We start from the raw sequence: 57,010 nt of genomic DNA, 5'->3' as shown, positions 1-57,010 counted from the left end.
AATGCCGAAGTGATAGAGGCACTCGGATCGGACGGGATGATCATCAATGTCTCGCGGGCATCCAATATCGACGAAAAGGCTCTTCTCGACGCTCTCGAAGCGGGCCGCCTGGGCGCCGCCGCGCTCGATGTCTTCGAGAATTCACCCGCGCTGGATCCGCGCTTCCTGGCTTTGGACAACGTCTTGCTCCAGCCGCATCACGCCTCCGGAACGTTGGAAACCCGCAAGGCGATGGGCGAACTCGTCCGTTCCAACCTCGCCGCGCATTTCGCGGGCCTGGAACTTCCGACACCGGTTCTCTGAGGTCGGTCCGATTTCACCTGCCCGGCCTCCGCTTGGGTCGCAGGTGCAAGGGCGGAGCCGACTGTTCTCCCCGGCTCCGCCCGCCCTTTTTCGGAGGGTAGCGCCCTCCATTCTGCACAATGCGCCGCGCAGATTTTTTCGCCGGCGCGAAGGAAACGGAGAAAAAAGTGGGTAACTTCCTGTCGGATGTCGATGCCATGTTCGAGGCTGTCGCCGGTCCTCTCGGCCTTCCCGAGGGGCTGGCGGAAAAGATCCGCGTCTGTAACGCGACCTATGCAACGCGCTTCGGTGTTCGCCTGAGAGGTCGAATGTACACCTTCGAGGGCTGGCGCGCGGTGCATTCCACCCAGCACAACCCTGCTAAGGGCGGCATCCGCTACTCCGCCGATTCCAATCAGCAGGAGGTTGAGGCGCTGGCGGCGCTGATGACTTACAAATGCGCTCTTCTGGGTCTGCCCTTCGGTGGTTCCAAGGGTGCGCTCGTGATCGATCCGCGCGACTGGGAGGAGCATGAGCTGGAAAAGATCACCCGCCGTTTCGCACAGGAACTGATCCGGCACGGCTTCCTGAGTTCCGGCATGAATGTTCCGGCGCCCGACATGGGAACCAACGAGCAGACGATGATGTGGATCGCCGACGAATACCGCCGGCTGAAGCCCGACGACATCAACGGCATGGCCTGCGTCACCGGGAAACCGCTGGGCGGAAACGGGATCGAGGGGCGCACAGAGGCGACGGGCCGCGGTGTCCAATATGCCGTGCAGGCCTTTTTCGAGACGCGTTGCGATGCGAGGAAGGCCGGCTTCGCGGGCGGCGCGTGGTTGTGCAAGGGCTCGGAAATGTTGGCTACCACGCGGCAAAGTTCCTCTCCGGCGAGGATGGATGCCTGGTGACGGCCGTGATCGAGCGCGACGGCGTGATCCGCAATCCCGACGGTCTCGATATTGACGCGCTCCGGGCCCATATCGCCGGAACCGGTGGCGTGGCCGGGTACGCCGGCGGCCGCCATGATCCCGACGGTGCCGCTGCGCTGGCGGACGATTGCGACATCCTCATTCCCGCCGCGGTCGAAAGCGTCTTGAACTCGGAAAACGCGAATAGCATTCGCGCGCCGCTCATCGTCGAGGCCGCCAACGGACCGACAACCTATCAGGCGGACCGGCGGCTGCGCGAGAGGGGCAAGGTCATCATCCCGGATCTCTTCGCCAATGCCGGTGGCGTGGTCGTCAGCTATTTCGAATGGGTCAAGAACCTGACCCATATCCCCTTCGGGTTGATGGAACGGCGTTATGACGAGAAGGGCCACCAGACGCTTGCCCGGTCGCTCGAGTTGATGACTGGCAAGAGTTTTCCCAAGGAGACCGAAGCCGAGTTCCTGCATGGCAGACGCGAAATCGACCTGGTGCGATCCGGACTCGACGACATGATGCGTTCAACCTACGCCGAATTGCCGCGCCGCTGGAACGACCCCGATGATGCTGCGGAAGACCTGCGTTCAGCAGGCTACGCCGTCGCAATTGGCAGGATTGCGGAAGCCTATAAGGCAATTGGCATCTGACGCATATGACGTCGGCGTCCGACGTGGTCAGGCTCGGTAACTGGTGATTCCGCGCTGCCGCCACGTTTGACCGGCGTGAATTCGTGGCTGCCCGATGCCGGCTTTTCGCGCTACCGCTGCTTGCGGCGAGTTGCCGTGACAACGCCCCGTCGACGGACTGCTAGCATTGGCCACGGCATTGAGTCCGACCGCGAGAACGGTGCGCCAGATCGCGCGCCAATCTGATCGAGCCACCAGTGACAAGTCAGGTTGTCATGATGCTCTCTCCTTTTTCAGATGCGTGCGCATGGTGGTCTGTTGTGCTCAACGCTCCTGACTCGTCGGGCGAAACAGGATCTCGTTGATATCCACCTCCGCCGGCTGACTGAGGGCGAAGATCACCGAGCGGGCAAAGCTCGATGCCGGAATTGCATACTGATCATAGAGTCCGACGACCGCCTCATGCACGCCCTCTGCCTTCACCGAACCTGGAAGCTCGGTATCGACCGCGCCCGGAGAGAGAATGGTCGTGCGCAGCGGTCCATGCCCCTTGACCTCTTGACGCAGCGACTCGGCGATGGCGCGCACGCCAAACTTGGTCGCGCAATAGACCGCGCCCACGGGGTTGACCACGTGGCCTGCGACAGACGAGACGAAGAGGTTCTGACCATAGCCCTGTTCTTGCATGATCGGCAGCACGGCACCGATACCGTAGAGCACGCCCTTGAGGTTCACGTCGATGCACCGGTCCCATTCGTCGGTGCGCTTCATTGCCAGTGGGGCGAGAGGCATGACGCCGGCATTGTGCAGCATGGCGTCGATCTTGCCCCATTTCGCCCTGGCGTCGGTGACGAAGGCTTCGACCGCCTCGCGGTTGGTCACATCGCCCTCGAAAGCCGACGCGTTTTCGACGCCTAGTTCCGCCACCAGTGCATTTAGCTTGTCCAACCGTCGCGCGCCGAGCGCGACCTTGGCGCCGGACGCAACCAGGTGACGCGCCGTTTCTTCGCCAAGACCCGAGCTCGCTCCGGTGATGACGACAACCTTGTCCTTGATGTTTTCGGTCATTTCATAGCTCTTTGTTGGGTACTGTTTCAAATTCGTAGGCGGTCCCGGGAGGGCTGAAGCGTCAACCGGGGCGCGGCGCTTCGACTCCGGTTCCGGCGAGAACGCCCTCGGGAAGGCGAGCGCCCTGGATTCGGATAGCGGCTACCTCCGCATTCAGTTGCGTCAATTCTTCCTCAGTGAAGGTCACCTCCGCCGTGCGGATGTTTTCATCGAGGTGATCGGGGTTCGTCGTGCCGGGGATCGGTACGATCATCGGCGCCTGCGCGAGCAACCAGGCAAGCGCAATCTGGGCAGGTGTCGCCGATTTGCGCGCGGCCCAATCCGTGACAACGCCAAACAACGCCATGTTCGGGCCAAGGTTCTCCGGCGCAAACCGGGGAACCACCGCACGGAAATCACCTTGCGGGAAGCGGCTGGCTGCGTCGATCTTGCCCGAAAAGAACCCCATGCCGAGAGGACTCCAGCAGACGAAGCCGATCCCCAACTCCTGGCACAGCGGCAGCACCTCGGCTTCGGCCCCACGCCAGAGCATCGAATATTCGTTCTGAATGACCGACAGGGGTTGTTCGGCATGGGCACGACGGATGGTGCCGAGGCCCGGCTCCGAAAGCCCCCAGTTCAGGACCTTGCCTTCGGACATCAGCTCTCCGATCACGCCAGCGACCTTCTCGATCGGTACCTGCGGGTCGACGCGATGCTGTAACAGGATATCGATCCTGTCTGTGCCAAGGCGTCGCAGCATCGCCTCGACCGCGCGGCGGATATGGTCGGGGCGGCTGTTGGTTCCGCCCAGCTGTTCGCCGGTGTCCGCGTCGATATCGAAGCCGAATTTCGTCTCGATCACCGCGCTGTCGCGAACGTCTTTCAGTGCCGCTCCGACGATCTCTTCGGACACGTGGGGGCCATACGGGAGCGGCATCGGTGCGTGGCATCTCGGGCTCCTGTCTGAAGTCGGTCGTCATGGTGACAAACTAAGGGCAGTGCTTCCGACGGATTAGCCGCCTTTCCCCTCTAACCGGGATAAGCTGAGCGCATTAATCCGAGTTCGTTCGCAGACCAGACCTTTCACGGCGATCAAGATCCCGGACGTACGCGCGGTGATCTCCTATGAACCCGGCAGCGGCTACGTCTTCCCCGAGGACGAAATGCCCGGGCCAATGACCGGCGCCGCCGGCACGCTGGAACCCGTGGCCATGTCGGCCGAGGATTTCGACAAGCTGACGCGGATCCCGATCATCGTCTATTACGGCGACAACATCCCCGAAGAGCCGACCGAGGATTTTGGCCTGGACAACTGGCGCACCCGTCTGGCCATGACGCGGCTTTAGGTCGATGCGATCAACCAACATGGCGGTGACACGACGCTCGTTCACCTGCCTGAAGAGGGGATCGCCGGGAACACCCACTTCATCTTCTTGGACAGGAACAACGCCAAGATCGCCGACCTGGCGGCTGCCTGGATCGAGGAGAAGGGGCTTGACGGTCTGGCCGAGTGAGTTCCGGCCTACACGGCCGCCGGGTGGTGCAGGCGATTACTCCGACCGATGGCGCAGGAGATCGAGCAGCAGCCGGAAAGCCGGGCTCATCTGGCGGCGGTTGGGGTAATACAGGTGGTAGCCCTCCCAGGTTGGCCACCAGTCTTCCAGGACGGGCATCAGCCGTCCATCGGCCAGATATGGCTCGGCGCGATCGAGGGGCAGGTAACCGATGCCGATCCCCTCCAGGGCCGCGGACAGTCGCAGTGGCAGATTGTTGAACGTTACAGGCCCTTCGACCCGCACCCGGGTTTCCTGACCATCCTTTTCCAGTTCCCAGGGGAACACGGCTTTATGCGTCGGCAGGCGGGTGTTGATGCACCGATGTTGGGTCAGGTCTTCAGGCATTTCCGGTGCCGGATGATCCGCAAGATATTCGGGCGTGGCGACCATGCACATGCGGATATCGGCGCTGATCCGGACCGCGATCATGTCCTTGGCGACCTGTTGACCAAGCCGCACCCCCGCATCGAACCCCTCGGCCACGATGTCGATCATGCCCCCGTCCACCCCGATTTCAACGGAGATATCCGGGTATTCCGCAAGGAACCCGGCCAACTTCGGCTGCAGTACCGAGATTGCCGGATGTTCGCCCGCGCTGATCCGGATCGTTCCACGCGGGCTGTGCCGGACCGTGTTCAGCTCCTCCAGCGCGTCTTCCATCTCGTCGAACTGAGGACCAAGGCGCGACAGCAGGCGCTCGCCGGCCTCCGTCGGCGAGACGCTACGGGTCGATCGTGCCAGCAGGCGGACCCCGAGGGACTCCTCCAGGTTTTTCACCGTTTGCGACAGCGCCGATTGTGACATGCCCAGATGCGCCGCCGCACGCGTGAAGCTGCGGTGCCGGGCCACCACGGTGAAGGCATAGAGCTCGTTGAAGGCGCGCCGCATTGATTATGTTATTCTGCTTATGTTGGCATTCATTTATATCCACCTAATCGATGAAATGGAATTGGCCTAGATCAGGGGCAGGCCCGATGCGGGCAAATGCAACACCTTCGGGTCTCACCATGATACTGACACCCCCCACGCACAGAGAGGTGGTCCTGGCGCTCATCGTACTGAGCTGTGCCATGATCGTTCTCGATATTTCCATAATGCTCACCGCGCTTCCGAGACTACAGGCGGATCTCGGCTTTACCAATGCAGGCCTGTCCTGGGTTTCCAGCATCTACACGCTGTTCTTCGGCGGGTTCCTCCTGCTGGGCGGCAAGCTGGGGGACCTCTTCGGTCGCCGTCGCATGTACATGCTTGGCCTCGCGATCTTTGCGCTGGCCTCGCTTGCGATTGGCGCGGCGCAGAGTGCAGGCTTCATTATCGCGGCGCGTGCTGTGCAGGGGCTGGGGGCAGCGATGGCGCCGTTGACCTCCGTCGGGGTCGCGGCCGTGGAACCCCGCGATGTTGGGGCGGCCTCCGGCACCGTGAATGTGGCGCACCAGATGGGGTCATCCCTTGGTCTTGCATTGCTTGTGGCGCTGGCCGCTCTGACCTCGACTGCGGGCAATTCGGCCGCAGCCATCGCCGAGCGCACGTCGCATGCCCTGATGGGTGGCGCGTTTCTGGTGGCGCTGGCGATCGTATCCAAATTGTTCATCCTGCGGCGTCCCGCCTGAGCGCCCGAAAGAAGGGAACCCTCCCATGCAACACCGCAAACTAGGAACGCTCGAGGTCTCGGCCTTGGGCCTCGGCTGCATGAGCATGACCTCGGTCTACGGCCCTGCCGCTGACCGTGACCAGATGATCGCCCTGATCCGTGGTGCGGTCGACAAGGGCGTGACCCTGTTCGATACCGCCGAAGCCTATGGCCCGTTCGAGAACGAAACGCTCCTGGGTGAAGCCCTTGAGCCCTTCCGCAACGAGGTCAGGATCGCCACGAAGTTCGGCTCCGATATCGATCTGGAAACCGGCGCACGCGGCGCCGGCACCAACAGCCGCCCCGAACATATCAAGGCCGTGGTCGAAGCCATGCTTCAACGTCTGAGAACCGACCGGATCGACCTTCTGTACCAGCACCGTGTCGACCCCGACGTGCCGATCGAAGATGTGGCCGGCGCGGTGTCCGATCTGATAGACGCGGGCAAGGTGCTGCATTGGGGATTGTCGGAGGCAGGACTTGGGACCATCCGTCGTGCCCATGCCGTGAAACCGCTCAGCGCGGTGCAGAGCGAGTATTCGCTGTTCTGGCGCGGACCAGAATCCGGCCTGCTGGACCTTCTGGAGGAAATTGGCGTCGGCTTCGTGCCCTTCAGTCCCTTAGGTGCGGGCTTCCTGACCGGGCAGATCACCATGGACACGGTCTTTGCCCCGGACGATTTCCGCAACTTCGTGCCGCGCTTCGCTCCCGAAGCCCGCGCCGCAAACATGGCGCTGGTCGATCTGGTCCGGACCGTGGCCGATGAAAAGGGCGCGACGCCCGCGCAGATTGCGCTGGCCTGGCTTCTCGCCCAGTCACCCTCTATCGTTCCGATCCCCGGCACCACCAGGGCGCACCGGCTGGACGAGAACCTTGGCGCTGTCGATCTGGTTTTGACCGCCGAAGACCTGACGCGGATCACCACCGCCGCCGATGCGATCTCGGTCGAAGGAGACCGCCTGCCCGAGGCGGTCCTGACCATGACGGGTCTATGAACTTCGAAAGCTCGGCCCGTCAATCGGTCGGGCTTATAAGGTAAATCCCCTGAAGCCGCGAAACCGAAGACAGCGATTTTTTTCGCCTGACGGGGAGGGTCGCCCCGTCATGGCCAACAGCGCCGTTGATTGCGTCCGACATCCACGTCGAAATCGACCGTGGGAAAGAAATCGGCCGCGGCCCTTTTGGATCACCGCGACCGAAATCGACGTTTTCGTTACACTCAGGCTAGATCGACCGGCAGAAGGCCGTCCGGGAAGTTCTGGTAGCAGACCGGGCGCAGGAAGCGGCGGATCGACAGCGTTCCCACGGAGGTCGCACCGAAATTCGTGGAGGCCGGGTAGGGTCCGCCGTGCACCATCGTGTCAGAAACCTCGACGCCGGTCGGGAAACCGTTGACGAGCAGGCGGCCAGCCTTGCGTTCGAGGATCGGCATGAGCGATTGCGCCGCGGGCAGGTCGGCGTCGTCCATGTGGATCGTGCAGGTCAGCTGCCCGACGATCGAGCGGGCAACTTCAAGGCGTTCTTCCGCGTCCCTGGCAATCACGATCAGACCCAGCGGGCCGAAAACCTCTTCTGCCAGATCGTGATTGGCGAGGAAATCTTCCGCTGTCGTGGAGAACAGGAAAGGCGTGGCGGTCCGGCCCGTGCATTCGGTTTTCAGCACGGAACGCACGCTGGCAGCTTCAGCCATCCGGTCCGCGCCGGAATGATAGGAGCCGGCGATGCCTTCGGTCAGCATCGTCTGGCCGCCGATCTCCGCCAGCGCATCCTTGGCTGCTGCCTCGAAAGCGTCCGCATCCGGGCCCGCGAGCAGAAGCGCGACGCCGGGATTGGTACAGAATTGGCCGGCCCCCATGCTCAGCGATCCGGCCCAGCCGGTGGCGATTTCCTTGCCCCGGTTTGCCGCCGCGTTTTCCAGAACGAACATCGGGTTCACGGAGCCAAGCTCGCCGAAGAACGGGATCGGCTCGGGCCGCGCGGCGCAGAGGTCGAACATGGCGCGCCCGCCGGCGAGCGAGCCGGTGAAACCCACGGCCTTGATGAACGGATGCTGGACAAGAGCCGTCCCAACGGCGCGGTTGCCGCCCTGGATCTGGCTGAACACACCGGGATGCAGGTCGCAGGCCTTTACCGCCGCATCAATCGCCTGGGCGACGATATCCGACACGCCGGGGTGGGCCGAATGCCCCTTTACCACGACCGGGCAGCCCGCTGCGAGGGCTGCCGCCGTGTCGCCACCCGCCGTGGAAAAGGCCAGCGGGAAGTTCGACGCACCGAATACGGCCACCGGGCCGATGGGGCGCTGCATCATCTTCAGGTCTGGCCGGGGCAGCGGTGCGCGGTCCGGAAGGGCTTCGTCATGCCGGCGATCGAGGTAGTCACCCGCCTCGATATGATCGGCAAAAAGGCGAAGCTGGCCGACTGTGCGCCCGCGCTCGCCATTCAGCCGGGCCTCGGGCAAACCGGTTTCCTTCGTGCCCATCGCCGTGATCTCGGCACCGCGGGCGTCTATCTCTTCCGCGATCTTGCGCAGGAAGGCCGCGCGGGTGCTGCGCTCGGTGAAACCGTAGGACCAGAACGCCTCTTCGGCGGCATGCGCGGCGGCATCGACATGCTCCGGCTCGCCCTTTGCAAAGCTGTCAGGCGCCCCCTCGACGGGCATGTTTTGAAACGATGTGGTGCCGCCGACCCATTCGCCGGCGATCAGGTGCTTGCCTTTGAGCATGATGAACCCTCGTAGGAGCTTGGAAACGGCTCCGATCTGGAACCGTTTGCAGGAAATGTCGGTCTGTCGGATTCCGTCCCATGGTTCGGGTCATGTCGCGTTTCGAGAACCGATCGACAAAAATGGAATCCATTATACCAAACCCGTAAATGCGGGTAATCATTCAGGTTGAGGATGTCAACTTCGCTGCATTCTGGACCCGGCGGATCAGAACACGCCATTTTCCATCGCCTGCAGGAAGTTTTCGCGCGTACGGCCGATATGAGCCTTCAGCACCTTTTCGATATCCTCGAATTCCGACTCGGAGAACATCTTCACGATCTGGCGGTGCTCTTCCATGGAGACGGCCCGGTCCGCCTGGTAGTCGATCGTCAGGTTGTTGCGAAGCGCCGAGATCTTTCCGGCGATCAGGCCGTAGGCGTCCTGAAAATACGGGTTCCCGCAATGGCTGAAGAACAATTGATGCAGCGCGTCATCGAACGTCGCATAGGCAAACCCGTCATCTTCCGCGAAGGCCTTCTCCATTTTCTCGAGGCATTCGAGCAAGGCTGCGTTGGTGGATTCATGATCGTGCACCTCGCAAAGCGGTATGACCGTCAGTTCCATCGAGATCCGGAAATCGCACAGGTGGGCGATATCCTCCACGGTCGGGCGAAAGACGAAGCTGCCCCGCTGCGGGGCGATCTCGATCAAACCTTGCAGCTGCAGCAGGTTGAGCGCTTCGCGCACTGGAGTCCGGCTCACACCGAAAGCGGTGGCCAGCTTCTCTTCCGAAAGTGTTTCGCCGAGCTTGAGTTCGGCCGTCACGATCGCCTCTCGCAGGCGCTCCGTCACGGCATGCACCAGCGTGTTCGGGCGGGTCAGAGAAAGATTGATCAAGTTGATCTCCAGCTTCTTTGAAGAACCATCGCCCGGTTGGTCAGACTGCCGCGACATAAAGTCCGTTGCCTACATACGATTGCGGTGCTGGTCCTTCAATCCCCTTCCACTGCGCCGCGATCGGGCTGCGCGACGGTGCGACTTGCCGCCAAGTCCGGCCTGACCCGGCTTGGCGATGGACGCAAGCACCTCTCTTTGTCGCATTGCGAAGCTGAGCGGACCTGTATACCGTACCTTACATGCAGCGTGTAGCGCAACGGGAGCCAGCAGCGACGTGTTGCCCCTCTGAAAAAGCCACCTGAAAAGGCAGAACACGCCGGCAATGTGGGAGTAAGGTCATGAATTTATGTACCTTTTCATCGAGCGCCGTGAGTGGCGCGACGGAGGTCCCTGCCGGCTGCGTGCTCGATATTGCCGTGCGCCGATTCCCAGATCCCTGCCGCAGACGCGTTACTGACCACGAAAAAAACGGAATTCGGGTGCCCGGTCGCCGGCCGGCTCCCCTGACAGCTGTCTCTCAGACATGCAAAGCGAGGCAATGATGGACGCTTCATCTTCACCCCAAGCCCTGATTGGGCCACGTTTCAAGCGGATGGCGAACGCGATCCGGGCGCTTTCGGTCGATGCGATCAACAAGATCCAGACGGGCCACCCCGGCCTGCCCCTCGGTGCGGCGGACATGGCAACGGTCCTGTTCACCCAATTCCTGAAATTCGACCCAAAGAACCCCGACTGGGCGGATCGCGACCGCTTCGTGCTCTCGGCCGGCCATGGCTCCATGCTGATGTACTCGCTGGGCTACCTGAACGGCTACGAGGCGATGACGCTGGACGACATCAAGACCTTCCGGCGCCTTGGCAGCCGGGCGATGGGACACCCCGAGGTCGATCTGGAGATCGGCGTCGAAGCGACGACCGGCCCGCTCGGGCAAGGGGTTGGCATGGCGGTCGGCATGGCATTGGCCGAGCGCATGATGCGCGAACGCTATGGGTCCGATCTGGTCGATCACTACACCTATGCGCTGGTCGGTGATGGTTGCCTGATGGAAGGCATCTCCTACGAAGCCACCGCGCTGGCCGGGCATTGGGGCCTCGACAAGCTGATCGTGCTGTTCGACGATAACGGCATTTCCATCGACGGCCCGACCAGCCTCGCCACCTCCGAGAACCAGCAGGCGCGTTTCGAAGCTGCCGGTTGGGACTGGCAAGCCGTTGACGGGCATGACCCCGAGGCGGTTGCCGCAGCCATCGCCAAGGCGAAGACGACGAGCACCCCCAGCATCATCGCCTGCAAGACAACCATCGGCCTTGGCATGCCGGTCAAGGAAGGCACCGCCGCCGCGCACGGCCAGCCGCCGACCGATGCCGAAGCAACTGCGGCCCGTGCTTCCTATGAGTGGGACTATGCCCCGTTCGAAGTGCCCGAGGATATCCTGGCCGACTGGCGGGCCGCCGGCGCACGCGGCTCGGTGGACCAGGCCGCCTGGAAGGCCCGTCTCGACGCAGCCGATGCCAGCACGCGCGACGAGTTTCTTGGGGCCATCGCCGGCGAACTGCCTGCGGGCTGGCAGGACATCATCGACGCGGTGAAGCGCGAGTTTGCCGAAGATCCCAAGGACGAGCCGACGCGCCAATCCTCGCAGAAGGTGATGAGCAAGCTGATCCCCGCAATCCCGACCATGATCGGTGGCTCGGCGGACCTGACGCCCTCCAACCTGAGCCGTCCGGATGCGGTGCGGGCGATCTCGAGAGATAATTTCGCCGGCCGCTACATCCATTTCGGCATCCGCGAGCACGCCATGGCCGCGATCACCAACGGGATCGCATTGCACAAGGGTTTCCTGCCCTTCTGCGCCACTTTCATGTGCTTCTCGGATTACTGCCGCCCCGCGATCCGTCTCTCCGCGCTGATGAAGCAGAAAGTGCTCTACATCATGACGCATGACACGATCACGCAAGGCCCGGACGGCCCGACCCACCAGCCGGTCGAGCACTTCGCGACCTTCCGGGCCACGCCCAACATGCTGTCGCTGCGTCCGGCCGATGCCGCCGAAGTGGCTGAATGCTGGGAGCTGGCGCTGGAAGCCGAGGACATGCCGGTCGCCATGATCCTGACCCGCGAGAAAGTTCCGGCGGTGCGTTCGGGCCATTCGGAGGAAAACCTTTGCCGTCGCGGTGCCTATGTCTTCGCCGAGGCCTCCGCCAAGGCCGAAGTGACGCTGCTCTCCACCGGCTCGGAGGTCTCTGTCGCGCTCGGCGCGAAGAAGCTGCTTGAGGAGAAGGGCGTGCCGACCCGCGTGGTCTCCATGCCCTGCCTCAGCCTTTTCGACAAGCAAGACGCAGACTACCGCGCCTCCATTCTCGGCACTGACACGCTGCGCGTCTCCGTCGAGGCCGCAACCGTCTATGGCTGGGAGAAATACGTCGGCCCGGACGGGCTCATCATCGGGCTCGACGGCTTCGGCGCGGCCGGCATGCCGGACGAGCTGATGGAGCATTTCGGCATTACACCCAAAGCCGTCGCCGCCGCCGTCGAAGCGCGGTTGGCGAAAACGAAAGCGTAAGGTGCCCAGATGGTAAAATTCGCCGCAAACATCTCCATGCTCTTCCCCGAGCTGGATTTCCTCGACAAGTACAAGGCCGCGGCCGATGCCGGGTTCAAGGCTGTCGAACACCTCTATCCCGAGGGCTTCGAACCTGAGCAACTCGCGGAAAAGCTTGCAGCCAACGGTCTGGTTCAGGCTTTGCATAACCTTCCCGCCGGCGACTGGGCCGGCGGCGATCGGGGCATTGCCTGCGATCCGGCCCGCGTAGGAGAGTTCCTGGACAGTGTCGGGCGCGGCATTGCCATGGCCAAGGCGCTCAACTGCCCGAAGATCAACTGCCTCGCCGGTAAACTGCCCGAAGGCATTGCCCCCGAAAAGGCCGAGGACGTGCTGGTCGAGAATCTGCGCTTCGCCGCGGGTGAGTTGAAGAAGGAAGGCATCCTGCTCGTCGCCGAGGCAATCAACACCTTCGACATACCGGGCTTCTTCCTCCGCAACACCGCGCAGACGCTCGCAGTGCTGGACAAGGTTGGCTCCGACAGCCTGCTGTACCAGTATGACATCTACCACATGCAGCGGATGGAGGGGGAACTGGCCAACACAATCAAGGCCAGCTTTGATCGCATCGGTCACATCCAGCTTGCCGACAACCCCGGCCGCCACGAGCCGGGCACGGGCGAGATCAACTATGACTACCTTCTGCCCTTCATCGACGGGCTTGGCTACGACGGTTGGATCGGTTGCGAATACGTGCCCCAGGAGGGCTTCGGCTGGATGGAACGCTTCAACGGCTGACAACGGAATTTGGACGGGGCCTTGGACGCCCTGCCCCACAATACACTGGAGATACAAATGAAAATTGGATTTATCGGCCTCGGCATCATGGGCCGCCCCATGGCCAAGAACCTTATCGCCGCGGACTACTCGCTGGTTGTCTTCGACAAGTTTGCCCCGATGGATGACCTCGTCGCGCTCGGCGCCGAAGCTGGCACGTCCTCCAAGGACGTGGCCTCCAAGGTCGACCTCGTCATCACCATGCTGCCCAACTCTCCGCATGTGCGCGAAGTGGTCATGGGCGAGGACGGCGTCCTCGACGGCGCAAAGCCCGGCACCATCCTCGTGGATATGAGCTCCATCGCGCCCGCTGCCTCGCAGGAGCTTTGCGAAGCCGCCAAGGCCAAAGGCGTTATCATGCTCGACGCCCCGGTTTCGGGCGGCGAACCCAAGGCCATCGACGGCACGCTCGCGGTCATGGTCGGCGGTGACGCAACTGCTTTCGACAAGGTCAAGGATGTGCTCGACGTGATGGCGGGCTCCGTCGTCCGCGTGGGCGATATCGGTGCCGGCAACGTCACAAAGCTCGCCAACCAGATCATCGTCGCGCTCAACATCGCTGCGGTATCGGAAGCCTTCACGCTCTCCACCAAGGCCGGCGTGAACCCTGAAGCCGTGTTCGACGCGATCAAGGGCGGGCTCGCCGGCTCGACCGTGATGAATGCCAAGATCCCGATGATCCTCGAGGGCAACTTCAACCCCGGTTTCCGCATCGAACTGCATATCAAGGACCTGCAGAACGCGCTCGACACTGCGCATGAGCTTAACGTTTCCGTTCCGCTCACCGCTGGCATCATGGAGATCATGCAGGCGCTGAAGCTCGACGGTGAAGGCTCCAGCGACCACTGCGCTGTGGCCAAGCATTACGAGAAACTCGCCAAGGTCGAGATCCGCAAGTAAGCGGAATGCGTTCGCCGGATCTCGCAACCGGCCTGGACTCCCCCGAAAAGGCGGGACGCGCCGGCGAACGCCACCCCACCCCAATCAGACATCAACTAGGACAATGGCAATGAAACCCGTCATCAGCGGCACAACGAAGGTCTTCGGTGTCGTGGCCCACCCGATCGACCACGTGCGCGTCCAATTCCTGTTCAACGAGTACTTCGAAAAGGAAGGCATGGATGCGGTCTTCATTCCCGTCCATGTGAAACCCGAAAACGCCGCCAAGGCGATGGAAGGTTTCAAGGCGCTTTCCAATTTCGGCGGCATGGTCATCACCATCCCGCACAAGGTCACCTTCATGGACCTCGTCGACGAGGTGCTTCCGACGGCCAAGCTCGCGGGCGCGACCAACATCATCCGGCCGGAAGACGACGGAACCTGGACCGGAAACAACCTCGACGGCATGGGCTTCGTCAACGGCCTCGCCGACCAGATCTTCTCGCCCAAGGGCAAGTCCTTCCTGGTCGTTGGCACCGGCGGCGCGGGCTCTGCCATTGCCGCAACACTCGCACAATCCGGGATCAGCCGCCTGACCATCAGCGACCTCGATACCGCCCGCGCCGAAGCCCTCGCCGAACGGTTGCGCGGCGCAGTGCCGGATCTGCCGATTTCAGTGGAAGGCGCAGGCCCCAACCCGGCTGGCTACGACGTGGTTGTCAACGCCACGCCGCTCGGCATGCATGAAGAAGACCCGATGCCGATCGACCCGAACCTGCTCGAAGGCGACACGGTCGTTGCCGAGGTGGTCCAGGTCCCGCCGGTCACGCGCCTGTTGAAGGAAGCCGAGGCCCGCGGCCACAGGACGCTTCAGGGCGGTAGCATGCTCGACTACCAGTTCATCGAGATGGCACGCTTCTTCCGTACCGCGGAATAACCGCCGAGAAATGAGCCTTGCCTGAAGGGTTGCAGATCGGCAGGCACCTTGCCGGTCTGTTTCACGGCAGTGCTGTCGCATGGGTGCGGAGACGATCCTTTGGATCATGCCTCCGACGCGGTGCCACGGGCATCCCGGAAACGAGCGAAGCCCGTGGTCTGAGAACGCCGATACAAAGTTGCAGTCTTCTTCTGACGCCAAATATCCCGGGGGCTTGGGGGCAGCGCCCCCAATCTTCGCGATTGGATTGGAACTGTCCTGTCCGGGCGCCTCAGCCCCGCCGTGCCAGCCAGCGCTCGAACTCCCGCTGCGCGGTCTCCAGTGAGTCGATATTGATCGTCCGCGTCATAAGTGCCCGATTCAGCGCCCGCACACGCTTGTTCAACGGCAAGCCTTCGTCCGTGACGGTATCGACCCCAAGCTTGTCGTAAAGAGACAAGAGCCGGTTTTGAACCGTACGCAGCGACATGCCCCGCCGTTCGGCGATCAACTTGTCCTGCAATCCGATGGCGAGATCCAGCAGGATCTCGTATTCGCTGTCCTGAAGCACGTTGCGCGGCGAACTCGCGCGTCGTTGCAGACGGTGGATCTCGCGGTCCACCATGATCTGGCCTTCGACCAGAACCGCTCGCAGCGCCAGCTTCAACCGGTCGCGCGACGCCGTCTTGAGAACGTAGCCATAGGCGCTGTCCTCGGGCACCGTTGTCGAAATACCTCGCAGGTAAGCCTCGTCCGCGTAGTTCGACCAGAACAGGATCCGTGTGTGCGGACGCTCCGACCAGATCGTGCGCGCGGCCTCGATCCCGTTGCGGTGCTCCATCTGCAGGTCCATCACAACCGCCTCGATCCGTGCCGAGCGGGCCTGCTTTTCACCCTCCTCGCCGTTCAGCGCGTGAAATATCTGGGTGACTTCCGGAAGCGCCTCGACCAGCGCATCCTCGAGATAGGACGCGTGAAACTGGTCGTCTTCGACGATCAGGACCTTCATTGTTTTTCCTCCAGGGAAACCCGCACCGTGGTTCCCGCTTGGCCCGAAATATCCAGATCAGCCGCGATCAGCCGCGCCCGTGTCCGGATATGAGCAATTCCCGACTGGCGCTCCGGATCGGCCGGGATACCGCAGCCATCGTCGCGGATCGTCACCGTCAGCAGCCCGGGCGCATCACGGTCGATACGAACGGTGATGTGCCCTGCCCCGGAATGCGCCGCCGCGTTGTTGATCGCCTCCTGGGCAATGCGGAAAAGCGAGATCCGAACCGTCGGGTCGAGCCGGTCCGGCGCACCATCCGTGCTGTCCTCGACAACGATTTCCACCGCCGCTCCACCCACCGCGCGCTCAAGGTGGACATGCACCGCGTGTGTGAATCCGAACAGTTCGAGCAGGGTCGGCACGGCTGTGTCGATGATCCGGCGCAGGTCGCCAATCGTCTCGCCGATCCAGGCAGCAAGCGCCTCGCGATGCAACGGCTCCTCGCCCGTTACCTCGCGCAAAAGGCGCGTCAGATCGGCCAGGGTCTGGTCATGCAGATCCATGCCGATCCGTTGCCGCTCCTGCTCCAGCGCCTGCGTCAGTTCCAGCGCCCCGCGCCGCAAGCCCTCTTCGCGCGCCTGCGCCGCTTCGCCGGCGCGGGCCGCTTGCTTCGCCCTCTGGGCGCTATGCATGGCATGGAAGGAGGGCGCGAGGATATCGGCCACATGCTGGGCAAGGGCGACCGTTTCGATATCGTAGAGACCGGGAGTGGAATGAGAGATGTTCAGCGTCCCGATATGGCGCCCCATCACCTTCAGCGGCACGTTCACCCGGCTGCGCAGCTTGTGATTGAAGATCGGCGCCGAGGTTGCCCCGGCAAAGGTATAGCGCGGGTCCCGCGTCGCGTCGTCCGTCAGCATGTATTCGCAATCATTCAACAGCAGATCCCGAACCGGCGAGAAATTCAGCCTTGTGTGCTCGCGCGACCAGCGGGTGCGGATTCCAACCTCGTAGCTGGCCACCCAGCCCGGACGATCATGCAGACAGATGTCGGTATGGGTGAAGGGGATAACTTCCGCGATCTCGTCGGCAACGGCCTCGAGGGCGGAGGTAATGTCCGTCCCTTCAGCCAGATGCGCCGCGATACGCAGGAACACGTCATCCGCAATCTGCTGCTTGTGCATGGTGGCCATCAGCTCCTCCCGGGTTCAGCCGGCCAAACTTGCGTGTACCCGAAAGAGTGCACGACAAAAATGGGAAAGAAAACACCTCTGCCCGCAGTCATGTTGCGGGAACCCGCAAATTTTATGCGGGGCGGTTCCTTTACAGCCGGCTCGGCGCATCTACGATCATTGCCACCTGACCGGCTTTTTTTTCGGCAGGCGCGGCGTTGAGGAGCGCCGGAGTTCAAATTGTGCACGCAATCGGCGTGCCGAGGAACAGACGCACGCCCAAACGCGTGCAGGGAGGAAATCACGATGACCAAGTTTCTTCTTGGGGTGGCTGCGATCGCCCTGGTAGCAGGTGCCGCACAAGCGGAGGACACCTCCGGCAAGCGCATCGCATTGTCGAACAACTATGCCGGCAATTCCTGGCGTCAGGCGATGCTGCAAAGCTGGGAAGAAGTCGCCACCAAGGCGGTGGCAGACGGTGTCGTAGCCGCGGCCGACGCCTATACCACGTCCGAGAACCAGGCGACCGAGCAGGCTGCGCAGATTCAGAACATGATCCTGCAGGGCTATGACGCGATCGTCATGAACTCGGCCTCGCCGACGGCGCTGAACGGTGCGGTCAAGGAAGCCTGTGACGCGGGTATCACCGTGGTCAGCTTCGACGGCGTCGTGACCGAGCCCTGTGCCTGGCGGATCGCGGTGGACTTCCAGCAGATGGGTCGCGAGCAGGTGGACTACCTCGCCACGCGTATCCCCGATGGCGGCAACCTGCTTGAGATCCGCGGCCTTGCTGGCGTTTTCGTCGATGACGAGATCAGCGCGGGTATCCATGACGGCGTGGCCAAGCATGACCAGTTCAAGATCGTCGGCTCCGTGCATGGCGACTGGGCGCAGGACGTGGCGCAGAAGGCCGTTGCAGGCATCCTGCCCTCGTTGCCGGAAATAGTCGGTGTTGTCACCCAGGGTGGCGACGGCTATGGCGCCGCGCAGGCCTTCAAGGCCGCCGGCCGTGACATGCCGCTGATCGTGCTCGGCAACCGTCAGGACGAGATGCAATGGTGGTCCGATGCACATGCCGAGTCTGGTTACGAGACGATGTCTCTCTCCATCGCGCCCGGCGTTGCCTCGCTCGCCTTTTGGGTCGCCCAGCAGATCCTGAGCGGCGAAGAGGTACCGAAGGACCTGACCGTACCGTTCCTGACCGTCACCCAGGATACGCTGGCGGAAGCGCTTGCCACGACACCGGCCGGCTCCGTCGCCAACGTGAGCTACGGCATGGAAGACGCCAAAGAAGTCATCGCTTCGTCGAAATGACCCAGGATCCTCCCTAGTGCGGGCCGGGAAACCGGCCTGCGCCCCTTTTCTGGAATACGAGGCGCGCATGAGCGAGCAAGAAAGCGCCCCAATCGTATCGCTGACCGACGCCGCCAAGCATTTTGGCCCGGTCCGCGCACTCGACGGGGTAAGCTTGTCCGTCCGGCCTGGGGATTGCCTGGGCCTTGTCGGGCATAACGGGGCCGGAAAATCCACGCTGGTCTATCTCATCAATGGCGGGCTCGCCCCAAGTTCCGGCGAGATCGCTTTTCCGGGGGCGACGGAGGCCGCCGACGCGGGTGTCCGCTCCGTATTCCAGGAATTGTCGCTCTGCCCCAACCTGACCGTGGCCGAGAACCTCCGGGTTTCGCTGCGCGATATGAAAGGGGCGAGTTGGCGCCGCACCGCTGGCGACATTATCACCAAGAGCCTCGACCAGATCTTTCCCGGCCATGGAATAGACCCTAATGCCGAGATCGACTCGCTGCCCATCGCCGAGCGGCAGATGGTGGAAATCGCCATCGGCTTCGCCCCGCGCGGCACGAAGGCGCGCCTGGTGATCCTCGACGAGCCGACCTCTTCGCTCGATGCCGGGATCGCGGAGCAACTCCTGACCCATATCAAGAAATTCTGTGCCGACGGCGGCGCGGTAATCTTCATCTCACACATGCTGGGTGAGGTCTTCGAGGTCGCATCGCGCATTATCGTTCTCAAGGATGGCGGCATCGTTGCCGAACGTCCCACGGCCGAGTTCACTCGGCGGGGCCTTGTCGAAGCGATGGGCCACGTCGCCGCCGAAGGCACGGAAGCCGCCGCGTCCGCGCAACGCCACACCGGCGAGATCGTCATCCAGACCGAGCAGGGTCTGACCGCACGCAAGGGCGAGATCGTCGGCCTGTCGGGCCTGGCCGGCCATGGCCAGGCCGCAGCGCTGGCAAAGCTCTACCTCTCCAGCAGTTCCAACTGGCGCGCCGGGCATCGCCCGAAATGCGTCTTCGTTGCCGGCGACCGGCCACGCGACGGAGTCCTGCCGCTCTGGTCGATCCTCTTCAACATGTCGATCTCCCTCCTGCGCCAGGTCGATGCCTGGGGGTGGATCGACCGCAAGGCCGAACGCGCGAAGTCCGAGGAATGGAAGCGACGGATCGGCATTCGCACCGACGATGTCGAAAACCCGGTTCTGTCCCTGTCGGGCGGCAACCAGCAGAAGGTGCTCTTCGCCCGCGCACTGGCCTCCACCGCGCCGGTGGTGATCATGGATGACCCGATGCGCGGCGTCGATGTCGGCACCAAGCAGGATGTCTATGCCATGCTGCGGGAGGAGGCCTCGAAGGGCCGCACCTTCCTGTGGTACTCGACCGAGACCGAAGAGGTCTGCCAGTGCGACCGCGTCTTCGTCTTCCGCAATGGCGAGATCAGCGCCGAACTGACCCCACCGAACATCACCGAGGAACGCATTCTCGAAGCGTCCTTCCACATGCAGGAGGCGTCATGAGCTTCTTTTCCAGACACCGCATCTTGCTTCCGGTGATCTCGCTCGCCGTGCTGCTCGCGGCGACCTTCTACATGCAGCCGCGGGCGATGAGCTATTTCGGGCTCAACCTGCTGTTCAACCTCGCCGTGCCGATCGCGCTGGCGACCATCGCGCAGATGATGATCATCATGGTCAACGATATCGACCTTTCGGTCGGCGCCTTTGTCAGCCTCGTGGCCTGCATCACCGCGACCTATCTCAATGACAGCCCGATGATCGGCATCCTGATGCTGGTAGCGCTGATCGTGACTTACGCGGCGATGGGCGCGGTGATCGACGCGCTGGAGCTTCCGGCCATCGTGGTCACGCTGGGCATGTCCTTCGTCTGGGGCGGTCTGGCGCTCTTCATTCTGCCCTCGCCCGGCGGCGCCTCGCCCGGCTGGCTGCGGACACTCATGACGGTGAAACCACCCTTCATGCCAATGGCCGTCGTTGCCTCGATCCTGATCGCCATTGTCACCCACCTGCTGATCATCCGTTCGGGCTTTGGTACCGTGCTGCGCGGCGTCGGTGGCAATTCCCGCGCGCTGACCCGCGCAGGCCTCTCCGTCACCCGGCTCAAGGCCTGGGCCTATGGGCTGGCGGGGCTGTTCGGCGTTCTGGCCGGCATGGCGCTGGTGGGGCTGACCACCGCAGCGGACGCCAATATCGCGCTGCGCTACACGCTGCTCTCCATTGCCGGCGTCATCCTCGGTGGTGGTGAGTTCACCGGCGGCAAGGTCTCGCCCACGGGTGCCGTGATCGGAGCCCTGACACTGACGCTCGCCGCCTCCTTCCTCAGCTTCCTGCGGCTCTCGCCGGACTGGCAGATCGGTTCGCAGGGCGCCATCCTGATCCTCGTGCTGACCGCGCGGCTGATCTTCAGCCGGAAAGGAGCCGCCACATGAGCGCGCAATCTGCATCCCGCAAAAGCGGCTCTTCGCTCGCGGCCCTCTCCTCCCGGCCCTGGATCTGGTCCTGGACGGCCGCAGCCCTCGCCTTCTCGGCAACACTCTGGCTGACCTCGGGTCGTGGCGCGGGCGAGCTCGCCTATGCCGCCCTCAGCTTCGGCGCCTTCGCGGCCATTGTCGGGCTTGGGCAGATGCTCGTTATCACCCTCGGCCCCGGAAACATCGACCTGTCGGTACCGGCAACGATGACCCTGGCCGCAACCCTCGCCCTGCGCGCAATGGGGACGGAACCAGGCACCGCGTTCTATGGGCTCGCGATCGCTCTCGCCACCGGTCTCGGCGTCGGCATGGCCAATTACGCGCTGATCTTCCTGTTGCGGCTGCCGCCGATCATCGCCACGCTGGCCGCCTCGCTGATCTACCAGTCCATCGCCATCTGGTCGAACCGCGGGTTGCGGATCAAGCCGCCCGAGGGGTTGGCCGATTTCTCGACCGGACGCTTTCTCCACATCCCGAATGTCGCGTGGATCGCCCTTGGGCTCGCCATTCTCCTCTGGATCCTTCTGGAACGGATGACATGGGGGCGCTGGCTGCTCGCAACGGGCCAGAACCTCCGCGCTGCCCGACTGGCTGGCGTGCCGGTCGAGGCTGTCCGGGCGGCGACCTATATCACCGTCGCCTTGTTTGCCTCGCTCGCGGGCTTCCTGCTGGCCAGCTTCTCCGGCGGCGCCGCGCTCAACATGGGTGCCGAGTATTTGCTGATGTCCATCGCCGTCGTCGTGATCGGGGGCTGTTCCGTCGCAGGTGGCGATTCCAACGTTCCCGGCGTCTGGGGTGCGGCTCTCTTCATGTTCCTTGTGGTCTCGATGCTCAACAGTTACGGCACCGGGGCCGGCGTGCGCTTGGTTCTGACCGGATCCATCATCATCGCCATCGTGATTGCCGCCAGCACCAGGAGGTCCAAGCAGTGAAGGTCTACCCCCCGCATCTCGAAGTCCACGACGACCGCTTTCGCGAGCTGGTGCACCCGATGTCCCATCTCGAACTTCTGGCAGGCGGATTCATCTGGGCCGAGGGTCCGGTCTGGTTCGGGGAATGGAACAGCCTGCTCTTTTCCGATATCCCGAACCGCCGCATCATGTGCTGGAACGAGACGACCCGTGAATTGACGCAGTTCCGCGCCAATACCGAGTTCAACAACGGCAATACGCGCGATCGCCAGGGACGGTTGATCGGCTGTCGCCATGGGTACCGGGATGTCGTGCGGACAGAGTATGATGGTACGCTGACGGTGCTGGCCGACAGCTACCAGGGCAAACCGCTCAACTCGCCCAACGATGTGGTTGTCAGCTCCGATGGCGCGATCTGGTTCACCGATCCGACCTACGGCATCATTGGCAATTTCGAAGGTTACCGCCGCGCGCAGGAACAGCCGAGCCAGAACGTCTACCGCATCTCGCCCGAGGGTGAGTTGACCGCCGTCGTCACCGATTTCATACAGCCGAACGGTCTCTGTTTCTCGCCGGATGAGAGCAAGCTCTACATCGCCGAGAGCGGCTCCAGCCACCAGTCGGATGTGCCTTCCGAGATCCGGGTATTCGGCGTCGATGGCGGGAAACTCACGGATGAGGGCGTCTTCGCCACAATCGACAAGGGCCTGCCCGACGGGATGCGCTGCGATATGACCGGAAACCTGTGGTCATCGGCCAAGGACGGCGTGCATTGCTTCGCGCCCGACGGGACGTTGCTGGGCAAGATCCTTGTGCCGGAAACGGTCGCCAATATCTGCTTCGGGGGCGCGGACGGCCATCGTATGTTCATCACCGCCACGACCTCGATCTACCGCATCTATGTCGACACTCCCGGGGCCGAACCGTGGACCCGGGGCCGTTCCGCGGCAAATGGCCCGGTAAGCTGACCGAGGCGAGTCTTGCCTTCCGCGAGGATCACCCGCAAAAAACCGGGAACATCGCCGAGGGCAAGCCAATCTGGCGTGAGAAAGGGTTGATGCATCAGCCCTCTTTTCGTCCGTTCGCATTGCCCCAACTTGCAGATAAGGACCCAAGGAGACGCCATGTCCGCCACTATTGTCATCGGCCCCTATAGCGAGACCGACCTAGCCGCCCTGAATGATGCCTTTGCGCCGACTTTCCTTGCGAGCCCCGCCGATCTGGCCGGGCTCGACGCGGCCACCCGCGAAGGCGCGACGGCCGTGGCCTTCAAAGGGCATAATGCCTTTGACGGCGATGCGATGGACCTGTTGCCCAATCTTGGCCTGATCGCCAACTTCGGCGTCGGCTACGACGCAATCGACGTGAAAGCAGCCGATGCGCGCGGGATCAAGGTCACCAATACACCGGACGTTCTCAATGACGACGTGGCCGATCTCGCCGTGGCGCTGCTGCTGATGCGCGGCCGCGAGATGGAGCACGCCACAAACTGGGCCCGCTCTGGTCAGTGGAAGGAAAAAGGCGAGTACCGCCTGAACCGCAAGGTCAGCGGCGGCAAGGCTGGCATCATCGGTCTCGGCCGGATCGGGCGCGAGATCGCGAACCGCCTCGTCGCTTTCAAGATGGATATCCATTATTTCGCGCGTTCCGAAAAGGAAACGCCAGGCTGGACCTATCACGCCGATCCGGTCTCGCTGGCGAAGGAAGTCGACTACCTGATCGTTGCACTGGTTGGCGGGCCGGACACGGCGAACTTCGTCTCTGCCGAAGTGCTCGACGCGCTTGGGCCGCGTGGCATCATCGTCAATATCTCGCGCGGCAGCACCATCGATGAAGAGGCTCTGCTCGATGCGTTGGAGCAGGACAAAATCTACGGCGCCGCGCTCGACGTGTACCTGAACGAGCCCGATATCAATCCGCGTTTCTACGCACTGGACAATGTCGTTCTGCAACCGCACCAGGGTTCGGGCACGGTGGAGACCCGCGCGGCAATGGCCAAGCTCCAGCGCGACAACTTGGTCGCCTATCATGCCAAGGAACCGCTGCTGACGCCGGTGAATTAAGAGCGGACAAGGGCGAGGCGGCGCCCTGTTGGAGCGGCTGTTCTTTTTGTGCCGCCCCCTTCGTCCACGAAGGTAGACGATCCTTCGGATCGTGCCTCCGGCGGAGGTATTTTAGGAAAGATGAAGGGGAGAAGCACATTGCTTCCCCTTTCCGGAAAATATCCTGGGGGAGCGCTCGATAGAGCGCGGGGGGGCAACGCCCCCTTCCCAACCCCGCAATCTGCTCAAAGCAGAAATTCTGTCTTATATGCTCTGAAAACGCACCTTAGCCGCTAGGCTCAAGGTGTTTTGTCAGGCGAGCCAAGCCAGCGAAATCAGCGACAGAACCGAAGTCCAGATGATGACCGGCGCGATCTGGTCGGTGCGCACGCCATGCAGCAACGCCAACGAGAATGCCATCGCCCCGGATGGTCCGGCCGCGCAGAGCAGAAGAAGGGTGTTCCACTCCTCTGGTCGTTCGCCAAGATGCAGCGCCGCCCAGGCAAGCGCCGGGAAGGCGATGAGTTTCAGAGCGGAAATTGACACGACGGTCGGCGTTGGAACGAGGTTCTGGCCTGACAGGATCACGCCGAGCGCGAAGAGTGTCATCGGTGCGGCTGCGACGCCGGCGAAATTCATCGCCGTCTGCACGGGAGCAGGCGCGGTCAAGGCGGCAAAATTGAAGACCAGCGCGAGCAGGACTGCGAAGAGAACAGGATTGCCCGCGAGCCGTTTCAACGTCTGCCCCAATGCCGCACCGCGATTGGCCAAAAGGTCGGTCGTGATGATGAAGAAAGGAAAGCTCACCGCCGAATCCCAAGCCACGACCGCCCGGATCGGCATTCCAGCCTCGCCGCCATGCATCAGTTGCGCGATCGGCAGGATATAGAGCACCGAGTTGACGAAGACGGTTGCCATTGCCAACAGCCAGGCCTCGACCGCAGTTCGCTGCAACAGGTAGCGCGCAACCGCGAAGGAAAGAGCAAAGACCGCGACCTGGCAACCGATATAGATCGCCATCGCGTCGAAGTGGAACGCCGAGAGATCCAGCCCGCTCACCAGCGGAAAGAGCAGCGCCGGTTGCAATACGAGGAAGCCCACGCGATTGATCGCCGCCGCTTCCGCCCGGTTCACCTTTCCGAGACGGCCGAGCAGGAAGCCAAGCGCCAGCATCGAGAAGACCGGCAGGATCTGGTGTGTCAGGACGTGGAGCATGGGACGGTGCCGCTGGAGACCTTTACTGAGTTCACTTTCACCGCCCCGGGGCAAGAGGGCGCCACTTTTCGCCGCTCAGAGCAGCCCCCGCCCTGCCAGGTTGCGCATCAGCGCCGAGATGCCGAAGCGCCATTCCGGGCATTCGGTCGAAAGCCCTACCGTGTTGCGCAACGCGCCGAGCGCAGGATCGGAGATCGTGACAACGTCGCCAAGGTGATGCGTGAAGCCCTGCCCCGGCGCATCCCGATCCTGGACCGGGGCGAAGAGTGTGCCGAGGAACAGGAAGAAGCCGTCGGGATACTGGTGATGGCGGCCAACAGTCTGCCGCACGAGATCCTCCGGGTCCCGGCTGATCTGCGACATGGAGGAGTGGCCATCGAGCACGTAACCATCCGTGCCTTCGACCTTCATCGTCAACTCCGCCTTGCGGATCGTATCCAAGGTGAAATTCTCGTCGAACAGGCGCAGGAACGGGCCGATCGCGCAGGAGGCGTTGTTGTCCTTGGCCTTGCCGAGAAGTAGCGCCGAGCGGCCTTCGACGTCACGCAGGTTCACGTCATTGCCGAGCGTCGCGCCGCAGATCTCGCCGCGCCCATTCACCGCCAGCACGATCTCCGGCTCCGGGTTGTTCCATTTCGACATCGGGTGCAGCCCGACCGCCGCGCCCCAACCGACCGACGCCATGGTCGGGCACTTGGAGAACACCTCCGCGTCCGGACCGATCCCGACTTCGAGGTATTGCGACCAAAGCCCCTCCGCCTGCAGGACCGCCTTCACTTCCATCGCCTTGGGCGAGCCAGGCTCGATGCCCGAAAGGCTGTCGCCGATTACCGCGCCGACCTTCTCGCGGATCGCGGCGGCGCTGTCGGGATCGCCGGCAGCCTGCTCCTCGATCACCCGCTCCACCATGCTGGCGGCGAACGTCACGCCGCAGGCCTTGATCGCCTGCAGATCAGGGGGCGCCAGCAGGCGCAGATCGTCCTCGCCGGCGTCGGGGGTGGAACCTGCCACGAGTTCGGCCAGTGTGCAGATCGCCTCGCCCGAGGCGGCGCGTGCGGCTGCGGTCGGATCGGCGCTGTCCAGCAGCGCCTGCATGGTCGGCAACTCGCGGCTGGTGATGTCGATCACGCTATCGCCGTCCAGTCGCACCAGTGCCGGGCCGATACCCGGTCTCCAAACGCGGGTGACAAGAGTGGCTTCGGGGATCGAGTTGGAAAGCGGTAGCATCGTGGTCCTCCTGTGGCCGGTTTGGCGGAAACCTTCCGGGCCGATTAAGTCATTGCACGCAGTTGGTCTCTCGGTCTCACTTGCCCCAGCGGAGCACAAGCGGATCGAGCGGGCGCAACAGTTCCAGCAGCATGGCGGCAGTATCCGGGTGCAGCGGCGGGATTGGGTGGCGGCAGAAGGCGGAACCGATCACGCCCCCTTCGACCATCGCCACCTTGGCGGAGCGGAACCCGCATTGCCGGTTCTCGTGATTGATGGCGGGAAGCACGCGAGCGTAGCCCGCGATGGCTGCCTCGCGATTCCCAGCGAGGAAATCCCGGATCACCGGGCCGATCAGGTCGGGGATCATGGCCGAAGTCATGGAACCGGTCGCGCCGGCATCCAGATCGGCCAGCAGTGTGATTGCTTCCTCGCCGTCGAAGGGCGCTTCGATCAGGTCGCCACCCTCGGCGATAAGTGCGCGGAGCTTGGCAGCGGCCTGGGGGCATTCGATCTTGAAGAGCTTCATCATCTCGATCTCGCGCGCCATCCGCACCAGCAGCGGCACCGGCAGGTCCACCCCCGAGAGCGGCGCGTCCTGCAGCATGATCGGGATACCCACCTCGCCCACGGCCCGGAACTGCTCGAAGGTCTGCTCCGGCGTGCCCTTGAGCAGTGCGCCGTGATAGGGCGGCATCATCATAACGATGGCCGCGCCGAGATCCCTGGCGAGACGTGCCCGCTCCACGACGATAGGCGTCGCGTAATGGCTGATGGTGACGATCACCGGCACGCGCCCGGCAACATGGTTCAGGCAAAGCCGTGTCAGAGTTTCACGCTCGGCGTCCGAGATCAGGAACTGCTCGGAGAAGTTTGCAAGGATACAGATCCCGTCGACACCCTGATCAATCATGCAATCTAGCACGCGCTTCATACCGTCGAGGTCGAGGCTGCCATCGTCATGAAATGGCGTCGGGGCGACCGGCCAGATGCCGGAATACGGTCGGTCCGTCATGGGATCTCCGGTTTCATACAAGGTGAGCAGGTTTGGGCCAATATCGCCTTCATGGATGATGCGGCCTCGTGGCCGACCACATGGCCAGTGCGACAACGCCCAGCAATGCCAGCGCCATGGCGATATTGATGCGGTGATGGGTCCGTTCCGACAGGTCGAGCCGATGCAGCGAAACGCCCGCCCAGAGCCACGCGAGGTGGATCGGAATCCAGATCGCGTTCAGGATGAGCACCTTGCTCGCCAGCTCGAAAACCTGCGCATCGGGTGCGTAGCTGAAGCCGGTCATCAGCGAGGTGTTGACGGCATAGGCCTTGGGATTGATCACCTGGAGCAGCACGCCCCCCGTGATCCCAGGCGGCACGCGCGCCTCCATGAACGCAACGCGGGCACCGGCGGTCGCAATGCGGACGGCGAGGTAGAGCAGGTAGCTCACCGAAACCAGCATCAGCACCGTGCGCAGCCAGGGGATCGACATCAGGATCGCCGCAAGCCCGGACACAACTGCGAGCAACACAAGGTTGGTCCCTATGAACAGACCCAGCACGTAGCGCAGGGATGGCCGGAACCCATAGGCCGCGCCGAAACCCGCTGTCGTCATGACGCCCGGCCCCGGTGTGAGGATCAGGAGGATCACCGCCGTTGCAAAGGTCAGCATGAGGCCTGCGCCCGACGCAGTGTCACGACGATGCCTCCCATTTCGGGGGCTGAGATCTGGTCATGTGGATGCTCCTCCTCCTATTCCGGGTGGTGTCCAGCCGGAATGGTATACCACGCAAATCCAGTCGTTTTTGACCGGGATTGTCAAGCTTGCAGGCAGGAAAAATGGTGAAACAATATAGCTTTGGCGTCGGACGTTCCGGCCAACGCAAACAGGTCGGCGCACCAGCGTAGGCGGCGCGCCGAAAAGGGATAGCAGCCGCGCTCAGTCCACTATCACCGCGCGGCCATCGGCGATCATCTCTTCGAGATCAAGCAGGCTGTCGACCCCGCCCTTAACCTTCGCCTCGAGCTCCGCTTCCATCTCCACGACGCGGGCAACCGCCTCGATCACGGTATCGATCTGGGCGAAAGGCACAACAACGACACCGTTTTCATCGGCAATGATCATGTCGCCACTGGAAACGCAACGCCCGCCGACAGACGCCTCGAAACCGACCCGGCCGGGACCGGTTCCATTCGGCGAATTCGGGTTGAGGCCCGTGCACCACACAGGCAGCCCGACCTCGACGATCGCAGTGTAGTCGCGCATCTCGCTATCGGTAACGAAACCGGCGATGCCCTTGTTCTTCATCATGCCGCAAAACAGGTCATCGGCCGAGGCGACATTGCGGTGGCCATGCATTGCCGCAATGATGATATCCCCCGGTTGGGAAATCTCCAGCGCCGCGAGCGAGGCGAGAATCTCGGCCGGCCCGTTATCGGCCACCAGGGCCGGACCGACAGCGCGGCAGGTAATGTCCCGGCCGTCGCCGATCGCCCGGATCGACGAGGCCATGGCGCCCTGCCCGCCCATTGCGTCGCAGACAAATGCCGTCGGCACATCACGGAAGGCATCGACCTGCGCGGCGGTCGGGCGCGGGAAGTTGCGGCGGATGGTGAGGATCGGAGGCGATTCGATCATGGCGAACTCCTGGTTCAGATCTGGTTGGTCAAAAACTGCAAGATGTAGAGCGTTCCCATTCCGGCAACGATGGCCCAGACCACACCGAAGCGGAGCCCTGCAAACAGGGTTGCGAGCGCTGCAAGGACCCGGATCGGATCCAGCGTGCCGCCGGTCGCCTCGGGCCAGACGATCAGCGGCAGGACAAGCGCGGGAAAGACGGCGGCACCGACATATTTGAGGTGCAGCAACACCCAGTCGGGCAAAGTCCTGCGACCAAGAAGCCCCAGAAAGGAGAACCGGATCAGGTAGGTGCCGATCCCGAGCAGGATGGTCAGCGTCCAGAAGGTTGCATCGGAGATCACGCCAGCCCCCTGTCCGCCCTGCGGCGCAGGTAAAGTTCGGCCTGAGCGCCGGTGACGATTCCGCAGAGCGCCGCGATGATCAGCCCAAGCGACCATGGAACCCATGCGAATGCCAGCGCCGCCACGGCTGCCACGAGCGCCGCCAGCACATGCGGCAGAGACCGCAAAAGCGGCCCGAGGAGCGCGATGAAACAGACGGGCACCGCGAAATCGAGCGAGAACTGGGACGGGATCGCCGTTCCCACGATGGCACCCAGAAGGGTGAAGGCGTACCAGAGCGGACAGATCAGCGCCATGCAACCGAAGTAATAGGCGACCTTTTCTGGCCGGGTCATCCCGGGGTTGTCCTCGTAGGTGTGCACCGCCACGGCAAAGGCCTGATCGACCATGACATAGGCCATCAATGCCCGGGTGCGGAGCGAGGTATGGCCAACATGGGGGACAAGCGCTGCGGAGTACATTGCCATGCGCAGGTTGACCGCCAGCGCGGCCAGAAGCGCGATCAGAACCGGGGCGTTGTCCTGCAACAGCGCGAGCGCGGTGAATTGCGAGGCACCCGCGATCACCAGCACCGACATCGAGAATGTTTGCAGTATGTCGAGGCCGGCATCCCGTGCGACCACGCCGAAGAGCGTGGAATAGGGAATAATGATGAGGACGAAGGGCGAGGTGTCGCGATAGCCGCGCCAGAAGGCTGCTCTTTGCGTCACCGCGTGACGTCCCTGCAAGAGCGGAAAACGGCCTCTACCGAACCACCCCGATTGGCGCTCTGAAAAGCCGACGGAACAACCGGAGATTTGGGTTCTGCGGCATTCAAACTGAGCGCAATGGCTTCGGTGCAAGCCGCGTTCCGGACCTGGTGAAAACTGCCCAAAACGACTCCTCCCAAGGTCTCGATTTCGACTTGCATTTTGTATACCAGACGGGAAGGGTACCTCAAGTGGTACCGATATCGAAAACGCCTTACCGCCTGATCCCGTAAGGAATTGCGCGCTTTTCGAATGGCAACCGGCTGTTTCCGGCCGTGCGAGGATCTGACACAATCAGCGGGCACGGAGCCCTTTCCGAGACCGCCAGGAGGACAAATGGAATGAAGAGCATCATCATCACCGGAGCCGGCTCCGGCATCGGGCGCAGCACGGCGAATGTCTTTCTCGACGCAGGCTGGAGCGTCGGGCTGGTGGGTCGCCGCGTGGAGGCTCTGGAAGAGACTGCCGCAGGCCGGGAGGCCGCACTGGTTCTGCCATGCGACGTGACCGACGAGGCACAGGTCGACGCGACATTCGACAAGACCGTGGAAAGCTGGGGCCATCTCGACGCGATCTTCAACAATGCCGGCGTCGCCATGAAAGGCGCTCCGATCGACGAGATTTCGGTCTCCGACTGGCGCAACGTGATCGAGGTGAACCTGACCGGCGCCTTCATCGCCGCCCGCGCCGCCTTCCGTGTCATGCGGTACCAGGATCCGCAGGGCGGACGCATCATCAATAACGGCTCGATCTCCGCCTATGTGCCCCGCTGGGGGGCGTCGCCCTACACGGCCTCGAAGAGCGCGATCACCGGCTTGACCCGGACAATCAGCCTCGACGGGCGGCCTTTCTCGATCGCCTGTGGCCAAATCGACATCGGCAATGCCACCACCGATATGGGCAGCACCGCGGCCGCCGGCGTGCCGCAGGCCGATGGCTCCATCGCAGTCGAACCGATGATGAGCGTGGACAATGTCGCCAACTCGGTCCTGCACATGGCATCGCTTCCGCTTGAAGCGAATGTCCAGTTCATGACGGTTTTGGCGACCAACATGCCCTATATCGGTCGCGGTTGAAGGCTGACCCGCGCTCGAAGCAGCCTTGTTCCGGGCGCGACGCCTCCTGCCTCAGGGCAGCATGGCGGCCAGGCGGGCCTCCTCGCGGGCCCGGTGCCAGATATAGAGTCCGGAGATGGCGATGATGATGCCGCCAATGAGCGTCCAGATTGTCGGCCAGGTGTTGAAGATCACCACCCCGGCGAAACTGGCGTAGAATATCTGCAGATACATCATCGGCGCCAATACCGAAGCGTCGGCCCAGCGATAGGCAACCGCGGTGATCGAATGTCCGAACATCCCAAAGGCGCCAATGGCAATGGCCACGGCCCAGACGGTCGGGCTGTCCGGCCATGACCAGGACGAGAGAACGAAGGGCAACAACGCCACCGTCGCCAGGCCGCTCGACCAGATTTGCTGGACCGCATTGGTTTCCACCCCGGACAGTTTCCGGGTCATGATGAAATAGAGCGCGACCGAAATCAGCGACGTGAGGCTGAAGACGATCGCCGGGTTAAAGCTCGCTCCCCATGGCTGAACCACCAACAATACGCCGGAGAAACCGACAAAGACGGCCACGATCCGGCGAATACCGACCTTCTCGCCGAGGATCGGGATCCCGAGCAGCGTGACGACAATCGGCGACGCGAAGGAAACGGCCGTGGTGATCGTGATCGGCAGGTATTTCAACGCGATGAAATTGAGAACCGTCGATGCGAGCAGGAAAATGGAGCGCCACAGTTGCAGACGAGGGGCGTTCGAGCGGAAGGCACCCACTCCCTCCTGAGGGACGTAGAGCAGTAGCGCGTAGATGAAATGGCCCGCATAGCGAAAGAAGACGATCTGCATCACCGGCATGCCGACCAGGTTGAGCCATTTGGCGGACGTGTCGATGCAGGTGTAGAAAGCGACCGCAAGCGCCATGGTGACGATCCCTGCAGTGGTGCGCTCTTCGCGGGGGCGGACGGAACTCACCTTGCCCTCACAAGACAAAGCCGCCCTTGTCGCGGCGGCATGGCGAAGAAAACGGTGCTGTCGGAACAGAAGGCAACGATTTGCACTTTGAGATTGGTCCCATTCTGCTGGCTGGGCCGTGCTGGCCGGTCGCAGCCGAAAGGCGACAATAACGCCGGGGCGGAAAGCCCGCCCCGGCATTCAGGATATCGGTTCCGCTATAGGAACACTGTCACGATTTGCGGCCATGTCAGCAGCACCGTCAACGCCAGCAGCTGTAGCCCGATGAAGGGCAGGAAGCCACGGAAGATGTCGATCAGCGTGATATGCGACGGCGCAACCGACTTCAGGTAGAAGGCAGCAGGGCCGAAGGGCGGCGAGAGGAAGCTCACCTGCATGTTCATACAGAACAGCACACCAAACCAGATCGCCACATGTTGCGGCTCGACATGGCCGAGGAAGCCGAGTTCTTCCACGGGCAGCTTGGACACGATGGGCAGGAAGACCGGCATGATCAGCAGAACGATACCGATCCAGTCCATGAACATGCCCATGATCAGGAAGATCACCATCATGACCAGGATGATGCTCATCGTCGGCATATCCGCCGCCACGATCATGTTGGCCACGTAGGTCGGACCACCGGCAAGCGTGTAGGCAGCAGCGAGAGCCGATGCACCGATGGTCACCCAGAGGATGGTACCGGTGGACTTCAGCGTCCGCATCAGGCTGTCCCAGACGATGTCGAAGGTCATCTCGCGACGGATCAGACCGATGACAAAGACCGCGATCGCACCCATGCCGGCAGCCTCGGTGATCCCGGTGATGCCCATGTAGATGGAGCCGAGAACCACGCCGATGACGACGATGGGCGCAACGAGGCCCTTGCCCATATCCCAACCGGCTTTCGAGCGTTCCTTGCCGACCACGAAGAACATTAGTGCGGCAGAGATGATCACGAGGCCAAACAGGTAAGGCAGGTCCGACACCATGCCGAGAGCGATCGGATCGACACCTGCTTCGACGTCGTTCTGGCCGGTGAAGGTCAGGAACAGGTTACGGATGATCAGCGCACCGCCGGCCCAGATGAAGAACTTCGACAGGAAGCCCACGAACATAAGGATCTTTTCCATCCCCCTCGGCGCATCCAAATCATCCGGCGGCAGCGGGGCCTTTTTGTGATCGAGCTGCGTCGTCACGACGATGTAGATGATGAAGAACGAGGCCAGCATGAAGCCGGGCAGGAAGGCTGCGGTGAAGAGTGCCTTGATCGAGGTCTCGGTCACCAGACCGTACATGATCAGAACGATCGAGGGCGGGATCATGGTGCCCAGGGAGCCAGAGGCACAGATCGTACCGATTGCGAGGTTCTGGTTGTAGCCCAGGCGCAACATCTGCGGCAGGGCGATAAGGCCAAGCAGAACGACCTCGCCACCGATGATCCCGGACATGGCGGCCATGAGAACGGCCATGAGCGAGGTGACGATGGCGATGCCGCCACGGGTACGGCTGAGCCACATGCTGAGGGCGGTATACATGTCCTTTGCAATACCGGAACGTTCCAGCAGCGACGCCATGAAGATGAAGAGTGGCACCGATATGAGGACATAGTTTGTCATCTGTCGGTATATGGCGCCCCCGACGACCGCGAGTGGTCCCCTGCCGAAATTGCCGTAGAGCATTTCCGGACCGAATTTCATGATTAGAACGGCGACGGCCAGAAAGGCCGAGGCGAAGCCCAGCGGCATCCCGATGGCAAGCAGGAAGAACATGCCCAGCAGCAGGATGATAGAAAGCGTGGCGATGCTATCGACCTTCATCCACGCGAATAGTTCGAGAAATTCCAACTCACTTCTCCAGCGCTTGGCGGATGTGCTCGATTTCGGTCTCGTCGACCTCGGCTCCGCTGTGGTGTTCGGGAAGCTTGTTCCAGTCGGCAATCAGATTCGAGATCGCCTGAATGGTAACGAGGACGATAATGATCAGGATCGCGGCCTTGATCGTACCGGGGAGCGGCGGATCCCAGGCGGTACCGAAGGTCTCCATACGAAGCGCCCGCGTCTTGGCGTCGTTGTAGCCGCCCCAGATCATCGAGAAGGTGAAGAAGACGATCAGCAGCGTGGAAAGCACGTCCGACGCCTTTTGCGCCCAGCGCGGCATGATATCGTAGATCACGTAGATCCGGATATGACTGCGCTGCTGCATCGCGTATTGGCCCGCGAAAAGGAACACGAAGGCCGCGATCCAGAGCGAGAGCTCGTTTGCCCAGAGCGTCGGCCGCGAAAAGACGTAGCGCGAGATCACCTCGTAGAACATCACAAGCACGATGAGCGCGGTCAGCACCATCGAGATGCGAGAGATCACCAGCGAGAAGATATCAAAAAAGCCATCCGGCTCCAGTTCGATATCACCCTTGAAATCCGACAGGTAGATCCCGGCGGAAAGCAGCGATCCGAGCATGGCGTACAGCATGATCGTAACGATCGTCCCCCCCTCGGAGGGCCGGATCATCTCGTGCATTCCGATCGCGTCGGCCATGAAGATCTTGTTGAATACCAGCCAGACATAGATCAGGGCCGTGACCCCGACGAAGGCCAGCATTATGAGCCGGACAGGCTTGCGCATGTGTCCAAGCCAGAGACTATCGGATTCCATGCTCCTCCTCCAGGACGGTTGTTTGTGTTATTGGGGATCAGGAAAGGTGAGCCCTGTCGGGCTCACCTGGCGCCCGCTCAAATGATGAGCGGGCAGTAGGAGTTCAGATTACTGGATCAGGCCGAGTTCACGCAGGAAGGTCTTGTTGGCTTCCAGGATCTTGCCGGCTTCCGGAGTACGGGTACCCCAGTCGTCCCAGGCCGCGACAGCAGCTTCGTTGTACTTCGCGATGTCTTCAGCCGACCATTCGTAGAGGGTCACGCCTTCGGCTGCGAGCTTGGTCGCGGCTTCGGCATTGGCCTTGTCGTTGTAGAGCGACAGCTGGAAGGCGAGCTTCTGCCAGGCGGTGTCGATGATGCGACGCTGCTGATCTGTCAGGCCGTCCCAGACGTCCTTGTTACAGGCAAAGTGGTCAGCCGGCATCGAGTGGAAGCCCGGATAGTTCGCGTGCTTCACGATCTCGTAGAGGCCGAGGCCGACGTTGTTGTTGAGGCCGGAGGCGTCGGCGCCATCAATGATGCCGGTTTCAAGCGCGGTGAAGATCTCGGTGAAGTCCATCACGATCGGCGAGGCGCCGAGCTTCTGGAAGATCTCGGTCTCCATGCCCGGGGGCGAACGGAATTTCCAGCCTTCGAGATCGGCAACGCCGGAAATCGGCTTCGAGGAGGAAAGCGATTCCTGGCCGTAGATCTGCCAGCCGATCAGCTCCATGCCATGCTCGTTGTAGAGTTCGTTGGCGATCGCTTTGCCGTCGCCGTAGTAGAGCCACATGTAGCGCTGCCAAGGCGTCTGGTAGCCGCCCATCATGTCGCCGACGAACTGGAAGGCGGGGTTCTTGCCGGTCTGGTAGGCGCCGCCGGTGCCGTCACAGTCGACGATGCCGTTGATCGCGGCGTCGAAGGTCTCGGTCGTGGCGACGACCGAAGACGAGTAGAAGATTTCCAGCGTGATGTCGCCGCCGGACATGGTTTCTACGTCGTCCTTGAACTGGGCGTAGAATTTGCCTGTGGGGTGCTCGGACGCGTAGTGCGTCTGGACCCGGAGATTTACCGGATCAGCCACTGCGGCCGAGGCCATGAGCGCGCCGGCGGCAACGGTCATGAGAGCTGTCTTGTACGTCATATTCTTTCTCCTCCCGGGCGATCCTCTTCCGCCCTGTTTTGATTGGCTAGCATTCGCCAAACCGTGAATGGTATACCATCCACCAGTATGCTACCCAAGCACGCCGCGTTGATCAACGGGTGCCGTTTTACATAACTGCACTGAATCTCCTTCGCGGTCTCTCTGTTTTTTCGGCATTTCGCCTTATCGAGCAGCAAAATGGCCTTGGATGTTAAGAAATGGCGCTCCAACAAGTGCCGAAGCCCATTTCTCAACTCGACAAGCGCGACGTTTTCGCACGCTGCATTCCGGTGGCGAGCATTCGCGTTGCGGCCTTCCTTCATGCGGCAAACCGACGCGATTTTCTTGAAATCTCCGCGAAGAGACCCCGCAGCGCGAGCTTCAACCGTGAGGTTGTTGCAGCGAGAACGAATCAATCGTTTCGGGCTGGTTGAGGGCCGTGATTCGCGAGCGCAAAAACGGCTGGCTCCTGTTCGCGTAGCGAAGCCGATTCGCAAAAACTCGTCCTGTTGGCGAGTTACGGTTTCCGGCTTATTCACAGTCACTTGCAAGGATATGCAGCTTTCAGGATGACGGTCTGATCTGTGCGTGTTGAAATAAGCACACACGGCCGGGTTGGACGCCCGATGACAGCGGCGGCACGGCATCGGACAATCACGTCCGCCGATAAAGCAGCCCCGCAGATTTCAACTTTGGCGCGAAGCTGACGTGCCCCGCCATACGAGGCATCAAGGCGGAGACAGGCTGGAAAGCAGCTGATCCACGCATTGCGCATCTATTTTGAAATGACGGGATGAAAACATGGATGCGCCGGCGCCACGGCAAGACCGTGGCACCGACGCGTTCCCTGGAGAGAATTAGGCGCGCGGAAGGATGCGGCGCAGGGTCTGGAGGTTCTTGCCGCAGACCGACAGGCCATCGCCGCCATAGCTTTCCAGCAGGATCGGGCTGGCGAAACCTTCGGCCAGCGCCATGCGGATCGCTTCGCGGTAGTTGATGATACCGAACTCGATCGGCACCGGAGCGGACATGTAGGTTCCGGTCGCCGGATCTTCGTCACGAATGTAGTTCTTGATGTGCCAGTACTTCATGAAGGGCGCGACTTCGGCCAACATGACATCCCATTTCGGCATCGGACGGTGCAGGCGCACGAGGTTGCCGATATCGGCGCAGATACCGACATTGTCGCGATCCACGTCCGTTACGAAACGCACCGCACTCTCGGGCGTGCCGATATAGGTGTCTTCGTACATTTCCATGGCGATGGAGATGCCGACTTCCTTGGCATGGTCGGCCAGTTCCCGGATGCGGTCCACGCCCAGTTTCCAGGTGTCCGGATCGTCGGGGTTCTTGTAGCCCTCGGCGAGCCAGAACCACAGTTCCTTGGTCTGCGCTTCGGTGAAAGGTCCGAAGAAGCCAAACGCCACTTCCTTGGCGCCAAGGTCAGCGGCGGTGTCCAGGAAACGGTGGCAATAGGCCAGCATCTGGTCGCCGGTTTCCGGGTCGATCACGCATTTGCGCGAAGTCGACATGGCCGGAATCGTCAGACCGGCTTCCTTGACCACGGCCTTGAACTCGTCCAGGCGCGATTTTTCAAGGTCCGCAACCCGCATCCAGCTATCGGTCGGATCCAGCTCGGTGAAGCCTTCTTCAGCCACCTGCGCCAGCGCGTCCGCCCATACCTCGGCGGGAGCGTCCTGCACCAGGCTGCCATCGGGCAGCGTCGGTGCGAAGGGGATCATCGCGCAGGCAATCGGCCAGTCTTCGCGGGTCCATTTGTATTTCGACATGAGGTTATCCTCCGATCTTTCCGTCTAGTTCGTCTTCGATGTGAATACGGATGATTTCGTCGAACTCTGTTTCCGCGGTGAAACCGAGTTCGCGTGCACGGGTTGCGTCGAAGCACCGGGCCCAGCCGGCGACGATCCCCTGGATCGTCGGATCCGCTTCGCGCTTGATCAACGCCGCAGCTTTCGGACCGGCGACCCGCTCAAGAGCCGCGATCTCCTCGCCGACGGTGGCCGAAATGCCCGGCATCATCAGGTTGCGGCGCGGGCCGATCAACGAAGTGTCCATCGTCGATGCGTGGGTGAAGAACCCGACAGCGGAACGCGGGGAGGCGAACCAGTGGCGGACACTCTCATCCACCGGAAGCACGGCTTCCTGTCCGGAAAGCGGCTCGCGCAGGATGTTGGAGAAGAAGCCCGAGGCCGCCGCGTTGGGCTTGCCGGGGCGGATGCAGATCGTGGGCAGGCGAATGCCGACGCCATCGAAGATGCCGCGACGGGTATAGTCGGCCAGCAGAAGCTCGGAAATTGCCTTCTGCGTGCCATAGCTCGTGAGTGGGGTCGTGAAGAAGTCGTCCGGGATGCTTTCCGGGAAGGGCGCACCGAAGACGGCGATGGAGGAGGCGAAGACCATGCGCGGGCAATAGGGCTCCTTGAGACCCTCGGTCCGGATCGCGTCGAAGAGCCAGCGCGTTCCGTCGAGATTGACCGCGTATCCGAGGTCGAAATCAGCCTCTGCCTGGCCGGAAACGATGGCGGCGAGATGGATGATGAGGTCGGGGCGGTCGGCGATGAGCTGTTCCGCAACGCCCGGCTTGGCCAGATCGACGGTGCCGGGCTTTGCAATCGCGGCAAGGCTTGTGGGGACCGGCGGCTCGAATACGTCGACGAGCGACAGGGTTTCGATCGGACCTCCCAGGATCTCGGGCTCTACCGCAATCCGCTCAACGAGCTTCCGTCCGACCATGCCGGCTGCGCCGATGATCAACACTTTCATTTGTTCAATCTCCTCCATTCGAGCGCCCTAAGGCGATTTACCGGACTGCGATAAGGAGATGTCGGCGCTCGCCCCGCGGCGGCTGACCGGAACCCGAAAGCTCGGTGTCGCTCTGGAGGCTTTGCGCAATTGGCCATATCTGCAGCGTCGCATGCGATCTTGATCGAGCGATGTGCAGGTTTGGTCGGCGGGCGGGGTCAGGAACGACTTTGTCGGCTGGCCGATTTCCGCCAAGATCTCCTCTCAACAGCGGCCGCCGGCTCGTTGAAGTGAGTCGTCTCGTAACGTCCGGTCAGCCGTTGGCGGAACGTTCGCATAACGGCGTTTTCCGTGCAATGGTAAAATTGTATACCAAACACCTTTTAAAAAAATGCCTTTTTGCACTCTCTCCCCATTTCCATTTCGCGGAAGCGATTTAAGATGGCGGGGGGAGGAAATGGACGGATGAAAAAGAACGGGCTGGCCAATCTGGACGACGATCTGGCTGTTGAGCGCATGTCGCTTGCCGAGATCGCGGCGGAACGGCTGAGAGAACTTATTCTGATCGGCAAGCTTCCTCCGGGGCAGCCTCTGTCTGAACGTGAACTCTCCGAACGGTTGCGGATTTCCCGGACACCGTTGCGGGAAGCGATACGCGAACTGGCGGCGGAACGTCTTATCGACGTGCTCCCCAATCGCCGCCCTCAAGTCGCGGACCCCTCACTTGAGCATATTGAAGATCTTTTCGATGTACAGGCGGCGCTGGAAGCACTTGCAGGACGTTTGTTCACCAAAAGGGCGACGCAGGAGCAGATCGACGAACTTGTCGCGATTCATGAACGTTTCAGCAAGTTCCCGGATGATTGCGAGCCGCTGAAATTCTTCCGGACGGACATGGCATTCCACTCCGCCATCGTGCGCGGCGCGGATAATGTCGCGCTTGCGGACACCCATCGGCAGTACAACGCCGCGCTCTTTCGCGCCCGTTTCATGTCCTCACGGCAACTGCGCTGGCGCGATATCACGATCGCCGAGCACACGGAGATCCTGGATGCGCTCTGCGCCCGGGATGCGGAGCGCTCGGCCGCCGCGCTGACGACTCACCTGATGAGCGGGAGGGCAAACCAGAGGATGCTGGACCCGGACGCCGACTGATAATCCCGGGCAGAACGCGATCCGGACAAGCCAGGAACTCTGACCGGAATTCCTTCCGCAACAAATGCGAAGGGCGCCGCATAAGCGACGCCCTTCGGCATATTATGGCAACTGTCGGCGTGGCTCAGAGGGCCGCGCGCAGCGCTTCCGTCATGGCTTCGAGCATGACATGGCACGAGGCCGCGCCGGGATCGATATGGCCGACAGAGCGCGCGCCGAGTTTCTTCGACCGGCCACGACGGCTCTCCATGTCCTTGGTCGCCTGCGCACCCTCACGCGCACCATCGGTCGCCGCCTGCATGACGCCAAGCACATCCGCGCCGCCAGCAGCAGCGGCCTTCGCCGCCTCGGCGGCGGGCATCCACGCGTCGATCATCGTCTTGTCGCCCGGATTGGCACCGCCACGCCCAAGGATACCCTTCAGCATGCCCTCGACCCAGGCCGCTGCCGCTTTGGCATCAAGATTCAGGCGATCGTTCACGGCCTTGCCGCCGGTATTGAAGGCACCGGCATAGAGCGGGCCGGAGGATGCGCCGACTGCGTCCAGGAAGGCCTTCGCCATCTTGGTGCAGGTCTGGCTGATCGTGTCATCCCCGGGCGCAACGTCCAGCGCCTTGATCACGGCGGTCCAGCCGATATCCATCGTAACGCCATGGTCGCCATCGCCGATCACCCCGTCCAGTTCGCTGAGCATGTCGCGGTCGCGCGCAATCGCGGCTCCGGCAGCATACATCATCTTGCGGAACACTTCCGGCGTAACGGGACCATCGGTCGCCAGCGTGTCGCGGTCGATATTGTCGGCGCGGCTGGCGGAATCATAGTTCCGTTTCGTCCGGACAGCACCTTCGACCGGAGCGGGCGCGGTGCCCACGGTCAGCGCGGGCGTGCGGCAGGGATGATCCAGCAGCAGCTTGAGATCGTCATCGAGCTTCAGCAGGGTAACGGACGCACCGGCCATTTCCATGGAGGTACAATATTCGCCGACCCAGGTGTGATGGATCTTCACGCCCTTCTCGCCGAGGATCTTCGCCACGCGCCGGTTGATCAGGTAGAGCTCCATCAGAGCGGTCGAGCCAAGGCCGTTGACCAGGACTGCAACCTCGCTGCCTTCGCCAAGTTCCATCTCGCCCAGGATCAGGCTCATCAACTCGTCGGTGACATTGTCTGCCGTATCGATCTTGGCGCGGCGCATGCCGGGCTCGCCATGGATACCCATGCCGATTTCCATTTCGTCCGGACCGATCTCGAAATTCGGCTTCAACGTCTGCGGCATGGAGCAGGCAGAGACTGCAACACCCATCGACAGCGTCGCGGCATTGGCGCGCTTTGCGGCGTCTTCCACTTCGTCCAGCGACCGGCCAAGATCGGCGGCAGCGCCTGCGATCTTGAACACGAAGAAGTCGCCTGCGATCCCGCGGCGCTCATGCGCACGCTCTTTCGGGGCGGAGGCGACGTCATCGATCACCTGGACCGACCGGGCTTCGATGCCCAGCTCGGCACATTCCTCGGCGGCCATGTCAAAGTTGAGCACGTCGCCGGTATAATTGCCGTAGAGCAGCACCACACCCGCGCCGCCATCGGCCGCCATCGCGGCCTGCTTGACCTGTTCCGGCGAAGGTGAGGCAAACACGTTGCCGACAGCCGCCGCATCGGCCAATCCCCGGCCCACATAGCCCGCAAAAGCCGGCTCATGGCCGGAGCCGCCGCCGATGACTATGCCTACCTTGCCGTCACGTGGCCCGTCGACGGCTACAACAGCGCGACCGCTCTCGCCTTCGAGCTTGAGCATGTCAGGGTGGGCCGCGAGCATCCCCTCGATCATTTCCGGAATGATGTCTTCCGGCGCATTCATCAGTTTTTTGGTGGAATGGTCCATAGCGTTCAAGGTTTTGCTCCTTCTGCATGTTACCGCCGCGCGGATGGCCGCTGGGCTGGTTCCACGGAACCTGTTCATGACGTCTACCCGCACGCACAGGCGGGAATCGGGGTGTGATCGGGGCCCGATTTGGCGGGAATCATAGACTTCACCCAAAGGAAACGCAACAAATTCGCACGGAATATAGTTGTTTTTGTGATTTTTTATGCTACGATTTCACAAAAGGATGTGACGATTGTGAAAAGAGACGCTCGACGGCAGGAGATTATGGATATGCTCGTTCGCGACGGGTCTGTCGCGCTCGATGCGCTTTCGGAGCATTTCTCGGTCTCCAAGATGACGATCCACCGCGACCTGGACGATCTTGAGCAGGCCGGTCTGCTGCGCAAGGTTCGCGGCGGCGCGACGATAGAACCCGGCACGCAGTTCGAAAGCGACTTCCGTTTCCGCGAGCGCCAGGGCGGCGACGTCAAGCGCCGCATCGCCCGCGCGGCGCTGGAACTGGTGGAGCCCGGCTCCACCGTGATCGTCAATGACGGCTCGATGGCGGCTGTGCTCGGCGCGATGCTGGTCGAAGCCCGCCCGCTGACGGTCATCACCAACAATTTCGCGGTCATGGAAGCACTCCGCAACGAGCGCGGCATTACCCTGATCGGTCTCGGAGGCACTTATTCCTCCAAGTATAACGGCTTTTTTGGCGTCGTGACCGAGGAGAGCCTGTTCCGGCTGCGAGCCGATATCGCCTTCATCTCCACGCCCGCCGTGTCCCGGACCACGAGCTATCACATGGATGACGCGGTGGTGCGGGCCAAGCAGGCCATGATGAAGATCTCGGACCGCAAATGTCTCATGGTCGGCCACCAGCGCTTCGGGCGATCTGCCCTGCATGCCATGGCGGATCTACGGGATTTCGACGCAATCGTCACCGATGCCGAGCCGGGTGCAGCCTCGATGGAAGAGCTGCGGGACGCCGGCATCACCCTCACAATCGCAAAGGATAAAGCGGAATGACCGAGCTGCCTTCAATCTGGGTCGGAACCAGCTGGAAAATGAACAAGACATTGGCCGAAGCCTGCGCGTTCGCCGAGGCGCTGGCCGCTGCCGATGGCGGGCGCGACAGTCGCATCCAGCGTTTCGTCGTGCCGCCCTTCACTGCCGTGCGGCAGGTCAAGGAGATACTGAGCGGGACCTCCGTTCTCGTCGGAGCCCAGAACATGCACTGGGAAGACGAAGGCGCCTGGACAGGTGAGGTCTCTCCTGTGATGCTCAAGGATTGCAATCTCGACCTGGTAGAGATCGGCCATTCCGAACGGCGGGCCAATTTCGGGGAAACCATTGAAACGACAGGCTTGAAGGTCGCAGCCGCAGTGCGCCACGGGTTGATCCCGCTTCTGTGCATCGGCGAGACGCTGGAAGAGCGCGAGGCGGGCCGGGCACAGGAAGTGCTCGAGGACGAGGTGCGTGGTGCGCTGGCCGGGCTGGAAGGCGACGCGAAACAGGCACCCATCGTTCTGGCCTATGAGCCGGTCTGGGCAATTGGCAAAAACGGTATCCCGGCCAGCTCCGACTATGCCGATGCCCGACAGGCCGAAATCTCCGCCGTTGCCGAAGACGTGCTCGGACGCGCCATCCCCTGCCTCTATGGTGGCTCGGTTAACCCGGACAATTGCGAAGAACTGATCACCTGCCCCTCGATCGACGGGTTGTTCATCGGCCGCTCGGCCTGGAATGTCGAAGGCTATCTCGACATCCTGACCAAATGCGCCGCGGTGATCTAAGTCCGACGACCACACAAAGCAAAACCGGCATCCTAGGGCGCCGGTTTTTCATTTCCAACGGGCCAGATCAGGCCTTGCCGTATTTCACGTCGAGCTTGTTGATCGCGTCGACATTGCCAGCAGACCGGCCGGCTTCGTCGAAAGTCTCCACCAGGAAGGTGTCGACGATCTTCTTGGCCAGTTCCAGACCGATGCACCGCGCACCAAGCGTGACCACCTGCGCATTGTTGGACAGCGCGGCGCGCTCGGCCGAATAGCAATCATGCAGATGGGCGGCGCGAATCCCGGGCACCTTGTTCGCCGAGATGCAAACACCGATACCGGTGCCGCAGACAAGGATCGCCTTGTCGAACGTACCATCGGCAACGCCGCTCGCCACGCGATCCGCCATGTCGGCATAGAACTTCTCTGCGCCCTCGGGGGTTTCCGAGGCTTCGGTCACGTCGTAGCGGTCCGCCAGATATACGGCGAGGTCATGCGCCATGCCTTTTCCGGCAGAGTCGCCAGCCACTGCTAGTTTCATCTCTTTTCCTTTCTTCCTGGGCTCCAGGGCCTGGAGATGGCGCGATTGTAACATGCGGCGCGCCGAATTCAACATTCATAACACTCATGATGAGATTTTGATTTGCCTTTTTGTGACTTTAAGCGTAGCGGTGTGACAAAGGAGTGAGTGACATGCCAAAGGATTCGCCCGCCACCGGCGCCGCCATCGACCCGACCCGTAACAGGGATCTTGCCAACTGCATCCGCGCGCTTTCCATCGACATGGTTGAAGCCGCGAATTCCGGCCACCCCGGCGCCCCGCTCGGCATGGCCGACGCCGCCACGGTGCTCTTCGCCCGGCATCTGAAATTCGACGCATCCGCCCCCAATTGGCCGGATCGCGACCGCGTGGTGCTCTCCAATGGCCATGCCTCGGCGATGCTCTACAGCCTGCTACACCTGAACGGTTATGACGGAATGACGCTCGACGAGCTGCGCAATTTCCGCCAGTGGGGCGCCAAAACCGCCGGCCATCCGGAATACGGCCATGCCGCCGGCATCGAAACGACAACCGGCCCACTCGGACAGGGCATCGCCGGCGCCGTCGGCATGGCGATGGCCGAACGCCTGATGGCGGACCGTTTCGGCCCGGATCTTGTCGATCACCGCACCTATGTCTTTCTGGGCGACGGCTGCCTTGAAGAAGGGATTGGACAGGAGGCGATCAGCCTCGCTGGTCATCTCGGGCTCGGCAAGCTTGTTGTTCTCTATGACGACAATTCCATCACTATCGATGGACCCACCTCCGTCTCCTTCTCCGAGGATATCCCCGCCCGGTTCAAGGCCTGCGGCTGGAAGGTGCTCTCCTGTGACGGCCACGACGCCGCAGCGCTGGACGCGGCTCTCGCGGAAGCGCGCAGCAGCGACGACGCCCCGGTGCTGATCGCAATGAAAACGGTGATCGGCTACGGTGCTCCGACCAAGGCCGGCACCGCGGGCAGCCATGGCTCCCCACTCGGCGCCGAAGAAGCCGACGCCACGAAAAAGGCGCTTGGCTGCGCACCCGGTGCTTTCGAAATCCCGTCCGAACTTGCCGAGCAATGGTTGCAAATCGGTCAGCGCGGCGCCGCCGAGCGCGCGGCCTGGCAATCCCGGCTGGACGCCAGGGAAGCGCCCGAACAAGCCGAATTCAACCGCCTTGTGAGCGGTGCACTGCCCGAAGGCTATGACGCGGCGGTTACCAAGGCCCGCGCCGCACTCTTCGAAGCGCCGCAGAAAGTCGCCACCCGCAAGGCAAGCCAGATCGCATTGGAAGCTCTGACCGAAGCCGTGCCGCAGATGGTCGGCGGTTCGGCGGACCTCACCGGTTCCAACCTCACCCGCACCAAGGCGACCGACAGCCAGTTCACCCGCGAGAAGCCCGGCCGCTATGTCGGCTACGGCGTGCGCGAATTCGGCATGGCGGCAGCGATGAACGGCATGTGCCTGCATGGCGGCGTCATTCCCTATGGCGGCACTTTCCTGGTCTTCTCGGACTATGCGCGCAACGCCATTCGGCTCTCCGCACTGATGGGCATCGGCACGATCTACGTGATGACCCATGACAGCATCGGCCTCGGCGAAGACGGCCCAACGCACCAGCCGGTCGAACACATGGCCAGCTTGCGCGCCATGCCCGGCCTGACGGTGTTCCGCCCTGCCGACGCGGTGGAGACGCTCGAATGCTGGGACATCGCGGTACGTAATCGCAAGCGGCCCTCGCTCATGGCGCTCTCGCGGCAGGCCGTGCCTCAGCTACGTCTGGAAGCTGGCGAGGAAAACCTCACCGCCAAAGGCGCCTACGTCCTGCGCGGCGGCGATGAGCGCAACGTCACGCTGATCGCCACCGGCACCGAGGTCGCACTGGCCATCGAAGCCGCAGAAGCGCTCGCCGCCGACGGGATCAAGGCGGCGGTCGTGTCCATGCCCTCCTGGGACCTGTTCGACGCCCAACCGGCGGAGTACCGGGCGCAAGTGCTCGGAACCGCTCCGCGCATCGCCATCGAGGCCGCCTCGAAATTCGGATGGACCCGCTATGTCGCCAGCGAAGACGACGTCATCGGCATGACGGACTTCGGCGCCTCCGCTCCTGCGGAAAGGCTCTACGAAGAATATGGCATCACCTGCGATGCCATCGTTGCACGCGCCAAGGCGCTGCTCTGAGAAAGGGAGTTGTGATTGCCGGCGGCCATCAGGCCGCTCACCACTCACGCTCTTAACAACGAATGTCTGGCGCAATTCGCCTAGGATCGGGCCGTTACCCGACAGTCCATTCCGCAATCAGGGCGTCGTTCTCCCTGCACCGGGCCTGACCGCCAGCCGCATCATCGGCTGGCGGTTTTTTCCTTGAATACGAATCTGCAAAACGCGTGCGCCAATCGAAAGCGCCGCCCCAAGCGCCCGGGAGACCTGCGAACAGATGGTCCGGGCGGCCAATTCCCATCATCTTTCCAAAAAATATCCTGGGGGGAGCGCTCGCAAGAGCGCGGGGGGCAACGCCCCCTACCATCGTGCTGGCTGATCGAACCGCATCAATCTTCCTGGCGATAGTGCTCTTCGATCCGCAACACTTCATTGCGGGATCCAAGGATCACAGAGGCGCGCTGGTGCGGTGATTCCGGTTGTATGTCAAGAATTCTCGCCGTTCCGGTGGAAGCAGAGCCACCCGCCTGTTCCACGAGGAAAGCAATCGGGTTGGCCTCGTACATCAGGCGCAACTTTCCGCCCTCGGCACGGTTCCGCGCGTCCACGGGATATAGAAAAACACCGCCACGGGTCAGGATCCGATGAATATCCACCACCATCGACGCGGTCCAACGCATGTTGAAGGACTTTCCCCGCGGCCCGTTCTGACCGGCAATGCAATCCTCGATATAGTTTCGGACCGGCGCATCCCAATCGGCAAAGCGCGAGGCGTTGATCGCGAATTCATTGCAATCTTCCGGGATGGTCATGTTGCGGGAAACGATCCGGAACTCGCCCGTCGCGAGGTGGTTGGTGAATTCATGCACGCCGTGGCCGAGCGTCAGCACCAGCGTGGTCGCGGGGCCGAAGATCGAATAGCCAGAGCAGATCTGGAAACTGCCGTCCCGCAACACGGTGTTCACATCGCCCGCAACCGCATCTTCGGGCAGTTGCATGATCGAGAAGATCGAGCCCACCGACAGGTTCACGTTCAGGTTGGAAGAGCCATCGAGCGGATCGAAATAGACGATGTAGTCGCCCGCCTTGGCCGTGTCCTTCAGCCAGGTGACCTCGTCCACCTCCTCTGAAACCAGCGCGGCAACGCGGCTGCAATTGCGGATATGGCTCTCGAATTGCTCGTTGGCGATCACGTCGAGTTTCTTCTGCGCCTCGCCCTGAACGTTGGTCGAACCGGCCGTTCCAAGGGTCTCAAGGAAGGATCCGTTCCGGATCAGGGTCGAAATCTCCCGGCAGGCGGTCGCGATATCCTCAAGCAGGAACACGAGGTCCTTTTCCACCCCGTGTGTCCTGTATTCCTGAAGAAGAAACTGACGGAGTGTCGCCCTGTTGATCGCCATTGCCAGTTCCTTTCAGGTCCGCCGCCATGCACCGAGCGACAGTTTCGTCATTTCCGTCCGGTGACAAGGCGACACTTAGACCGTTTCCAAAACCGACCCGATAGCGGACGAGAGTTTCTCGACAATCTCGCCGATCTGCGCTTCGGTCGTGATGAAGGGCGGGGCCAGCAACACGTGGTCGCCATTACGCCCATCGCGGGTGCCCGACATCGGGTAGCAGATCAGCCCGGCCTCAAAGGCGGCCTTCTTGATCCTTGCCGCCGTGCGCAGCGACGGATCCAGCACTTCCTTGGTCTCGCGGTCCGCAACCAACTCCAGCCCACGGAAAAAGCCGCGCCCACGGATATCGCCGATATTGGGATGCTGTCCGAATTCTTCGCGCAGGGCGGCGTCGAGCTTTTCGCCCATAACCCGAACCCGCTCGGGCAGGCCCCGCTCAAGGATCGCCGTCAGCACCGCGCGCCCGGCAGCCGCAGCCACCGGGTGGCCGATATAGGTGTGCCCGTGCTGGAAGAAGCCCGAGCCGTTCTCGATCGTCTCGTAGATCTCCTTCGTGCAGAGCATGGCGCCAATCGGCTGGTAGCCCGCGCCGAGTCCCTTGGCGATGCACAGGATATCGGGAACCACATCGTCATAATCGCAGGCGAACAGGTATCCGGTCCGGCCCATGCCGCACATCACCTCGTCGAGGATCAGCAGCACGCCGTATGTGTCACAGATCTCGCGGATGCGCTTCAGATAGCCTTCAACCGCCGGAACCGCGCCCGCCGTGGCGCCAACAACCGGCTCGGCCATGAAGGCGATCACGCTGTCCTCGCCCAGCCGCAGGATCTCGTCCTCCAGCTCCTGCGCGGCGCGCTGGCCATACTCGAAGGCGCTCTCGTCGGCGCGGCGCAGCACGTATTCGTAGCACGCCGAAATATGGGAAAAGTTGACCAGCAGCGGCGCGAACTGCTCCCGGCGCCATTCATTGCCGCCCGCGGCCAGCGCGCCGAGCGTGTTGCCGTGATAGGACTGCTTGCGCGCGATGATGTGGCGGCGCTGCGGCTCGCCACGTTCGACATGATACTGCCGCGCCAGCTTGATCGCAGCCTCGGTCGCCTCCGAGCCACCGGAAACGAGATAGACCCGATCCAGATCACCCGGCGCATTGGCCGCCAGCATGTCCGCCAACCCTTCGGCGGGCTCGGAGGTGAAGAAACCGGTATGCGCAAAGGCGAGCTTGCCGACCTGCTCCTGGATCGCGGCGATGATCTCCGGGTCGCCGTGACCAAGGCAGGAAACGGCCGCGCCGCCAGAGCCGTCGAAATAGCGCTTGCCGGAAGCATCGATCAGGTAGCACCCTTCGCCACCCACGGCCATCGGGGGGAGCGCCTTGGTATGGCGCGGAAATACATGGCTCATTTTCTGTCCTTGCCTTGTTCGGGCTTCGAGGAAGCCGCGCCGGGTCTCTGATTGCCCGGAAACATCACAAGCCAATATTTACCTCCTCACCCATGCCGTCAATCTCGCCGCGTTGTCCGTCCCCGCCGCTCTGCTATAAGCGGTCCAGTGGATCTGGTCGGAGGCAAAAATGACGTTTCGTGGCAAGCATCTCCTTGGAATCGAACCTTTGCACCCGGTCGAGATCATCACGATCCTTGATCTGGCGGACGAGTATGTCGGGCTGAACCGCGCCTCGGTCAAACATGCGGACGCGCTGACCGGGCTGACGCAGATCAACATGTTCTTCGAAAACTCCACCCGCACCCAGGCGAGTTTCGAGCTGGCTGGAATGCGGCTTGGCGCGGACGTGATGAACATGCAGATGCAGGCCAGTTCGATCAAGAAGGGCGAGACGCTGATCGACACTGCGTTGACACTGAACGCGATGCATCCCGATCTGTTGGTGGTGCGCCACCCGCATTCCGGCGCGGTGGATCTTCTCGCCCAGAAAGTGAATTGCGCCGTCCTGAATGCCGGTGACGGCCGTCATGAACACCCCACCCAAGCTCTGCTCGACGCCTTGACGATCCGCCGCTCCAAGGGCCGGCTGCACCGGCTCAACATCGCGATTTGCGGCGATATCGCCCATTCGCGCGTGGCCCGCTCCAATATCCTCCTTCTGGGCAAGATGGAGAACCGCGTGCGACTCGTCGGCCCACCGACGCTGATCCCCTCGGGTGCGGCCGATTGGGGGGTCGAGGTTTATGACGACATGGCCAAGGGGCTGGAAGGCTGCGACGTGGTGATGATGCTGCGGCTACAGAAGGAACGCATGGATGGCGGCTTCATCCCGTCCGAGCGGGAGTATTACCACCGCTACGGACTCGATGCCGGGAAGCTCGCCCATGCCAAGGAAGACGCCATCGTCATGCATCCGGGGCCCATGAATCGCGGCGTGGAAATCGACGGTACCATTGCCGACGATATCAACCGCTCGGTGATCCAGGAGCAGGTCGAAATGGGCGTTGCCGTGCGCATGGCCGCGATGGACCTTCTGGCACGCAACCTGCGGGCGGAAGCGGCGTGAAAAACCAACCTGAAGAATGGCGCGCCAATCGCGCGACCTATATACGCGACCACGTCGTGATTTCCGTGGTCGGAGCCATCGGGACCTGTCTGGTCCTGTGGTGGCTTGGAAATACGGACTGGTGGGTCGGGCTGATCGCGGCGCCAATGGCGATGGCCGTACGTGGTTTCTACCTCGCCTCAGAGGAGCTGGCCCTGTGCTGGGTCCTGACCGAGGACGAAATCCAGGGCTCGCAAGGCAAGCGGATCGCATTGCGAGACATCCAGAAGGTGCGCAACATCGGCAGTTCCGTGCAGGTGATCACCCGCAGCGGCGACAAGCACCTGATCAAGTACCTTTCCGACCCGGCCGCCCTGCGCGCGCGGATCGAAAGCCACATATCCGGGGCCGCGTCATGACGGACCCAACTGCCCGAACAACTCCACGAGGCGACACATGACCATCCTCTTCAAGAACGCCCGCCTGATCGACCCCGAGCAGGGCACGGATGCACCGGGTTGGCTGCTGGTCTCTGGCGGGACCATCACCCAAGCCGGAACCGGGCCGGTGCCGCACTCGGACGAGGTGGTCGATTGCGGCGGAAAGTGCCTCGCGCCGGGGATCGTCGATATTGGCGTGAAGGTCTGTGAGCCGGGCGAGCGCCACAAGGAGAGCTTCCGAACCGCGGGCCTCGCGGCCGCCGCGGGCGGCGTGACGACCATGGTCACCCGCGCCGACACCGTCCCGGCCATCGACACGCCGGAAGTGCTGGAATTCGTCACCCGCCGCGCGGGCGAGGACAGCCCGGTGCGCATCGCGCCGATGGCGGCCCTCACCAAGGGGCGCGCGGGGCGCGAGATGGTCGAGATCGGCTTCCTGCTCGATGCCGGCGCCGTTGCCTTCTCCGATGGCGACACCGTGACCACGGACACCAAGGTTCTCAGTCGCGCCTTCACCTATGCCCGTTCACTGGATGCGCTGGTGATCGCGCACCCGCAGGAGCCGGGCCTTTCTAACGGTGCCTCCGTCACCTCCGGCAAGTTCGCGGCGCTCAAGGGACTTCCCGCCGTCTCGCCCATGGCGGAGCGGATGGGGCTGGACCGGGACATCGCGCTGGTGGAGATGACGGGCGTGAAATACCACGCCGACCAGATCACCACGCGGCGCGCCCTGCCCGCGCTGGAACGCGCCAAGAAGAACGGCTTCGACGTGACAGCGGGCACCTCGATCCACCACCTGACGCTGAACCTGCTCGACGTCGGCGATTTCCGTACCTTCTTCAAGATCAAGCCACCACTGCGCTCCGAAAACGACCGGCTGGCCATCGTCGAGGCCGTGGCCTCCGGCCTGATCGACACGATCTCATCTTTCCACACGCCGCAGGACGAGGAAAGCAAGCGCCTACCCTTTGAGGAAGCCGCCTCTGGCGCGGTCGGTCTGGAAACCCTCCTGCCGGCTGCGATGCAGCTCTATCACGCCGAGATGCTGAGCCTGCCGCAGCTCTTCCGCGCGATGGCGCTTAACCCGGCCAAACGCCTTGGCCTGCCCGGCGGGCGACTGAGCGCGGGCGCGCCAGCCGATCTCGTGATGTTCGACCCGGATGCGCCTTTCGTTCTGAACCGCTTCGAGATGTTGTCGAAATCCAAGAACACGCCCTTCGACGGGCAGCGAATGCAAGGCCGCGTGTTGCAGACATGGGTTGGTGGCGCGAAGGTTTTCGACGCGAAGGGCTAGTCTGTACCAAGCCGGATCGCGGCGAAATAGTCCGGCGCCTGCTCCGGCGTCAGTTCCATCTCGATGATCCGGTCCGGCGCGTCGCGCGCCGGGGACTGGAAATCGCTCCGCGTCACTTCGCGGAAACCGATCCGTTCGAGGATGCGGCTGGAAGCCGGGTTGTCAGTGAAGACGCCCGCGAACATCGAGGGCAATGCGAAACGCGGGACGACATTGGCAACGAAGGCGGGGACAACCTCGCCCGCCAGCCCCTTGCCCCATTGCGGCCGCGCCAGGAAATAGGCCAGCGCGTTGGAGAAGGCGCCGAAGCCGATGGACCCGGCGAGCTGCTCCCCGACATAAATGCCAAGGAAGAACCCCGGTCTTCCACGGAAACGGCGCTGGCGGATCCATCGGGCAGCGGTTTTCGTCGAAAGCGGGTGCTCGATATTGATCATCATCCGCGCCACTTCCAGATTACCCGCGATCTCGCGAAAGGCGGGCGCGTCCACCTCGACAAATGGCCGCAATACCGTACGCTCCGTCGCGATCCGTATGTCACGGCCGCGCGACCAGCCATCGCGGGACATGACCAACAGGTCTGTTCCCGCTTGCTCGACTTCTATTTCCCGCGCTGTCGTGTTCAGGAAAACCGCGTCGATCCATTTGGCAGAGATATCTTCGGGTAGCGGACCGCCCTCCGGCTCGATTACGGCCCGAACCCGCTCCCCCTTCGCGCACGCTTGAAGCGAAGCGATAGGTTCTCCACCCCGCAGGATCCGCTGCGAAAAGGCGCGCGTAACTGCCTCTTCGGGGCTGACCTTCCCGACGGCACGCCGCCAGTCCGGCGACCCGACGGGCAGGCTCTCGAGGGACCCATCGGCGACGAAACGGAGCGACTCACCTGTCATGGCATCCCGCTCTGCCCAGCCTTTGTTGCCGGGCGATCAGGTTGTTCAGGGTATTCTCTGCCGAGGCCATGTATTTGAAATCCCCCGCACACAGTTCCCGCAAGTAGACAATCGCCTGCGGCACATCCGTCTTGGTCAAGGCGCGGGCATAGAGCCAGACGAAACGGTCGTCAGAAATCCTGCCCTCGTCTAGCATCTCCCCAAGCTCGTCCACCACGCGTTGCGGATCGCTGCCAAGCAACTCCTTGTAGGTGTCGTGGATGCGAACCAATTCATCGCGCGGAAGCTGCGGGACGCCGGGATCTTGTAGCACAGGCGCCGCGGCAATGACGGGAGCCGCAGCGGCACGCTCCTTGAGCGCTTCGAGCCGTTCGGGGTCGTCCCCGCGTTCCTCGGCAATAGCCACCACCTCCGCAGCCAGTTCGGGACGCTTGCAGCGAAGGGCGGCGCTGACCGCTGTCGACCAGAGTGAATAGGTACCGAACTTCTCCGACTGCGCCGCGCGCATGTAATAGGGCAACGCCGCCTCGTGTCGGTCATGCGCCGCGAATGTCTGGGCGCGCACCACGTCGAGCCCGGCGCTGTCGCCATAGGTCTCGTCATGCTTTTCCACCGCCGCGAGCGACTTTTCCGGATCGCCCGCCGTGTTGTGATCGGCGACAAGCCCGCGCACGGCGATGATGCTCTGCACCTCGCTCGGCCCTTGCAACGCCTCCAGCATGTTCGCAACGGCCCGGTCCATTACCGGTTGTTGAACGTGATTAAATGTATTTTTATGGTAGGAAAATTTCCGATCGCTCAATAGGCAGTATTCATAGGCGGGGAAATACCAGCAATCTTCGTGCTCGCGCACGAACTGTTCTGCCGCCGCGCGCTGGATCGCCTGGCTCGCCATGTTGGAAACAAGCGCATCCTCGGCACCATAGGTCGCGGGTTGCGCCACCGCCGAGACGGCAAACACAAGCACCGGCTTCTTGCCCGGCCGCGCCATGATATGATCATAGACACGCTGAAGGGAGGCATAGGCATCTTCGAAATCGAAGCTGTGGAACTCGAACCGTCCCGGCATCCGCTCGCTGACCCGCCCCGGCACCATGCCGTTCAGGTAGATCTGCTGCTCGCAATCATACCAGCACTCGATACTGCCCAGCGTGATGACCACCACATCCGCCTCGCTGGCGCCCGAATAGGCGCCACAATAGGCCCGGCGGAGAAACTCGGCCTGCTCCTGCTCATGCGCAAAGGACCAGCCGATTTGCAGGTCGCTAAACTCGCCCTCGAATTCGACCAGCGTGCGAACACCGAAATCGTCTTCAGGCTGCACGGCCCACCGCATCTCGTTCAGCAGAGTGTCGGTGTTGAACTTGTTGAACCACTTGGCGATCTGGCCCGGAGGCGAAGGCATGGGGGTACCTTCGGAACTCGACAACACCGGCAGCCCGCCAAAAGCCAGCGCCCGCTCGATATTGCGCGCAAAACAGGAGCCGCCGACGAAGAAACTGGCCTCCGGTGCAAGCTCCGCTCCCGGGCGCATCCGCGGCTGGGCAAACGGCAGAATGCGGGCGCGGCCCTTCTTGGGCGAGGCGTATTGGCGAAGCTTGTTGCGCGAGGTGATACGGTGGACCGTCTCGACATCGAGTTTCTGCATGCGTCTCTCCTGCTTGCCCCGCCGGATCCTCTAGCCGGTCTTCCTGCCCAGGGCGCGGTAATCGATTTTCCCGGCGGCGGTGGCCGGCAATGCGTCCGTGATCACGAATTCCCGCGGTTGCAGGTATTTCGCCATCTCCCGCTTGGCATATCGCTTCACATCGCGCGGCTCCGTGCCGGGCTTTACCACGCAATGGGCAATGATCTTGTTACCAAGAAGGCGATGAGGTTCCGAAATCACGGCAACATTTGTCAACAGGCCGGAGCCGCGAAGCGCCTTTTCCACCTCATCGAGATTGATGCCGACATCGAGCGACTTGATCTGCCGGTCCATCCGGCCGGTCAGGTGAATTCGCCCCGCCCCGTCGATCACGCCCAGATCGCCGGTCGCCACGCCCACCGCGTCCTCGGGCAGCGCGTGGCCGTTCCCCCCGGCCCGCCGGCGTGTGGACGTGCTGCGCTCGGCGTCTGCGAAATATCCGTGGAACATGCCCGGGCCGAAATGCACTAGCTCGCCCTCCTCCTCCGGGCCGAGAAGGCGGCCATCGGGACCGCAAGCGGCAACCGTCACCGACGGGATGGCCTGGCCAATGCTTTCCGGGGCTTCGGCCTGAAGCTTTGGCGTCAGGCAGGCGGTTCGAAACGTCTCGGTCAGCCCGTAATTCAGCCAGGCCGTCGCCTCGGGGAAGGTCTCGCCTACCGCTTCCAGAAGCTCGACCGAGAACCGTGAACCGGTGGAAGTCAGGCGTCGGATGGAACCGACATCGGTGCGCGCGATATCCGAGACACCGAAGAGCAGGTTGGCGAAGAAGGAGGGCACACCGGCCACCAGCGTCGGCCGCGCGGTGCCAATCGCCTCGCAGACGGCGGCGGCGCTCTGGGCTTCCGGTAGCACCAGCGTCTTGCCCAATGTCAGGCAGCTCAGCAGTTGCCCCCAACCGTAATCATGCGACCAGGGCACCGGGCAGAGAATACGCTCTTCCTCGGCATAGCCCTGTTAAGCCGCTACCCGGCGCGCGCCGTCGAGCAGGGTCGCAGCTGTCTGCTCCACGCCCTTGGGCACCCCCGTCGAGCCGGAGGTGAAGACGACGGAGCCGATCTCCGGCGCCCTGGCGGCACCGTTCAATGTGCCTTCACCTGGCGCCGGGGCTGATTCCAGAACATCCTCGGTCAGGATAAGGGCCGGGTCGAGCCGCGCGATCACCTCGGCACGGCGATCGGCCAGCACGTTGGGCGACAGAAAGGCCGGAATGGCGCCAAGCGACCAGATCGCGGGGACAGCGGACGCAACCGCAACCGAGTTCGGCGCAGAGATCAGAACGTGGCGTCTGGAAGTAACCCCCTCGGCTGCGAACATGCGCGCCATGGCGGCGGCGCGACGGGAAAGGGCATCAAAACTCTCGGAATGACCCGCGAAGTGGATCGCCTCCCGTTCGGGATAACACGCGACGATCTGTTCGAAGACGGCAAGTGGCGTGGCCTGCATCGGCTCACTCCCTTCCCGGCAACATGGCGTCGGCCTCGGCGCGGCGGGTGGTGGTGATGTCCTGCAATTCCGCGCCGGTCCACAGGTATTCCCGCGCGGCCGGGTGGCTGATGAAACCGTCCGGGCTGGCCGTCAGCCCATAGGCGCCGGACATCAGCACGGCGATGCGATCCCCTTTATGGAGCGGCGGCAGGGTGATGCGGCGGGCGAGCGTGTCGATCGAGGTACAGAGCGGGCCCGCGAGCAGGTATTCCTCCGTTTCGCGCTCTGACGGGCCGAGCCGGAAAATGGGCCAGTTCTTCTGAAAGACGGACCCCATCATGCCGCAAGCCGCCAGATGGGTGTTGAAACCCGCATCGCAGACGGCGACCTGAAGCCCGCGGCTTTCCTTGCGGCTCAGACAAGACGTGATCAAGGCGCCGCAGGGTCCTACAATCCAGCGGCCAATCTCCAGCACTTTCTGCGCGTCGGCCAGCAACGGATTGGAAGCGATTTCCGCCAGTGCTGGCGCGATCCCGGCGCGGACCGCCGCGACATCCAGCGCTTCCTGCCCGTCGTGATAGGGAAGCCCGAACCCGGCACCGAAGATCAGCTTGCGGACCGGTTTGCCGCTGACGGACGCGGATTCTGCAAAAAGACGCGCCATGTTAGTGATATTGTCGATGATTGCGTCGGCCTGAACGCAATTGGAACCTGCATAGATATGGAACCCGGTCAGATCCAGGCTGGGCAGGGATTGGATACGGGCAATAACTTGCGCCGCCTGCCCCTCGTCCACGCCGAACTGGCTCGGCTTTTTCGACATCGAGGCGCCAAAACCCTTGGGGATGGAATCCGGATTGATCCGCAGAAGGATCCGTTGGCGCGTGCCCTTACCCTCCGCAATGGCCGCGACGGTCTCGATCTCGTCCAGCGCTTCGACGACGAGCTCACCGCCGCATCCCACGAAACGTTCCAGCTCGCTGTCGCGCTTGCCCGGCCCGGAATAGCTGATCCGTTCCGGCGGCAACCCCGCCTCCATGGCGCGCACGACCTCGAAAAAGGAGGAGGCGTCCAGATGGCCGGTGATGGAAGCGATACGGCGCAGGATCTCCGGGTTCGGGTTGGATTTCACGGCATAGCTAGAGCGTGTCGCGCTCAATCGGCCTCATAGCCTGCGGCCTTGAAGTAGTTGTAGCACTCTTCGTCCGAGAAGAGGTCGCAGACCTGTCCGACGGCGGCCCAGAGTTGGTCATAGGTCCGCGCGGCAGCCTTCCTGATCAGTGTCTTGAGTTTCGAGAAGGCCATCTCGATGGGATTCAGGTCTGGGCTGTAGGGAGGCAGGAACAGGAACCATGCACCAATCGCGCGTAGGGACGCCGCTGCGGCCGGAGCTTTGTGGCTCGACAGGTTGTCGAGAATGACAACGTCGCCTTCGCGCAGCGTCGGCCCCAGTTGGGTTTC

Annotated in this window: 54 protein-coding genes (1 of these 54 cut by a window edge); 24 read left to right on the top strand and 30 right to left on the bottom strand. The window is 62.5% G+C overall.

From position 1 onward, the window contains the following. From BLR85_RS07725 to BLR85_RS30345, 3 genes are all read left to right on the top strand, one after another. Window positions 1-303: the final stretch of a 2-hydroxyacid dehydrogenase gene (locus tag BLR85_RS07725; protein WP_093153029.1), read on the top strand. Its footprint begins 642 nt before the window's first position; 303 of the gene's 945 nt are visible here — the last part of the coding sequence; its start codon lies off the left edge, out of view; the stop codon is at window positions 301-303. 167 nt (window positions 304-470) lie between these two features. Beyond that, window positions 471-1,196: a Glu/Leu/Phe/Val family dehydrogenase gene (locus BLR85_RS30350; RefSeq protein WP_342028777.1), complete on the top strand. Its 726-nt coding sequence runs from the start codon at window positions 471-473 to the stop codon at window positions 1,194-1,196. Continuing rightward, window positions 1,121-1,861, top strand: coding sequence for a Rossmann-fold NAD(P)-binding domain-containing protein (locus BLR85_RS30345; protein ID WP_342028778.1), 741 nt, complete (start codon window positions 1,121-1,123; stop codon window positions 1,859-1,861). Before BLR85_RS30350 ends, BLR85_RS30345 begins: the two co-directional genes overlap by 76 nt. A 303-nt stretch (window positions 1,862-2,164) precedes the next feature. Here BLR85_RS30345 and BLR85_RS07715 read toward each other — a convergent pair whose 3' ends face one another. Next, the gene (locus BLR85_RS07715) at window positions 2,165-2,908 is read right to left on the bottom strand and encodes an SDR family oxidoreductase (protein ID WP_093153024.1); all 744 of its coding nucleotides are present in this window, start codon (window positions 2,906-2,908) and stop codon (window positions 2,165-2,167) included. A gap of 61 nt (window positions 2,909-2,969) precedes the next feature. Next, window positions 2,970-3,803, bottom strand: coding sequence for an aldo/keto reductase (locus BLR85_RS07710; protein WP_244520648.1), 834 nt, complete (start codon window positions 3,801-3,803; stop codon window positions 2,970-2,972). Window positions 3,804-4,005: 202 nt separating this feature from the next. Here BLR85_RS07710 and BLR85_RS07705 point away from each other — a divergent pair, with 202 nt between their 5' ends. After that, complete coding sequence (locus BLR85_RS07705; RefSeq protein WP_093153015.1) at window positions 4,006-4,236, top strand: alpha/beta hydrolase family protein; 231 nt, start codon at window positions 4,006-4,008, stop codon at window positions 4,234-4,236. A gap of 204 nt (window positions 4,237-4,440) precedes the next feature. On the opposite strand, the gene BLR85_RS07700 is transcribed toward BLR85_RS07705, so the two are convergent. Next, on the bottom strand, window positions 4,441-5,334 hold the full coding sequence (locus BLR85_RS07700; RefSeq protein ID WP_093153010.1) for a LysR family transcriptional regulator: 894 nt from the start codon (window positions 5,332-5,334) through the stop codon (window positions 4,441-4,443). Between the two features lie 119 nt (window positions 5,335-5,453). Here BLR85_RS07700 and BLR85_RS07695 point away from each other — a divergent pair, with 119 nt between their 5' ends. Together BLR85_RS07695 and BLR85_RS07690 are read left to right on the top strand one after the other, a co-directional pair. Next, complete coding sequence (locus tag BLR85_RS07695) at window positions 5,454-6,056, top strand: MFS transporter (RefSeq protein ID WP_093153007.1); 603 nt, start codon at window positions 5,454-5,456, stop codon at window positions 6,054-6,056. Window positions 6,057-6,081: 25 nt separating this feature from the next. Beyond that, window positions 6,082-7,071, top strand: a complete 990-nt coding sequence (locus tag BLR85_RS07690) for an aldo/keto reductase (protein ID WP_093153002.1) — start codon at window positions 6,082-6,084, stop codon at window positions 7,069-7,071. Between the two features lie 224 nt (window positions 7,072-7,295). Here the strand turns inward: BLR85_RS07690 and BLR85_RS07685 are convergent, their stop codons facing one another. Together BLR85_RS07685 and BLR85_RS07680 are read right to left on the bottom strand one after the other, a co-directional pair. Next, window positions 7,296-8,801 carry an aldehyde dehydrogenase (NADP(+)) gene (locus tag BLR85_RS07685; RefSeq protein WP_093152998.1) on the bottom strand — a complete coding sequence of 502 codons (1,506 nt, stop codon included), beginning with the start codon at window positions 8,799-8,801 and terminating at the stop codon, window positions 7,296-7,298. Window positions 8,802-9,008: 207 nt separating this feature from the next. Continuing rightward, window positions 9,009-9,680 (bottom strand): GntR family transcriptional regulator, encoded by a 672-nt coding sequence (locus BLR85_RS07680; protein WP_170844482.1) that lies wholly within the window; start codon window positions 9,678-9,680, stop codon window positions 9,009-9,011. Window positions 9,681-10,221: 541 nt separating this feature from the next. Between BLR85_RS07680 and tkt (BLR85_RS07675) the strand changes: the two genes are divergently transcribed. From tkt (BLR85_RS07675) to BLR85_RS07660, 4 genes are all read left to right on the top strand, one after another. Further along, window positions 10,222-12,243 (top strand): transketolase, encoded by a 2,022-nt coding sequence (gene tkt, locus BLR85_RS07675; RefSeq protein WP_244520647.1) that lies wholly within the window; start codon window positions 10,222-10,224, stop codon window positions 12,241-12,243. Between the two features lie 9 nt (window positions 12,244-12,252). Then, the gene (locus BLR85_RS07670) at window positions 12,253-13,020 is read left to right on the top strand and encodes a hydroxypyruvate isomerase family protein (RefSeq protein WP_093152985.1); all 768 of its coding nucleotides are present in this window, start codon (window positions 12,253-12,255) and stop codon (window positions 13,018-13,020) included. Between the two features lie 57 nt (window positions 13,021-13,077). Then, window positions 13,078-13,959 carry a 2-hydroxy-3-oxopropionate reductase gene (garR, locus tag BLR85_RS07665; protein ID WP_093152981.1) on the top strand — a complete coding sequence of 294 codons (882 nt, stop codon included), beginning with the start codon at window positions 13,078-13,080 and terminating at the stop codon, window positions 13,957-13,959. A gap of 109 nt (window positions 13,960-14,068) precedes the next feature. Continuing rightward, a complete protein-coding gene (locus tag BLR85_RS07660) occupies window positions 14,069-14,875 on the top strand; it encodes a shikimate dehydrogenase family protein (RefSeq protein WP_170844481.1) in 807 nt (268 codons plus the stop codon). Between the two features lie 271 nt (window positions 14,876-15,146). On the opposite strand, the gene BLR85_RS07655 is transcribed toward BLR85_RS07660, so the two are convergent. Continuing rightward, a complete protein-coding gene (locus BLR85_RS07655) occupies window positions 15,147-15,863 on the bottom strand; it encodes a response regulator transcription factor (RefSeq protein ID WP_093152974.1) in 717 nt (238 codons plus the stop codon). Continuing rightward, entirely contained in the window at window positions 15,860-17,038 is a 1,179-nt protein-coding gene (locus tag BLR85_RS07650) for a GAF domain-containing sensor histidine kinase (protein ID WP_093152970.1), read from the bottom strand. Before BLR85_RS07650 ends, BLR85_RS07655 begins: the two co-directional genes overlap by 4 nt. Before the next feature lie 285 nt (window positions 17,039-17,323). Between BLR85_RS07650 and BLR85_RS07645 the strand changes: the two genes are divergently transcribed. From BLR85_RS07645 to BLR85_RS07620, 6 genes are all read left to right on the top strand, one after another. Then, window positions 17,324-18,331 (top strand): ABC transporter substrate-binding protein, encoded by a 1,008-nt coding sequence (locus tag BLR85_RS07645; RefSeq protein ID WP_170844480.1) that lies wholly within the window; start codon window positions 17,324-17,326, stop codon window positions 18,329-18,331. 67 nt (window positions 18,332-18,398) lie between these two features. Beyond that, entirely contained in the window at window positions 18,399-19,826 is a 1,428-nt protein-coding gene (locus tag BLR85_RS07640) for a sugar ABC transporter ATP-binding protein (RefSeq protein WP_093153227.1), read from the top strand. After that, window positions 19,823-20,752: an ABC transporter permease gene (locus BLR85_RS07635; RefSeq protein WP_093152964.1), complete on the top strand. Its 930-nt coding sequence runs from the start codon at window positions 19,823-19,825 to the stop codon at window positions 20,750-20,752. Before BLR85_RS07640 ends, BLR85_RS07635 begins: the two co-directional genes overlap by 4 nt. Next, window positions 20,749-21,726, top strand: a complete 978-nt coding sequence (locus tag BLR85_RS07630) for an ABC transporter permease (protein ID WP_093152960.1) — start codon at window positions 20,749-20,751, stop codon at window positions 21,724-21,726. Before BLR85_RS07635 ends, BLR85_RS07630 begins: the two co-directional genes overlap by 4 nt. Further along, window positions 21,723-22,673 (top strand): SMP-30/gluconolactonase/LRE family protein, encoded by a 951-nt coding sequence (locus BLR85_RS07625; protein WP_093152954.1) that lies wholly within the window; start codon window positions 21,723-21,725, stop codon window positions 22,671-22,673. The genes BLR85_RS07630 and BLR85_RS07625 overlap by 4 nt, the downstream gene beginning before the upstream one ends. A 156-nt stretch (window positions 22,674-22,829) precedes the next feature. Then, the gene (locus BLR85_RS07620; RefSeq protein WP_093152951.1) at window positions 22,830-23,768 is read left to right on the top strand and encodes a 2-hydroxyacid dehydrogenase; all 939 of its coding nucleotides are present in this window, start codon (window positions 22,830-22,832) and stop codon (window positions 23,766-23,768) included. 291 nt (window positions 23,769-24,059) lie between these two features. Here BLR85_RS07620 and BLR85_RS07615 read toward each other — a convergent pair whose 3' ends face one another. From BLR85_RS07615 to BLR85_RS07585, 7 genes are all read right to left on the bottom strand, one after another. After that, the gene (locus BLR85_RS07615) at window positions 24,060-24,962 is read right to left on the bottom strand and encodes an AEC family transporter (RefSeq protein ID WP_093152946.1); all 903 of its coding nucleotides are present in this window, start codon (window positions 24,960-24,962) and stop codon (window positions 24,060-24,062) included. Window positions 24,963-25,037: 75 nt separating this feature from the next. Then, window positions 25,038-26,189: a fumarylacetoacetate hydrolase family protein gene (locus BLR85_RS07610; protein WP_093152941.1), complete on the bottom strand. Its 1,152-nt coding sequence runs from the start codon at window positions 26,187-26,189 to the stop codon at window positions 25,038-25,040. Between the two features lie 76 nt (window positions 26,190-26,265). Further along, the gene (locus BLR85_RS07605; RefSeq protein WP_093152936.1) at window positions 26,266-27,183 is read right to left on the bottom strand and encodes a dihydrodipicolinate synthase family protein; all 918 of its coding nucleotides are present in this window, start codon (window positions 27,181-27,183) and stop codon (window positions 26,266-26,268) included. 49 nt (window positions 27,184-27,232) lie between these two features. After that, window positions 27,233-27,838: a LysE family translocator gene (locus tag BLR85_RS07600; RefSeq protein ID WP_093152931.1), complete on the bottom strand. Its 606-nt coding sequence runs from the start codon at window positions 27,836-27,838 to the stop codon at window positions 27,233-27,235. Between the two features lie 267 nt (window positions 27,839-28,105). Continuing rightward, window positions 28,106-28,804, bottom strand: coding sequence for an RraA family protein (locus tag BLR85_RS07595; RefSeq protein ID WP_093152927.1), 699 nt, complete (start codon window positions 28,802-28,804; stop codon window positions 28,106-28,108). A 14-nt stretch (window positions 28,805-28,818) separates the two neighbouring features. Next, window positions 28,819-29,148, bottom strand: coding sequence for an AzlD domain-containing protein (locus BLR85_RS07590; RefSeq protein ID WP_244520646.1), 330 nt, complete (start codon window positions 29,146-29,148; stop codon window positions 28,819-28,821). Further along, window positions 29,145-29,858: an AzlC family ABC transporter permease gene (locus BLR85_RS07585; protein WP_093152922.1), complete on the bottom strand. Its 714-nt coding sequence runs from the start codon at window positions 29,856-29,858 to the stop codon at window positions 29,145-29,147. The genes BLR85_RS07590 and BLR85_RS07585 overlap by 4 nt, the downstream gene beginning before the upstream one ends. A gap of 380 nt (window positions 29,859-30,238) precedes the next feature. Here BLR85_RS07585 and BLR85_RS07580 point away from each other — a divergent pair, with 380 nt between their 5' ends. Then, window positions 30,239-30,973, top strand: coding sequence for an SDR family oxidoreductase (locus BLR85_RS07580; protein ID WP_093152917.1), 735 nt, complete (start codon window positions 30,239-30,241; stop codon window positions 30,971-30,973). Between the two features lie 51 nt (window positions 30,974-31,024). Here the strand turns inward: BLR85_RS07580 and BLR85_RS07575 are convergent, their stop codons facing one another. The 6 genes from BLR85_RS07575 to denD all read right to left on the bottom strand — a co-directional run bounded on the left by BLR85_RS07575 (window position 31,025) and on the right by denD (window position 38,467). After that, on the bottom strand, window positions 31,025-31,927 hold the full coding sequence (locus BLR85_RS07575; protein ID WP_244520645.1) for a DMT family transporter: 903 nt from the start codon (window positions 31,925-31,927) through the stop codon (window positions 31,025-31,027). 197 nt (window positions 31,928-32,124) lie between these two features. After that, entirely contained in the window at window positions 32,125-33,726 is a 1,602-nt protein-coding gene (locus tag BLR85_RS07570; protein ID WP_093153217.1) for a TRAP transporter large permease, read from the bottom strand. 28 nt (window positions 33,727-33,754) lie between these two features. Next, window positions 33,755-34,561, bottom strand: coding sequence for a TRAP transporter small permease subunit (locus tag BLR85_RS07565; RefSeq protein WP_093152910.1), 807 nt, complete (start codon window positions 34,559-34,561; stop codon window positions 33,755-33,757). A 108-nt stretch (window positions 34,562-34,669) separates the two neighbouring features. Next, the gene (locus BLR85_RS07560) at window positions 34,670-35,683 is read right to left on the bottom strand and encodes a TRAP transporter substrate-binding protein (RefSeq protein WP_093152907.1); all 1,014 of its coding nucleotides are present in this window, start codon (window positions 35,681-35,683) and stop codon (window positions 34,670-34,672) included. 857 nt (window positions 35,684-36,540) lie between these two features. Further along, the gene (locus tag BLR85_RS07550; protein WP_068307751.1) at window positions 36,541-37,473 is read right to left on the bottom strand and encodes a sugar phosphate isomerase/epimerase family protein; all 933 of its coding nucleotides are present in this window, start codon (window positions 37,471-37,473) and stop codon (window positions 36,541-36,543) included. A gap of 4 nt (window positions 37,474-37,477) precedes the next feature. Next, window positions 37,478-38,467, bottom strand: coding sequence for a D-erythronate dehydrogenase (denD, locus tag BLR85_RS07545; RefSeq protein WP_093152901.1), 990 nt, complete (start codon window positions 38,465-38,467; stop codon window positions 37,478-37,480). A 444-nt stretch (window positions 38,468-38,911) separates the two neighbouring features. Between denD and BLR85_RS07540 the strand changes: the two genes are divergently transcribed. Continuing rightward, window positions 38,912-39,601 (top strand): GntR family transcriptional regulator, encoded by a 690-nt coding sequence (locus BLR85_RS07540; RefSeq protein ID WP_093152896.1) that lies wholly within the window; start codon window positions 38,912-38,914, stop codon window positions 39,599-39,601. Window positions 39,602-39,725: 124 nt separating this feature from the next. On the opposite strand, the gene dhaL is transcribed toward BLR85_RS07540, so the two are convergent. After that, complete coding sequence (dhaL, locus tag BLR85_RS07535) at window positions 39,726-41,477, bottom strand: dihydroxyacetone kinase subunit DhaL (protein ID WP_093152891.1); 1,752 nt, start codon at window positions 41,475-41,477, stop codon at window positions 39,726-39,728. A 195-nt stretch (window positions 41,478-41,672) separates the two neighbouring features. On the opposite strand from dhaL, the gene BLR85_RS07530 reads away from it, so the two are divergent. Both BLR85_RS07530 and BLR85_RS07525 read left to right on the top strand, forming a co-directional pair. Beyond that, window positions 41,673-42,488: a DeoR/GlpR family DNA-binding transcription regulator gene (locus tag BLR85_RS07530; RefSeq protein ID WP_342028776.1), complete on the top strand. Its 816-nt coding sequence runs from the start codon at window positions 41,673-41,675 to the stop codon at window positions 42,486-42,488. Further along, window positions 42,485-43,255 (top strand): triose-phosphate isomerase, encoded by a 771-nt coding sequence (locus BLR85_RS07525; RefSeq protein ID WP_093152887.1) that lies wholly within the window; start codon window positions 42,485-42,487, stop codon window positions 43,253-43,255. Before BLR85_RS07530 ends, BLR85_RS07525 begins: the two co-directional genes overlap by 4 nt. 67 nt (window positions 43,256-43,322) lie before the next feature. On the opposite strand, the gene BLR85_RS07520 is transcribed toward BLR85_RS07525, so the two are convergent. Continuing rightward, window positions 43,323-43,778, bottom strand: coding sequence for an RpiB/LacA/LacB family sugar-phosphate isomerase (locus BLR85_RS07520; protein WP_068307759.1), 456 nt, complete (start codon window positions 43,776-43,778; stop codon window positions 43,323-43,325). Window positions 43,779-43,930: 152 nt separating this feature from the next. Between BLR85_RS07520 and tkt (BLR85_RS07515) the strand changes: the two genes are divergently transcribed. Continuing rightward, window positions 43,931-45,940: a transketolase gene (tkt, locus tag BLR85_RS07515; protein WP_093152884.1), complete on the top strand. Its 2,010-nt coding sequence runs from the start codon at window positions 43,931-43,933 to the stop codon at window positions 45,938-45,940. Between the two features lie 368 nt (window positions 45,941-46,308). Here the strand turns inward: tkt (BLR85_RS07515) and BLR85_RS07505 are convergent, their stop codons facing one another. Next, window positions 46,309-47,319 carry a class 1 fructose-bisphosphatase gene (locus BLR85_RS07505; RefSeq protein WP_170844479.1) on the bottom strand — a complete coding sequence of 337 codons (1,011 nt, stop codon included), beginning with the start codon at window positions 47,317-47,319 and terminating at the stop codon, window positions 46,309-46,311. A 75-nt stretch (window positions 47,320-47,394) separates the two neighbouring features. Then, on the bottom strand, window positions 47,395-48,723 hold the full coding sequence (locus BLR85_RS07500; RefSeq protein ID WP_093152878.1) for an aspartate aminotransferase family protein: 1,329 nt from the start codon (window positions 48,721-48,723) through the stop codon (window positions 47,395-47,397). A gap of 169 nt (window positions 48,724-48,892) precedes the next feature. On the opposite strand from BLR85_RS07500, the gene BLR85_RS07495 reads away from it, so the two are divergent. The 3 genes from BLR85_RS07495 to pyrC are packed head-to-tail and all read left to right on the top strand — an operon-like array spanning window position 48,893 to window position 51,544. Next, window positions 48,893-49,831: an aspartate carbamoyltransferase catalytic subunit gene (locus tag BLR85_RS07495; protein ID WP_093152874.1), complete on the top strand. Its 939-nt coding sequence runs from the start codon at window positions 48,893-48,895 to the stop codon at window positions 49,829-49,831. Further along, window positions 49,828-50,229, top strand: a complete 402-nt coding sequence (locus tag BLR85_RS07490; RefSeq protein ID WP_093152870.1) for a hypothetical protein — start codon at window positions 49,828-49,830, stop codon at window positions 50,227-50,229. Before BLR85_RS07495 ends, BLR85_RS07490 begins: the two co-directional genes overlap by 4 nt. 37 nt (window positions 50,230-50,266) lie before the next feature. Then, a complete protein-coding gene (gene pyrC, locus BLR85_RS07485) occupies window positions 50,267-51,544 on the top strand; it encodes a dihydroorotase (RefSeq protein ID WP_093152866.1) in 1,278 nt (425 codons plus the stop codon). Here the strand turns inward: pyrC and BLR85_RS07480 are convergent. The 6 genes from BLR85_RS07480 to BLR85_RS07455 all read right to left on the bottom strand — a co-directional run. After that, entirely contained in the window at window positions 51,541-52,434 is an 894-nt protein-coding gene (locus tag BLR85_RS07480) for a GNAT family N-acetyltransferase (RefSeq protein WP_093152861.1), read from the bottom strand. The two genes, pyrC and BLR85_RS07480, sit on opposite strands and share 4 nt — an antisense overlap. Continuing rightward, complete coding sequence (locus BLR85_RS07475; protein ID WP_093152857.1) at window positions 52,424-54,082, bottom strand: GSCFA domain-containing protein; 1,659 nt, start codon at window positions 54,080-54,082, stop codon at window positions 52,424-52,426. The genes BLR85_RS07480 and BLR85_RS07475 overlap by 11 nt, the downstream gene beginning before the upstream one ends. Before the next feature lie 30 nt (window positions 54,083-54,112). After that, the gene (locus tag BLR85_RS07470; RefSeq protein WP_280138468.1) at window positions 54,113-55,054 is read right to left on the bottom strand and encodes a class I adenylate-forming enzyme family protein; all 942 of its coding nucleotides are present in this window, start codon (window positions 55,052-55,054) and stop codon (window positions 54,113-54,115) included. A 24-nt stretch (window positions 55,055-55,078) separates the two neighbouring features. Further along, window positions 55,079-55,567 carry an AMP-binding protein gene (locus BLR85_RS07465; RefSeq protein ID WP_093152847.1) on the bottom strand — a complete coding sequence of 163 codons (489 nt, stop codon included), beginning with the start codon at window positions 55,565-55,567 and terminating at the stop codon, window positions 55,079-55,081. A 4-nt stretch (window positions 55,568-55,571) separates the two neighbouring features. Then, window positions 55,572-56,708, bottom strand: coding sequence for a type III PLP-dependent enzyme domain-containing protein (locus BLR85_RS07460; protein ID WP_093152843.1), 1,137 nt, complete (start codon window positions 56,706-56,708; stop codon window positions 55,572-55,574). After that, window positions 56,705-57,010: transposase (locus BLR85_RS07455; protein ID WP_170844478.1), on the bottom strand; the 306-nt coding region annotated here is incomplete at its 5' end. The genes BLR85_RS07455 and BLR85_RS07460, both read right to left, overlap by 4 nt.

It is taken from the genome of Aliiruegeria lutimaris (assembly GCF_900099935.1).
Classification (GTDB): domain Bacteria; phylum Pseudomonadota; class Alphaproteobacteria; order Rhodobacterales; family Rhodobacteraceae; genus Tropicimonas; species Tropicimonas lutimaris.
The sequence above is the reverse complement of the archived record's forward strand: the minus strand, read 5'-3'. Positions and strand labels throughout refer to the sequence as shown.

Excerpts from the sequence above, each read along its gene's own strand:
- denD (WP_093152901.1), bottom strand. The coding sequence starts at position 38,467 with ATGAAAGTGTTGATCATCGGCGCAGCCGGCATGGTCGGACGGAAGCTC.
- BLR85_RS07685 (WP_093152998.1), bottom strand. The coding sequence starts at position 8,801 with ATGCTCAAAGGCAAGCACCTGATCGCCGGCGAATGGGTCGGCGGCACC.
- dhaL (WP_093152891.1), bottom strand. The coding sequence starts at position 41,477 with ATGGACCATTCCACCAAAAAACTGATGAATGCGCCGGAAGACATCATT.
- BLR85_RS07505 (WP_170844479.1), bottom strand. The coding sequence starts at position 47,319 with ATGGCGATCAACAGGGCGACACTCCGTCAGTTTCTTCTTCAGGAATAC.
- BLR85_RS07660 (WP_170844481.1), top strand. The coding sequence starts at position 14,069 with ATGAAACCCGTCATCAGCGGCACAACGAAGGTCTTCGGTGTCGTGGCC.
- BLR85_RS07700 (WP_093153010.1), bottom strand. The coding sequence starts at position 5,334 with ATGCGGCGCGCCTTCAACGAGCTCTATGCCTTCACCGTGGTGGCCCGG.
- BLR85_RS07580 (WP_093152917.1), top strand. The coding sequence starts at position 30,239 with ATGAAGAGCATCATCATCACCGGAGCCGGCTCCGGCATCGGGCGCAGC.
- BLR85_RS07600 (WP_093152931.1), bottom strand. The coding sequence starts at position 27,838 with ATGCTGACCTTTGCAACGGCGGTGATCCTCCTGATCCTCACACCGGGG.
- BLR85_RS07655 (WP_093152974.1), bottom strand. The coding sequence starts at position 15,863 with ATGAAGGTCCTGATCGTCGAAGACGACCAGTTTCACGCGTCCTATCTC.
- BLR85_RS07560 (WP_093152907.1), bottom strand. The coding sequence starts at position 35,683 with ATGACGTACAAGACAGCTCTCATGACCGTTGCCGCCGGCGCGCTCATG.
- BLR85_RS07495 (WP_093152874.1), top strand. The coding sequence starts at position 48,893 with ATGACGTTTCGTGGCAAGCATCTCCTTGGAATCGAACCTTTGCACCCG.
- BLR85_RS07605 (WP_093152936.1), bottom strand. The coding sequence starts at position 27,183 with ATGACGGACCGACCGTATTCCGGCATCTGGCCGGTCGCCCCGACGCCA.
- BLR85_RS07645 (WP_170844480.1), top strand. The coding sequence starts at position 17,324 with ATGACCAAGTTTCTTCTTGGGGTGGCTGCGATCGCCCTGGTAGCAGGT.
- BLR85_RS07630 (WP_093152960.1), top strand. The coding sequence starts at position 20,749 with ATGAGCGCGCAATCTGCATCCCGCAAAAGCGGCTCTTCGCTCGCGGCC.
- BLR85_RS07500 (WP_093152878.1), bottom strand. The coding sequence starts at position 48,723 with ATGAGCCATGTATTTCCGCGCCATACCAAGGCGCTCCCCCCGATGGCC.
- BLR85_RS07550 (WP_068307751.1), bottom strand. The coding sequence starts at position 37,473 with ATGTCGAAATACAAATGGACCCGCGAAGACTGGCCGATTGCCTGCGCG.
- BLR85_RS07635 (WP_093152964.1), top strand. The coding sequence starts at position 19,823 with ATGAGCTTCTTTTCCAGACACCGCATCTTGCTTCCGGTGATCTCGCTC.
- BLR85_RS07615 (WP_093152946.1), bottom strand. The coding sequence starts at position 24,962 with ATGCTCCACGTCCTGACACACCAGATCCTGCCGGTCTTCTCGATGCTG.
- BLR85_RS07690 (WP_093153002.1), top strand. The coding sequence starts at position 6,082 with ATGCAACACCGCAAACTAGGAACGCTCGAGGTCTCGGCCTTGGGCCTC.
- BLR85_RS07525 (WP_093152887.1), top strand. The coding sequence starts at position 42,485 with ATGACCGAGCTGCCTTCAATCTGGGTCGGAACCAGCTGGAAAATGAAC.
- BLR85_RS07520 (WP_068307759.1), bottom strand. The coding sequence starts at position 43,778 with ATGAAACTAGCAGTGGCTGGCGACTCTGCCGGAAAAGGCATGGCGCAT.
- BLR85_RS07715 (WP_093153024.1), bottom strand. The coding sequence starts at position 2,908 with ATGACCGAAAACATCAAGGACAAGGTTGTCGTCATCACCGGAGCGAGC.
- BLR85_RS07570 (WP_093153217.1), bottom strand. The coding sequence starts at position 33,726 with ATGAAGGTCGATAGCATCGCCACGCTTTCTATCATCCTGCTGCTGGGC.
- BLR85_RS07465 (WP_093152847.1), bottom strand. The coding sequence starts at position 55,567 with ATGCAGGCCACGCCACTTGCCGTCTTCGAACAGATCGTCGCGTGTTAT.
- BLR85_RS07540 (WP_093152896.1), top strand. The coding sequence starts at position 38,912 with ATGAAAAAGAACGGGCTGGCCAATCTGGACGACGATCTGGCTGTTGAG.
- BLR85_RS07650 (WP_093152970.1), bottom strand. The coding sequence starts at position 17,038 with ATGGCCACCATGCACAAGCAGCAGATTGCGGATGACGTGTTCCTGCGT.
- tkt (WP_244520647.1), top strand. The coding sequence starts at position 10,222 with ATGGACGCTTCATCTTCACCCCAAGCCCTGATTGGGCCACGTTTCAAG.
- BLR85_RS07595 (WP_093152927.1), bottom strand. The coding sequence starts at position 28,804 with ATGATCGAATCGCCTCCGATCCTCACCATCCGCCGCAACTTCCCGCGC.
- BLR85_RS07620 (WP_093152951.1), top strand. The coding sequence starts at position 22,830 with ATGTCCGCCACTATTGTCATCGGCCCCTATAGCGAGACCGACCTAGCC.
- pyrC (WP_093152866.1), top strand. The coding sequence starts at position 50,267 with ATGACCATCCTCTTCAAGAACGCCCGCCTGATCGACCCCGAGCAGGGC.
- BLR85_RS07670 (WP_093152985.1), top strand. The coding sequence starts at position 12,253 with ATGGTAAAATTCGCCGCAAACATCTCCATGCTCTTCCCCGAGCTGGAT.
- BLR85_RS07565 (WP_093152910.1), bottom strand. The coding sequence starts at position 34,561 with ATGGAATCCGATAGTCTCTGGCTTGGACACATGCGCAAGCCTGTCCGG.
- BLR85_RS07640 (WP_093153227.1), top strand. The coding sequence starts at position 18,399 with ATGAGCGAGCAAGAAAGCGCCCCAATCGTATCGCTGACCGACGCCGCC.
- BLR85_RS07480 (WP_093152861.1), bottom strand. The coding sequence starts at position 52,434 with ATGACAGGTGAGTCGCTCCGTTTCGTCGCCGATGGGTCCCTCGAGAGC.
- garR (WP_093152981.1), top strand. The coding sequence starts at position 13,078 with ATGAAAATTGGATTTATCGGCCTCGGCATCATGGGCCGCCCCATGGCC.
- BLR85_RS07610 (WP_093152941.1), bottom strand. The coding sequence starts at position 26,189 with ATGCTACCGCTTTCCAACTCGATCCCCGAAGCCACTCTTGTCACCCGC.
- tkt (WP_093152884.1), top strand. The coding sequence starts at position 43,931 with ATGCCAAAGGATTCGCCCGCCACCGGCGCCGCCATCGACCCGACCCGT.
- BLR85_RS07475 (WP_093152857.1), bottom strand. The coding sequence starts at position 54,082 with ATGCAGAAACTCGATGTCGAGACGGTCCACCGTATCACCTCGCGCAAC.
- BLR85_RS07695 (WP_093153007.1), top strand. The coding sequence starts at position 5,454 with ATGATACTGACACCCCCCACGCACAGAGAGGTGGTCCTGGCGCTCATC.